Source organism: Escherichia sp. KTE31 (assembly GCF_000407925.1).
GTDB lineage: Bacteria > Pseudomonadota > Gammaproteobacteria > Enterobacterales > Enterobacteriaceae > Escherichia > Escherichia ruysiae.
Window position 1 is genome coordinate 452,089 of record NZ_KE136722.1, and the last position, 57,671, is coordinate 509,759.

The window sequence follows — 57,671 nt, forward strand, 5'->3', positions numbered from 1 at the left end:
TGGTCCCACCTGACCCCATGCCGAACTCAGAAGTGAAACGCCGTAGCGCCGATGGTAGTGTGGGGTCTCCCCATGCGAGAGTAGGGAACTGCCAGACATCAAATCAAGCGAAAGGCCATCCGAAAGGATGGCCTTTTTGCTTTTCGAACTAACATTCAATTAATGGATTACCTGCGATAAAAATGCCCTCGTACGCTCTGACTTAGGATGCGCAAAAAACTCATCCGGTGCAGCTTGTTCCACTATCTCTCCGCGATCCATAAAAATCACCCGGTCAGCGACGGTTCGCGCAAATCCCATCTCATGCGTTACGCACAACATCGTCATACCCGATTGCGCCAGTCCAATCATCGTATCCAGCACTTCTTTTACCATCTCCGGATCGAGCGCGGATGTTGGTTCATCAAACAGCATAATCTTGGGCTTCATACAAAGTGAACGTGCTATAGCAACGCGTTGCTGCTGACCACCAGAGATCTGTCCGGGAAACTTCTGTGCATGTTCGGCAATTCTCACCCGCTCAAGGTAATGCATCGCCAGAGCTTCAGCCTCTTTCTTTGGCATCTTGCGTACCCAAATCGGTGCCAGGGTACAGTTCTGTAAAACGGTCAGATGTGGGAAAAGATTAAAATGCTGAAAGACCATTCCCACTTCCTGTCTGACACGCTCAATATTGCGGATATCTTCGTTAAGTTCGATGCCATCCACCACGATCCGTCCCTGTTGATGTTCTTCCAGATGATTAATACAACGAATGGTTGTCGATTTACCGGAACCTGAAGGGCCACACAGAACGATCCGTTCGCCCGGTTGCACGGTTAAATTTATATTTTTCAAAACATGGAATTGTCCAAACCATTTATTGACGTTTTCCAGCGTAATCATCGCGTTAGCAGGTTGCAGTAAACTTTGGCTCATAGTGTCCTCAATGCGGTGTACGCCCGGTGTTAAAACGTTTTTCCAGATGCTGGCTATAGCGCGACATGCTGAAACAGAAGATCCAGTAGATCAGTGCGGCGAAAACATACCCTTCGGTCGACATGCCCAACCAGGCGGGATCGACGGTGGCTTGCTGGACGCTACTGAAAAGATCGAACAACCCGATAATGATCACCAGGCTGGTATCTTTGAAGAGTGCGATGATGGTATTGACCAGCCCAGGAATTACCAGCTTCAACGCCTGTGGCAGAATAACCAGTCCCTGGGTTTTCCAGTAACCCAACGCCAGCGATTCCGCCGCTTCATATTGCCCCTTTGGCAGCGCCTGTAATCCGCCTCGCACGACTTCTGCAACATAGGCTGACTGAAACAGGATCACGCCAACCAGCGCGCGGATCAGTTTGTCGATACTGGTGCCTTCTGCCATAAACAACGGCAGCATGACCGAAGACATAAACAACACGGTGATCAGCGGCACGCCACGCCAGAACTCGATAAAAATGACCGATAAGATACGCACAATCGGCATATGGGAGCGGCGACCTAATGCCAGCAAGATCCCCCACGGTAGCGCCCCCGAGATCCCAACTGATGCAATAATCAAAGTCAGCGTCAGCCCGCCCCATTGCCGGGTTTCAACCCGCGCCAGACCGAGAAAACCGCCATACATTAGCCACCAGACGATGAGTGGGTAGATAACCGCCCATACTGCAATATAGCGCCCGCGATGAGGGAGTATTTTCCAGAACATCGGCGCAATCGAAACCAGGCCAATCAGTAATGCCAGATTAATTCGCCAGCGTTGGTCGTGTGGGTAAAGCCCATACATAAACTGACCAAATCGTTCGTGGATGAAAACCCAACAGGCACCGGCTTTTGTGCAGTCGGCACGCGTTGAGCCAACCCAGTTAGCCTGCAAAAATGCCCAGTTCAGCAACGGAGGAATCAATTCCCACATCAACCACAAGCAGCCAATAGTCAGCAGGCTATTGCCCCAGCTGGAGAACAGGTTTTTGCGCACCCACACCATAGCGCGGCTTGAGTTATGGCTCGCCGGGCGCGGGGGATGAGACAGCAATACTTTTGTCATCATGACTCCTTAGCGTTCAACGATCGCGATACGGCGGTTATAGATATTCATCAGCAGCGAGATAGTCAGACTGATAATCAGATAGACCGACATGGTCATGGCTATAGTCTCGATAGCTTGCCCCGTCTGGTTCAGTACGGTGCCAGCAAACAGCGAAACCATATCCGGGTAGCCAATAGCGGCGGCAAGAGAGGAGTTTTTGACGATATTGAGATACTGGCTGGTTAACGGCGGAATAATCACTCGCAGCGCCTGGGGAATAATGACCTGGCGTAACGTAACCGGGTTGGGTAACCCCAGCGAGCGGGCAGCTTCATGTTGACCATAAGGCACCGCCTGGATCCCGGCGCGGATAATCTCGGCGATAAATGCAGAGGTATAAACGGAAAGCGCCAACGTTAAGGCTGCCAGTTCGGGTATGAGAACCATACCGCCACGGAAGTTAAACCCTTGTAGCGCCGGAATATTCCAGTGCACTGCAGCACCAAAAAGCCAGTGTGCCAGTAAAGGCAAGCCAATGATCAACCCAACGGCGACAGGCCATGTACGACGCAGTTGACCGGTCTTTATCTGGTGCGTTTTATTGAAACGGAATAACCCAACAGAAATGGCTATAGCAATAACAACAGCCACTATGAACGCGAGAAATCCATCTCCCAGTTGCGGTGAAGGAATGTAAAGTCCACGATTGCTCAAAAAGATCAGATCTAACGCGCTCACCGCCTGGCGTGGTCCGGGCAAATTGCGCAACACGGCAAAGTACCAGAAGAAGATTTGCAGCAGCGGCGGAATATTACGGAAGATCTCAATATAAATTGTGGAAAGCTTTCGTAGCAGCCAGTTATCCGAAAGTCTCGCCAGACCGATAAAGAAGCCCAGAACAGAAGCGAACACAATACACAATGCTGAAACTAGTAGCGTATTGAGTAAGCCGACAATAAAAACGCGTCCGTAGGTATCGCCCTGCTGGTAATCGATCAAATGCTGGACGATACCGAAGCCAGCACCGCGATCCAGAAAGGCAAACCCCGATGTAATGCCGCGATTGCTTAGATTAGTTACGGTGTTATGGAATAGCCAGCCTACAATGCCGACGACGGCGACAACGGCAAGGATCTGGAAAAGCCAGGCGCGAACCGTAGGATTGGCAAATGAAAGTGAACCTTTAACGGTTGTGCGGCGATGGGACATAGGAACCTCGGAAACCATAACGCTAAAGAGAGCGCCGCTGTAGCGACGCTCATTACCTCACACCGACTTAACGCACGGGCGGTGCGTACTGGATGCCACCGTTATTCCAGAGATTATTTTGACCACGTTTAATTTTCAGTGGGCTTTCGGAGCCGACGTTGCGCTCAAAAATTTCCGAGTAGTTACCCACCTTTTTGATGATGTTGTATGCCCATTGGTTATCCAGCTTCAGATCTTTGCCGTAATCGCCCTCTTTACCCAGTAGATGCGCCATATCAGGCGTTGCCGGATTCGCCGCTTTTTCATCGACGTTCTGGGAATTGATGCCCATCTCTTCAGCATTCAGCATGGCAAAAAGCGTCCAGCGCACAATAGAGAACCATTCGTCATCGCCACGGCGGACTACCGGACCAAGCGGTTCTTTAGAGATAACTTCTGGCAGCACGATCCACTCGGCTGGGTTGCTTAATTTGATTCGCAATGCATACAGTTGTGATTGATCCGAGGCCAGCGTATCGCAGCGACCAGATTCCAGAGCCTTCGCGGATTCGTCAGAGCGATCGAAGGTCACGGGCGTGTACTTCATATTGTTTGCCTTGAAGTAATCGGCAACGTTGAGTTCGGTGTCTGTTCCTGCCTGAATACAGACCGTTGCGCCATCCAGCTCTTTCGCGCTTTTTAGCCCCGCTTTATCGTGCGTCAGGAAACCAATGCCATCGTAATAAGTGACACCAGTAAATGCCATTCCCATGCCTGCGTCACGAGATGAAGTCCAGGTTGTATTACGAGAGAGTAAATCCACTTCGCCAGATTGCAATGCAGTGAAACGCTCTTTTGCGGTGAGCGGGGTGTATTTCACTTTTGTGTCATCGCCAAATACAGCGGCGGCGACGCCACGACAAACATCAACATCAATACCAGAAAACTTGCCATCTGCATCGGCATAAGAGAATCCAGGCAATCCGTCACTGATCCCGCATTGCACAAAACCTTTTTTCTTTACAGCATCGAGCGTCGCGCCAGCATGTGCCTGATTTGCAACGGCAAGCAGCACGCTGGCGGCAGCCAGTGTGGCTATCATCATCTTTTTCATAATGCTTCCTGTGAGGCGAAAATTATCGTTATAGGACGTTTGGGAAACGCCTTTTACCTGTCTGTGGCCATCCTCTTATAAGCAAAAGTAGTGCCAGCTTTTGCGCACGATTTCGCGTCGCAATAAGCTGAGTGTAGACAGGAAATAATAAAAACAGCGCCCCGCAATGGTGCGAAAATGAAACATGCGCCACATTTTGGCGCAAAAGATTTACTCGTATTTTGCTAAGCAGAATAATGATTATTGGCGTGAGTATCGGTGGGGAGGATGTGATTAAAAAATAAATTAATGCGTTATTTCGACATTGAGATAATGCTGCGAGATAAAATGCTTAATTAAAAGGGGATTAGCCAGCGAAATATAGCGGTGTTTAACGTATAGAACGATTCTGTATCGTTAAACAGAGCGCGGAAGTCCGCGCTCTATTCAGTTATTTTGACAGAGCAATGATCCCCATCGTAAGGCCGGCGACAGCCGCCGCCCCGCCAGCAATAGCTCCGGCAGTTTCCCAGTTATCCTGTGTTGTACCTTTCATACAGGTATTGGTGTGAACCAGGCGTCCCTGATCGTCATAAACTGGAACGCAGGGGGAATCGTGAGCACAGCCCGCCAGCAATGCGGTGAGCAATGCCACAGGAATTAATCTTTTCATGGTGTTACCTCAGTAATAACGCTATCGCTTAATAAGTTAACTCTCTTATTAGCGAGCTGAACGCCATTTTATCACTGGAGGTTATAAATCTTGCGGAATGAATAATGACAAATTATGTGAATTGTAAAAATAGTGAAGGGAGCATGGGCTATGGAAAGTTATTAAAGAGTGAGTGGAAGATTATCTTATTAATTTTTATGGTGTTCAGTGGAAATAATAAAGGCGCCCGAAAGCGCCTTTATGTTTCTGATTTATCCTTTAAAGCAACGGCGGATCACGACAAAGAACACCGGTACGAAGAAAATCGCCAGCAATGTTGCAGAAACCATTCCGCCCATTACCCCGATACCCACTGCGTTCTGCGCACCACTGCCGGCACCATTACTGATAGCCAGCGGTAATACACCGAGAATAAAGGCGAGAGAGGTCATCAGGATAGGACGCAGACGCATACGTACTGCCATCAGTGTCGCTTCGACAACACCTTTCCCCTCTTTCTCCATCAGATCTTTAGCGAACTCAACAATCAATATGGCGTTTTTGGCCGACAAGCCAATTGTCGTTAACAAGCCCACCATAAAGTAAACGTCATTTTTTTGATTAAAGATTGTCGCGGCCAGCAGCACGCCAACAATCCCTAACGGCACGACCAACATAACCGAGACAGGTATTGACCAGCTTTCATAGAGCGCAGCAAGGCACAGGAAAACCACTACGAAGGAGATTGCCACCAAAGCAGGAGCCTGGTTACCCGATAAGCGTTCCTGGTACGACATACCTGTCCAGTCATAACCAATGCCTGCCGGTAATTTTGACGCAAGGTTTTCCATCAACGCCATGGCATCGCCGGAACTGGTTCCTGGCGCGGCTTCCCCCTGAATTTCCATTGACGGCAGACCGTTGTAGCGTTCCAGTCGCGGAGAACCATACACCCAATGTGAAGTGGTAAAGGAAGAGAATGGCACCATTTCGCCGTTGGCGCTGCGAACATAAAGTTTATCGACATCTTCTGGCAGCATACGGAATTTGGCATCCGCCTGAACATAAACTTTTTTCACGCGACCACGATCGATGAAGTCGTTAACGTAAGTCCCGCCCAACGCCGTAGAAATGGTCTGATTGATGTCAGAAAGCGATATGCCTAATGCCTGCGCCTTTTCCTGGTCAACTTCAAGTTTGAATTGCGCGGTATCTTCCAGGCCATTAGGGCGCACACTGACTAAGCTGCCAGGATGTTGCGCCGCCATGCCAAGCAGCTGGTTGCGGGCCTGGGTTAGGGCATCGTGACCCAGCCCTGCCTGATCAATTAACTCAAAGTCGAAACCCGTTGCCGTGCCCAGTTCAACAATAGCAGGCATATTAAACGGAATGACAAAACCGTCGCGGATCTTACCCAGCTCCATTTTGGCGCGATGGATGACCGCTTCCGCGCTGTTTTCGTCGCCACTACGCTCTTCCCACGGTTTCAGGCTAACGAAGGCCATGCCTGCGTTTTGTGCCTGACCGCTGAAGCTAAACCCGTTAACCGTAAAGACACTTTCAACGTTTGCTTTTTCATTGTGCAGGTAGTAATCCGTCACCTGATCCAACACTTTTTGCGTCCGCTCTTGCGTCGCGCCAGCAGGTAACTGAATCATGGTCAGAAAGACACCCTGATCCTCTTCAGGCAAGAAGGACGACGGAAGACGTAAAAACAACACCACCATTCCAGCAACAATCAGCGCATAGATCAGTAAATATCGTCCTGTGGAACCGAGGATTTTGCCGACGCTGTTAGTGTAATGATTAACGCTATGATCGAAGGTGGTATTAAACCAGCCGAAGAAACCACCCTTATTTTCGTGATGCTCAGCAGAGACGGGTTTGAGCAGCGTTGCACATAACGCCGGGGTAAGAATCAATGCCACCAGAACAGAAAGCGCCATTGCCGAAACGATGGTAATAGAGAACTGGCGATAAATGGCCCCAGTAGAACCGCCGAAGAATGCCATCGGAATAAATACCGCTGACAGAACCATCGCGATACCCACCAGTGCGCCCTGAATTTGCGACATTGATTTTTCCGTCGCTTCTTTTGGCGGGAGCTTATCCTCCATCATCACGCGCTCAACGTTCTCCACCACCACTATCGCATCATCGACGAGCAGCCCGATGGCAAGCACCATCCCGAACATCGTTAGTGTATTGATGGAGTAACCAAAAGCGGCGAGGATGGCAAACGTCCCTAACAACACCACGGGCACAGCAATGGTGGGGATCAGCGTTGCTCGCATATTCTGCAAGAACAGATACATCACCAGGAACACCAGCATAATGGCTTCGAACAGCGTTTTTACCACTTCGTGAATAGAAAGCTGGACGAATGGCGTGGTGTCATAAGGGTAGAGAACCTTCATTCCCTGCGGGAAGAATGGCTGTAATTCCGCTAGTTTTTCCTTAATGGCTTTCGCAGTATCGAGAGCGTTCGCACCGGTTGCCAGCTTAATACCCAGACCCGCCGCCGGTTTACCGTTGATGCGAGCGATAACGTTATAGTTTTCACCGCCTAGTTCAACCCGTGCGACATCTTTCAGGCGCACAACCGAACCGTCGCTGTTCACACGCAGGGTAACTTTGCCGAACTCTTCCGGATTTTTTAATCGAGTCTGAGCAATAATCGAGGCGTTCAACTGTTGCCCTGGTAACGCTGGCGTTCCGCCCAACTGTCCGGCAGCAATCTGATCGTTTTGCACTTTCAACTGGTTAATTACATCAACCGGTGTCAGCTTATATTTGTTCAGCAGATCGGCGTCCAGCCAGATACGCATCGCATACTGTGCGCCAAAGAGTTGCACGTCACCAACGCCATTCAGGCGGCTAAGCGTATCTTTAACGTTAGAGGCCACATAGTCCGAGATATCGTCCTGTGTGGTGCCAGGGTTATCAGAGACGAAACCCGCCACCATTAAATAGCTGCTACTGGACTTTTCAACGCTGATCCCCTGCTGTTGAACTTCCTGCGGCAGCAACGGCGTGGCGAGCTGGAGTTTGTTCTGCACCTGCACTTGCGCGATATCTGGATCGGTTCCGGACTGGAAGGTGAGGGTAATTGTCACGCTACCGGCGGAATCGCTGGTGGAGGACATATACATCAGGTTATCGATACCATTCATATTCTGTTCGATAACCTGCGTCACCGTATCCTGCACGGTCTGCGCATCAGCGCCCGGATAGTTTGCCGAAACAGAAACCGCAGGCGGCGCAATGGTTGGGTACTGGGCGACGGGCAATTGTAAGATCGCCAGTACGCCCGCCATCATCAGAATAATTGCCAGCACCCATGCAAATATCGGTCGTCGAATAAAAAAGTTTGCCATGTCAGATTGCCTTACTTCGATGCAGTATCTGCGGGGGTATCGGTAGTGGCTTTAACCTGTTCTCCCGGACGCGCTTTTTGCAGGCCGCTGACAATGACTTGATCACCAGATTTCAGCCCTTCGCTAATCAACCATTTATCGCCAATCGCCTGGCTGGCAACGACAGGGCGCGCTTCAACCTGGCTTTTATCGTTCACAATCAGCACGGTTGCGTCACCACGCGGTGTGCGGCTAACGCCTTGTTGCGGGATAAGAATGGCATCAGGTTGTACGCCTTCATCAATCCGTGCGCGCACAAACATACCCGGCAAAAGCGTATGTTGTGGGTTAGGGAAGACCGCGCGTAGGGTTATGGAGCCGGTGCTTTCATCAACGGTCACATCGGAGAATTGCAGTGTGCCTTTCAGGGGATAGGTTTGACCGTTTTCCATGACCAGTTCTACGTTGCTGGTGGCATTTTCCTTATGCAAATTCCCTTGCTCTACGGATTGCTTCAGCCTCATGAAATCGTTGCTGGATTGAGTAACGTCGACGTAGATAGGATCAAGTTGCTGGACAGTCGCCAGTTCAGTCGTTTGCCCGTTAGTGACAAGAGCACCTTCGGTCACAGTAGATTTGCCGATACGTCCGCTAATGGGCGCAGTCACTTTGGTATAAGCGAGATTGATGCGGGCGCTTTCGACCGTGGCTTTTGCGGCAATTACGGCGGCATCGGCCTGGCGAGCATCAGCAATGGCCTGGTCGTACTCCTGCTGACTGATGTATTTCGTACCCACGAGCGGAACGTAACGTTTTACCGTCAAATGCGCGATGGAGGCGGCGGCTTCACTTTTCGCCAGTTCGCCTTTCGCGCTGTCATAACTTGCCTGATAGGTCGCTGGATCGATCTGGTACAGGGACTGGCCTGCCTGCACATCGCTGCCTTCAGTGAAATTACGATTCAGTACGATCCCACTAACCTGTGGGCGAACTTCGGCAATACGAAAAGCATTGGTGCGGCCTGGTAATTCAGTTTTTACTTCTAACGGGGCCGTTTTCACAACATGAACGGTAACCTGCGGTTCACCGACGTGAGCTTTCTCTTCTCCCTTATCGTTACAACCCGCGATTAAAGCAGCGGAGATCAGAATAAAGGAGGGCAGGAGGAAAAACCTGGCATGTTTCGTCATTACTATTCCTCAAAAAACCAAAAGCGCGTTATTTATCCAAAAAGGCAACGCGTTAACTCGCAGAAAGAAAAAATACAGTTCGCTATCCTACAAATTATCATTCGTCGATGTAAGGAATAGTTATGAGTACTGGCGTCTCAAGGCACATAAACACAAAAAAAGATTAATATTCTGATGTTTTGTTTTGATGCGAATTGAATGAGGTGGAATTAAATTCACGCAAATGGAAATATATATTGATTAAGTGAATGAATTTTAGATAAACAATACATGTGATTTATTTGACGATTTATGGCAACTCAATATTAGCCTCTCGTATAAATACACATCAGGTGATAGATTAACCTGCGCTATTTTCTCACCCTGTGTCTAATATATTTATTTTCTGAATAATTAACTATGGCCAAAAGAACTAAAGCCGAAGCCCTGAAGACCCGGCAAGAACTGATTGAAACCGCCATCGCCCAGTTTGCACTACATGGCGTAAGCAAAACGACGCTCAATGACATCGCCGACGCCGCTAACGTCACGCGTGGCGCTATCTACTGGCACTTCGAAAACAAGACCCAACTGTTTAATGAGATGTGGCTGCAACAGCCACCATTGCGGGAGTTAATCCAGGAGCGGCTGGCAGCAGGTTCAGACCATAACCCGTACCAGCAATTGCGTGAAAAACTGATTGTTGGCTTGCAATATATTGCCGAAATTCCCCGCCAACAGGCATTACTGCAAATCTTATATCACAAATGTGAATTTAATGATGAGATGCTGGCAGAGGCAGTAATACGCGAGAAGATGGGCTTTAATCCGCAGACTCTCCACGAAGTATTGCAATCATGTCAGCAACAAGGTTGTGTGGCAAATAACCTCGATTTAGATGTCGTGATGATTATTATTGATGGCGCCTTCAGCGGTATTGTTCAAAACTGGTTAATGAATATGGCGGGTTACGATCTTTATAAACAAGCACCCGCATTAGTCGATAACGTATTAAGAATGTTCATGCCAGATGAAAACATAACGAAATTAATTCATCAAACAAATGAATTAAGTGTCATGTAAATTTACATTCTGTCCTGAAAATTCAGCTCATCACAGTTAACCAGTTTAAGTGGATTAACCGAGTTCATATTACGGCATTTGTCTGTTTCTGTTGCCAGCAGTTCAATCCATTGCATCAGTAAAGCATCAAACAGAAAAACGGAGATAGCGAAAACGACGAGCCACCAATACTTGCGAATCATTACCTGAACCTGTGCATGTTTAACCTGGTCTGGCAGGAAATATACACGAAATGAATAATCTGAAAACCAGGCTTACACTTCCTTTACTTTGCAATGGGATCGGGGTCAACTTCGCTTAACCGGCTTCGTTTTGACAGGTTGCAGGTCTTTCTTTTTTTCACTTTCGCCAGATCTTCCACGGAGTAATGTGACACGACATCCAGCCGTCGAAGTCCCATCTTGATGTACTCGCTGTTAATCTCAATACCAATGAATTTTCGCCCGCTGGCGACGGCTACGGCACCGGTAGTAAAGCTACCGGCAAACGGGTCAAGAACGACATCTCCAGGATTGGAAGAGGCGAGAATAATGCGCTTCAGTAATGCTTCCGGTTTTTGCGTCGGATGGTTTTCATATTCATCCATCAAATAACGCACGCGCGGAAAATCCCAGACATTACCCGGTACTTTTTGATGATTGTAAGGCTGTGGAGGATTTTTACGATAATCGATCAACGCGCGCTGCGATCCGGTTTTAGCTTCTACCAGAATAGCATCACCGTTGAACGTGTAGTTCTTTGCATCTTTCACCATCATCAGGATGGGTTCGTACATGGAGCCGTAGTGTTTCTTTGCCTGCACCCCAGAACTGTCATATGACCAGACGATGCGACTTTTGATGGTAAAGAACTTGCGGCACTGGATATCGATAAAGGGCATGTTTTCCGTGCTGTTCATGATGTACATGCTGCCCTGCTTTTTCAGAACGCGGTGGCACTCTGTAATCACTTCAAACAGCCAGTCGATAAACAGTTCTTCTTTCCAGGCTTCGATCAGACCATCAAAATTTTTACCGATGTTATACGGTGGGTCGGCAAAGATCAGATCGACGCTTTCAGTAGGTAGCTTTTTAAGTTCAGCAAGCGCATCACCGTGAATAATGGTCTTAGCTTCATTACCAAACCGGGTCGGTTCACATCCTGTTCTCATGGTCACTCCCTTTGTGACACCTATAAAAAAGGCGCTTCCCCATGCCGAGTAGCGCCTTTTTAATCAAGCATTTAGCTAACCTGAATTAGTTCATGCCGTATTTTTTCAATTTTTTACGCAGCGTACCACGGTTGATGCCCATCATCAGCGCAGCACGGGTCTGGTTACCACGGGTGTATTGCATCACCATGTCCAACAGGGGCTGTTCTACTTCAGCCAGTACCAGCTCATAGAGGTCATTCACATCCTGACCATTCAGTTGAGCAAAATAGTTCTTCAGTGCCTGTTTAACCGAGTCACGCAGGGGTTTTTGGGTTACCTGATCCTGAGAGTTAACGGTAGAAACGGTCAGTACGTCAGAATTTACGCGTTGTTCGAACATAGTTCTGTCAGCTCTTTATTTCTGTTTACGCAAAATTTTCGAAGTATGCCTCCAACGCCTCCAGCTGTTCGCTGGCATCCTCAATGGCGTTGAATGTGCGCCGAAACTGGTCATTTGGAGCGTGTTCCTGGAGATACCAGGAAACGTGTTTACGTGCAATTCGGTACCCTTTTGCCGGACCATAAAAGTCATGCAGTTCCCGAACGTGCGCGCAAAGCAAGCGCTTAACCTCTGCCAAAGGCAGCGGGGGCAGCAACTCCCCAGTGTCCAGATAATGCTGGATTTCCCGAAAGATCCAGGGTCTTCCCTGAGCTGCGCGGCCTATCATCAGGGCATCCGCCCCTGTATAGTCGAGCACAGCTCTGGCTTTAAGCGGGTCAGTAATGTCGCCATTCGCGATAACCGGAATGGAAACTTTCTGCTTAACTGCCCGAATACTGTCGTACTCAGCTTCTCCATTGAACAAACAGGCGCGTGTACGGCCATGAATGGTCAGAGCCTGAATGCCACAGTCTTCAGCCAGTTGGGCAATCTCTTCGCAGTTACGGTGTTCCGGTGCCCAGCCAGTGCGAATTTTCAGGGTAACAGGAACGTCCACTGCATTGACGACCTCGGTAAGGATCGATTTAACGACATCCGGGTACTGCAAGAGGGCTGAACCTGCGAGCTTGCGATTCACTTTTTTAGCCGGGCAACCCATATTGATATCAATAATCTGGGCACCGCTTTCCACGTTAATACGTGCTGCATCTGCCATTTCTTTCGGATCGCTACCAGCAATTTGCACGGTGCGAATACCGGGTTCATCAATGTGCACCATCCGTAAACGAGATTTGTCGCTTTCCCAAACCTGAGGGTTAGAAGACATCATCTCGGATACTGTCAATCCGGCTCCCATCTCGTAGCACAACGTCCGAAAAGGTCTGTCTGTAATGCCAGCCATGGGCGCTGCGATCAGGCGATTTCTGAGCTGATATTGTCCGATGCGCATGAGTTAAGAAATGACCATACTGTGACTGCAAGGCGGCGTATATTACGCATTTTTTGCACGAGATGAAAGGCCAAACTTTGACCAATCCTCTGAGATGGATCAAAGAATTGCATTTAAAATGAGCGTGGCGCGATAATTACTCATAAAAATCATCATATTAGAAAATAGTGACTAAAATTTACACTCAAAGAAATTTGAGTAAGTTCTCAATTTTTCTTTATGAATGAAAATTTTGGCACGCAAATTTGCGTAAATAATCGGCAAATTCACGTGCCTTTTGTGACATCGCTCGCACTTCGCTCTGCGTCACCCTACGGCGATGCGAAGGTTAATTCTTACGACCGGTAATGCGGCACCACTCTTCTTTTTCCACGACCGGGTCCAGTGCGAAGCTGTCGGCATAAGCTTCACAAACGCTCTCTGCCTGGCTTGCCAGAATACCGGAAAGGCCCAGCAAACCGCCTGAAACCGGCAGGACGCTGATTAACGGTGCCAGTTCACGTAATGGGCCTGCAAGGATGTTAGCGACCACCACGTCGGCTTTCATTTCTTCTGGCTGATCTTTCGGTAAGTAGAGTTCCAGACGGTCAGAAACGCCATTACGTTCGGCGTTATCGCGGCTGGCCTGAATCGCCTGCGGATCGATATCAATACCAATGGCTTTTGCTGCACCCAGTTTCAGCGCCGCGATAGCCAGAATGCCGGAACCACAGCCAAAGTCGATGACTGTTTTACCGGTTAAATCGAGGCTGTCGAGCCACTGCAGGCACAGAGAGGTAGTTGGATGGGTACCCGTACCAAACGCCAGCCCTGGATCTAACATCACGTTGACGGCGTTTTCGTCCGGCACATCACGCCAGCTAGGGCAGATCCACAGTCGTTCACCAAAGCGCATCGGGTGGAAATTATCCATCCATTCGCGCTCCCAGTCTTTATCTTCCAGTTGTTCGATTTTATGCGCGAAGCCTGCGCCGAGCAGCGGATGGTTTTCCAGAATCGCCACCACGTCGTTCATATCGGTTTCAGCGTCGAACAGACCAATCACATCGGTGTCGCCCCACAGGCGCGTTTCGCCCGGCAGCGGCTCAAATACTGGCGTATCGTGGGTATCCTGAAAAGTGATAGAAACGGCACCCGCTTCCATCAGCGCATCGCTAAGATCTTCCGCGTTCGCGCCGGTGGTGTTCAGTTTCAGTTGGATCCAAGGCATGGCAAAACTCTTTATTTATCAGTAGTCAAAACGGTAGCTTGCGGGACGGATGTACCGAAACGGTTTCCGACCAGGAAAGCCAGCAAACTTAGTAGTAACGAGGGCACGATAGGGTGGAAGCCCAGGTACTGAATATTCAGCGTCGCGAGTACGGCATACAGCACGCCGCCAACGAGCATCGCACTTAGCGCGCCTTTGGCGTTGGCGCGTTCCCAGTAAAGACCCAGCACCAGCGGCCACAGGAAAACGGCTTCCAGCCCACCGAAGGCCAGCAAATTCAGCCAGATGATCATTTCTGGCGGCTTCCAGGCGGCAAGCAGCAGCAACGCGCCGAGAACTAACGTAATTACCGCCGACATCCGCTTCAGACGCGTCTCGTTTTGCATTTGATCCGGACGGATATTCAGATAGAGATCTTTAATGATCGTAGCGGAACTTTGCAGCAGTTGGGCGTTAATTGTCGACATGATCGCAGCCATAGGTGCAGCCAGAAAGATCCCGGCAGCAAACGGTGGCAGCACTTTTACCATTAACGTCGGGATCACCAGATCCGGTACGGTGAGATCGGGGATCACTGCACGACCTAACGCTCCGGCCAGGTGCATACCGAACATCAGGATTGCGACTACAATCGTACCGATGATGATCCCCCGGTGTACTGCTTTGCTGTCTTTATAAGATATACAGCGCACCGCAGTATGCGGCAGGCCTATAACGCCAAAGCACACCAGTACCCAGAACGATGTCATAAAGGCAGGCGACAGGATATCGTCAGCGCCTTGTGGCGTAACCAGTTGCGGATCGATGGTTTGCAAGGTCTGTACTGCGTTGCTTAAGCCGCCAGCGGCATGTACCACGCCAATAAGCAGCACAACGGTGCCAATCAGCATCACCAGCCCTTGCATGGTGTCGTTCAGCACGCTGGCGCGAAAGCCACCAAAGGCGGTATATAACGCAATGCTGATACCAAAAATCAGCAGCCCGGTTTCATAAGGAATACCCGCCGCGGTTTCCAGCAGGCGCGCACCGCCGATAAACTGCACGGTCATCGCACCAACGAACGCAACCAGCAAACTCAAACTCGCCAGCCACACCAGAAGACGACTCTGGTAGCGGGCAAACAGCATATCGTTCAGCGTCACTGCATTGTAGCGGCGCGCAAGAATCGCGAACTTCTTGCCGAGAATACCGAGTGAAAGCCAGACTGCAGGAAGCTGAATCATCGCCAGCAATACCCAGCCAAGGCCGTATTTGTAAGCAGCTCCAGGCCCGCCGATAAACGAACTGGCACTGATATAGGTCGCGGTGAGCGTCATCGCCAGCACAATACCGCCCATAGAGCGGCTGCCGAGGAAATACTCATTAAGGAAGGTGCCGGTGCTCCGTTTACGCATCGCATAAACAGAGATACCGAACACCACCACCAGATAGGCGACCAGCGGTAGAATTACTTCAAGCTGCATCGTCATCCTCCAGTGGGATATCGCGATAGATAAATTTCACCATCGCCCAGCACAGTCCAATAAACAGCAGCGGCGTCAGGATGCAGGCCATCTCAAACCAGCGTGGAAAGCCGGTAAAACCGGGGGCAACGCCAGGTAAGTAAGCGGCTACTAACCATACAGCCAGATACAAAAGGGTCAGCCCCAGCGCCCAGCGCGCCTCTTTATGGGCCTGAACAAAACGAGTGTCCATTTTTTGTCCCTGATGGGTGAAGAAAGCGGGGATTGTACCTTATGGGGCTTGTCGATCCCCAGAAATAAAAAAGGCCGGAAAATCCGGCCTTTTGACGTTTTTGCAGTTTTATTTTTCCTGAAGACCGAGTTTTTTCTCCAGATAGTGGATGTTAGTGCCACCATGCTGGAAGTTCTCGTCGTTCATGATGCGGATCTGCAGATCAACGTTGGTTTTGATACCGTCGATGATCAGCTCCTGCAGCGCATTCTTCATGCGTGCAATCGCCACGTCACGGTTTTCACCGTAGCAAATCAGTTTGCCGATCATTGAGTCATAGTACGGCGGCACGGTGTAGCCAGCGTAGATATGAGACTCCCAACGCACGCCAAAACCGCCAGGTGCGTGGAAACGGGTGATTTTGCCCGGGCTTGGCAGGAAGGTGTTCGGATCTTCGGCGTTGATACGGCATTCCACCGCATGGCCGCGAACGTGAACTTCTTCTTGCTTGATCGACAGCGGTTGACCTGCCGCGATACGCAGCTGTTCTTTGATCAGGTCAACGCCGGTGATCATTTCAGTAACCGGGTGTTCTACCTGAATACGGGTGTTCATTTCGATGAAATAGAACTCGCCGTTTTCGAACAGGAACTCGAAAGTACCTGCACCGCGATAGCCGATATCAACACACGCTTTAGCGCAACGTTCGCCGATGTAACGACGCAGTTCCGGGGTAATGCCCGGTGCTGGTGCTTCTTCGACCACTTTCTGGTGACGACGCTGCATGGAGCAGTCACGTTCTGCCAGATAGATTGCGTTGCCCTGACCGTCCGCCAGTACCTGGATCTCGACGTGGCGAGGATTTTCCAGGTACTTCTCCATATAAACCATATCATTGCTAAAAGCAGCTTTCGCTTCCGCACGGGTCATGGAGATAGACTGCGCCAGTTCAGCGTCGCTGCGCACAACGCGCATACCGCGACCGCCGCCGCCGCCGGAGGCTTTGATAATCACCGGATAACCAATGCGTTTTGCAATGGCGCGGTTTTTATCCATATCGTCGCCCAGCGGGCCGTCAGAACCCGGAACGCAAGGAACGCCAGCTTTTTTCATCGCTGCAATTGCAGACACTTTGTCGCCCATCAGGCGAATAGTGTCTGCTTTCGGGCCGATGAAGATAAAGCCAGAGCGTTCAACCTGCTCGGCAAAATTAGCGTTTTCGGAAAGGAAGCCGTAACCCGGATGGATTGCTACTGCGCCGGTGATTTCAGCGGCGCTGATGATAGCCGGGATGTTCAGATAACTTTTTACTGACGGAGCCGGGCCAATACAGACCGTTTCATCTGCCAGTAATACGTGTTTTAAATCGCGATCCGCGCTGGAGTGCACAGCGACAGTCTTAATGCCCAGTTCTTTACAGGCACGAAGAATACGCAATGCAATCTCGCCACGGTTGGCAATAACAATTTTATCCAGCATGTTCGCCTCGTTACTCGATGACGACCAGCGGCTCGTCAAATTCTACCGGTTGTCCACTTTCGACCAGAATTGCTTTCACAGTACCGGATTTGTCTGCTTCGATCTGGTTCATCATTTTCATGGCTTCAACGATGCACAGGGTATCGCCCACGTTCACTTTCTGACCCACTTCGATGAACGCTTTCGCGTCCGGGCTTGGGGTGCGATAGAAAGTACCAACCATTGGGGAACGTACGATGTGACCACTGATTTCCGCTGCTGCTGGCGCTTCCATGGAAGGAACGGTCGCCGGAGCGGCTGCGTTAGATTGAGCTGGCTGCTGCATCATCGGTGCAGCGTAAGCTTGTTGCATCATCGGGAAACTAGCGGCAGGTGCTGCACGGCTGATGCGTACTGACTCTTCGCCTTCAGAAATTTCCAGTTCAGAGATGCCTGATTCTTCAACCAGCTCGATCAGTTTTTTAATCTTACGAATATCCATGAGTGGGTTCCGTACTCTTTGTTTAGTGTGATTGTGACAGGCGTTTCACCGCCGTCTGTAAAGCGTATGCCCCGACAGCTGTATGCATAGCGATAAATTCCAGCTGACCGGGACGCCGGTCTATTTTGCCCCAGAGCGTCAATGTGAGACTTGACGGACATTGTGTAGCGATCTGCTGCTATCCTCCGGCAAAAAACAAAATATACCTTCGTTGCGCCATTGTCACCTTTTCCGCAGCTTAAAAACCGCGTTAGGGAGAACGAAGTCGCACATTATAACGATTTCGTAGCAATTGGCAGCTAAATACTGGTCTTATCAGGGAAGATAATCAACAGCTAACATGTAAATAACTTTCAACGCCGTGCATTTTGCAACAAGCCGCACAGTTCATGAAATTAGCGCCACCATTGACGGAACTTCTTAAAACGCAAGGCTAAAAGCAGTAAAGCCAACCCGGCGTAGATAACCGGCTGTGGTGAGATAATCTTCACTGACCACAGATAATGTATGGGAGCCAGGATCGCGACCAGATAGACGAAGTTATGCAACTGTTGCCAGCGTTTACCTAAGTTTCGCTGCATCGCCTGCGTGGAAGTGAATGCTAAAGCCAGTAAAATCAGCCAACTGACAATGCCGAGCGTTAAATAAGGTCTGGTGATTAATTCCTGACCGAATAACGTCAGGTTATTCACGCCCAGTTCCAGTAAGGCATAACTGGTTAAGTGCAGCGTTGCCCAGGCGAAACACCATAAACCTAGCAGGCGGCGGGTGCGTATCAATAAGGGCTGTTTAGCATAGCGCGCTAGTGGCGTAATTAATAAGGTCGCCAGCAAGAATTTCAGCGCAGTCCGACCAGTAAAATGCTGAATATCTTTCACCGGATCGGCGCTTAATCCGCCATGATTGATTGCCCATACCAGCCAGACAAACGGTAAAAATCCGGCAAGATGCAGGCAAACTTTCAGCCATGTCACTTGTTTTGCTGTCAGTCGCACTTAAAAATTCTCCCGTAAATCCAGGCCACGATAAAGCGACGCTACTTGATCGGCATATCCGTTAAACAGCAACGTAGGCTGGCGTTGTACATCCAGAATGCCGCCTGAACCAATAAAACGTTCGGTGGCCTGCGACCAACGGGGATGATCAACATGCGGATTGACGTTGGCGTAAAAGCCATATTCATTGGGCGCAGCCAGATTCCAGGTGGTTGGCGGACGTTCGCGGGTCAGCTTAATGCTGACAATCGATTTAATCCCTTTAAAGCCATATTTCCACGGCACAATCAGCCGCACCGGTGCGCCATTTTGTGGTGGTAGCGCCTTGCCATAGACACCGACGGTCATCAGCGTGAGTGGATGCATCGCTTCGTCGAGACGTAATCCTTCTATATAAGGATATTTCAGGCCGCCGCCAATAAACCGGTCCTGCTGGCCTGGCATCTGTTCCGGCGCATAAATGGTTTCGAAGGCGACGTATTTTGCGTTACTGGTTGGTTCCGCCAGTGCCAGTAATTTGTGCAGCGGGAAACCAATCCACGGTACGACCATCGACCATGCTTCCACGCAGCGCATACGGTAAATCCGCTCTTCCAGCGGGAAACGACGGGTTAAGGCTTCGTGGTCGAGCGTTAACGGTTTGGCGACTTCACCACTGATTTTCAACGTCCACGGATCGGTTTTCAGGCTGCCGGCATTTGCCGCTGGGTCCGCTTTATCCAGCCCGAACTCATAGTAGTTGTTATAGCCGGAAACTTTATCTTCCGGCGTGAGCGGCAGATTATTTTGCCAGGCGGCAGGTTTACTAAACTCCAGCGGCTTCCCGGCAGGTGCGGGCGGGCGATCGTTGCCCTTAAACCAGTTAAGCAGGTCGGCATGTGTAGTGGTTGGCAGAGAAAGTGCAGCTGCGCTGATGCCTAATGTTTTCAGAATCTGCCGGCGTTGCATAAAAAAAGCCGATTCGGCAGTGACATCGGCTTCTGTAAATTGACGAATTTTTTTCATAACAGACTCCCGGTATGCTCCTGATTACTATGGCAGGGAGAATGTCAAAGTGCTGCTAAAATTCGTTAGTTATATGTAAATTATTTTGTACGAAATCTTAACTTATTTTTACCAGTGTGCGCCCCTGCACTTGGTTATTAATAATGGCTTCGGCAAACTTCGGTGCCTCTGTCAGTGAGATTTCTTTTGCTGCCTGTGAATAGAATGATTCCGGTAGATCAGCGACCAGACGCTGCCAGGCCTGCGCCCGACGAGCTGGTGGCGTCATGACTGAATCCACTCCTTGCAGACGGACGTTGCGCAGAATAAACGGCATTACCGTGGTTGGCAGAGCAAAGCCACCCGCCAGACCACAAGCCGCCACGCAACCGCCGTAGTTCATTTGTGCCAGTACTTTCGCCAGTACTTTGTCACCAACGGTGTCAATTGCGCCTGCCCAGAGTTGTTTTTCCAGGGGACGGGATTCAGCAAACTCATCGCGCGGCAGAATACGGCTGGCGCCTAAACTTTTCAGATACTCATGGGTACTTTCGCGACCAGATACAGCAACGACCTGATAACCTAACTTATGCAACAGCGCCACGGCTGTACTGCCGACGCCGCCGCTGGCACCCGTCACCACAATCTCGCCATCCTGCGGACGAATACCGGCATCTTCCAGTGCCATTACGCACAGCATGGCGGTAAATCCGGCAGTACCGATAATCATCGCTTTACGCGCGTCCAGACCTTGCGGCATCGCAACAAGCCAGTCACCTTTTACGCGCGCCTGTTGTGCCAGCCCGCCCCAGTGGTTTTCACCGACGCCCCAACCCGTCAGTAACACTTCCTGACCGGCATGAAAACGAGGATCTTCACTGGCGCGTACCGTTCCGGCGAAGTCAATGCCAGGAATCATCGGAAAATTACGGATGATTTTTCCTTTACCGGTAATCGCCAGTGCATCTTTATAATTCAGACTCGACCACTGGACATCGACCGTCACATCGCCTTCCGGCAGGCGACTTGCGTCCAGAGTCTGTACAGATGCGAGGGTTTTACCGTCCTGCTGTTCTAAAAGTAACGCCTGCATAAGAGATCCTCATGTGCATGATGGATTGGAAAATAATTTCTGAAGACTATACTCGCTAATGGAAAAGCAAAGCCGATGAAGCGCAATAAATTGCGAGATAAATCTGATTTGCTAGTATGCCCGCGTCCTCACTATCGGAGTTAACACAAGGATGAGATTAACGACGAAATTTTCGGCCTTTGTCACGCTGCTCACCGGGTTAACAATTTTTGTGACTCTGCTGGGCTGCTCGCTTAGTTTCTACAACGCCATTCAGTATAAGTTTAGTCATCGTGTTCAGGCAGTGGCGACGGCGATCGATACCCACCTTGTGTCGAATGACTTCAGCACATTGAGGCCACAAATCAGCGAACTGATGATGTCTGCAGATATCGTTCGCGTGGATCTTTTGCACGATAAAAAACAGGTTTATACCCAGTCCCGCAATGGCAGTTACCGTCCGGTGGGAACCAGCGATCTGTTTCGCGAACTGACTGTACCGTTGATTAAACATCCGGGGATGTCGCTGCGTTTGGTTTATCAGGACCCGATGGGCAACTATTTCCACTCGTTGATGACCACCGCACCGCTCACCGGTGCGATTGGATTTATCATTATTATGCTCTTCCTGGCAGTACGCTGGTTACAGCGGCAACTTGCCGGGCAAGAACTGCTGGAAACCCGCGCCACACGTATTTTAAATGGCGAGCGAGGCTCGAATGTGTTGGGAACCATCTATGAATGGCCGCCCAGAACCAGCAGTGCGCTGGATACGCTGCTTTGTGAAATTCAGAACGCACGCGAACAGCACAGTCGTCTTGATACACTGATTCGCTCCTATGCTGCTCAGGACATCAAAACCGGCCTTAATAACCGACTCTTTTTCGATAATCAGTTAGCAACGTTACTGGAAGATCAGGAGAAAGTGGGGACTCACGGGATCGTGATGATGATCCGCCTGCCGGATTTCAATATGTTGAGCGATACCTGGGGACACAGCCAGGTTGAAGAACAGCTCTTTACCCTGACAAATCTGTTATCGACATTTATGATGCGTTATCCGGGGGCGCTATTGGCGCGTTATCACCGTAGCGATTTCGCCGTGCTGTTGCCACACCGGACATTAAAAGAGGCGGAGAGTATTGCCGGGCAATTGATCAAGGCGGTCGATACCTTACCGACGAATAAAATGCTGGATCGTGATGATATGATTCACATCGGCATCTGTGCCTGGCGTAGCGGGCAGGATACCGAACAGGTGATGGAACATGCGGAATCCGCCACGCGCAATGCAGGATTACAGGGCGGCAATAGCTGGGCTATTTACGATGACTCGTTACCTGAAAAAGGGCGCGGTAACGTTCGTTGGCGTACGCTCATCGAGCAAATGCTGAGTCGTGGCGGCCCGCGTCTTTATCAGAAACCGGCGGTTACCCGTGAAGGGCAGGTTCATCACCGCGAACTGATGTGTCGTATCTTTGATGGTAACGAAGAGGTCAGTTCGGCGGAATATATGCCGATGGTGTTGCAGTTTGGCTTATCGGAAGAGTATGACCGTCTGCAAGTCAGTCGCCTCATCCCGCTGTTACGCTATTGGCCGCAAGAAAATCTGGCGATTCAGGTCACCGTTGAGTCGTTGATTCGCCCGCGTTTCCAGCGTTGGCTACGCGATACACTGATGCAGTGTGAAAAATCACAGCGAAAACGCATAATTATTGAACTTGCAGAGGCTGATGTTGGTCAACATATCGGTCGCTTGCAACCTGTCATTCGTTTGGTGAATGCTTTAGGAGTTCGGGTCGCCGTCAACCAGGCTGGTTTGACGCTGGTAAGTACCCGTTGGATCAAAGAACTTAATGTCGAATTACTCAAGCTCCATCCGGGGCTGGTAAGAAACATTGAGAAGCGAACAGAGAATCAATTGTTGGTTCAGAGCATGGTAGAAGCGTGTTCCGGGACCAACACCCAGGTTTACGCTACTGGCGTACGTTCGCGAAGCGAGTGGCAGACCCTGATTCAGCGTGGGGTTTTGGGTGGGCAGGGGGATTTTTTTGCGTCCTCACAGCCACTTGATACTAACGTGAAAAAATATTCACAAAGATACTCGGTTTAACCTGCCGTTTGATCCGTTTTCACGTAGAATAACGCGCGCTGCGTTTCACGGGAGCGTGCTTGTCTGTTCGCCAGATTGTTGCAGCACATATGCAGATTAATGACCTTACGCAGTTGCAAACAGGCGAGGAATGCATGCTGATGCATTTAGCCTCTCTGGACTCAGGTAGAGATTTGTAACAAAGGAAACAAACTGCACTAATTTTCACCGTAGCAGATGATTTTTGCGCCTTGTCGCTGCTGCGTGTGGTTGGTAAAGTAAGCGGATTTTCTTTTCCGCCCCAGCTTTCAGGATTATCCCTTAGTATGTTGAAAAAATTTCGTGGCATGTTTTCCAATGACTTGTCCATTGACCTGGGTACTGCGAATACCCTCATTTATGTAAAAGGACAAGGCATCGTATTGAATGAGCCTTCTGTGGTGGCTATTCGTCAGGATCGTGCCGGTTCACCGAAAAGCGTAGCTGCAGTAGGTCATGACGCGAAGCAGATGCTGGGCCGTACGCCGGGCAATATTGCTGCCATTCGCCCAATGAAAGATGGCGTTATCGCTGATTTCTTCGTGACTGAAAAGATGCTCCAGCACTTTATCAAACAAGTGCACAGCAACAGCTTTATGCGTCCAAGCCCGCGAGTTCTGGTTTGTGTGCCGGTTGGCGCTACCCAGGTTGAGCGCCGTGCTATTCGTGAATCCGCGCAGGGCGCAGGCGCCCGCGAAGTATTCCTGATTGAAGAGCCGATGGCCGCAGCAATCGGCGCCGGCTTGCCGGTATCTGAAGCAACCGGTTCCATGGTGGTTGATATCGGTGGTGGTACTACTGAAGTTGCCGTTATCTCCCTGAACGGTGTGGTTTACTCCTCTTCTGTACGTATCGGCGGTGACCGCTTCGACGAAGCGATCATCAACTACGTTCGTCGTAACTACGGTTCTCTGATCGGTGAAGCGACTGCAGAACGTATCAAACACGAAATCGGTTCTGCTTATCCGGGCGATGAAGTCCGTGAAATTGAAGTTCGTGGCCGTAACCTGGCAGAAGGCGTGCCACGCGGCTTTACATTGAATTCCAACGAAATCCTCGAAGCGCTGCAAGAGCCGCTGACCGGCATCGTTAGCGCGGTGATGGTTGCGCTGGAGCAGTGCCCGCCGGAACTCGCTTCCGACATTTCCGAGCGCGGAATGGTGCTCACTGGCGGTGGTGCGCTGCTGCGTAACCTTGACCGTTTGTTAATGGAAGAAACCGGCATTCCTGTTGTTGTTGCTGAAGACCCGCTGACCTGTGTGGCGCGCGGTGGCGGCAAAGCACTGGAAATGATCGACATGCACGGCGGCGACCTGTTCAGCGAAGAGTAATCGGATGCAGGCAGGGGAAGCATCTGTTTGCCCTGCCTGGTCTGATACGAGAATACGCATAACTTATGAAGCCAATTTTTAGCCGTGGCCCGTCGCTACAGATTCGCCTTATTCTGGCGGTGCTGGTGGCGCTCGGCGTTATTATTGCCGACAGTCGCCTGGGGATGTTTAGTCAAATCCGTACCTATATGGATACCGCCGTCAGTCCTTTCTACTTTGTTTCCAATGCTCCTCGAGAATTGCTGGATGGCGTATCGCAGACGCTGGCCTCGCGTGATCAACTAGAACTTGAAAACCGGGCGTTACGTCAGGAATTGCTGTTGAAAAACAGCGAACTGCTGATGCTTGGACAATACAAACAGGAGAACGCGCGCCTGCGCGAGCTGCTGGGTTCTCCGTTGCGCCAGGATGAGCAGAAGATGGTGACCCAGGTTATCTCTACGGTTAACGATCCGTATAGCGATCAAGTCGTTATCGACAAAGGCAGCGTTAACGGAGTTTATGAAGGCCAGCCGGTCATCAGCGACAAAGGTGTTGTTGGCCAGGTGGTGGCGGTCGCCAAACTGACCAGCCGCGTGCTGCTGATTTGCGACGCGACCCATGCACTGCCAATTCAGGTACTCCGTAATGATATCCGCGTAATTGCTGCGGGTAACGGTTGTACTGATGATTTACAACTTGAGCACCTGCCAGCGAATACTGATATTCGTGTTGGTGATGTATTGGTGACATCTGGTCTTGGTGGACGCTTCCCGGAAGGTTATCCGGTGGCGGTCGTCTCTTCTGTGAAACTCGATACCCAGCGTGCTTATACCGTGATCCAGGCGCGTCCGACTGCGGGGCTGCAACGTTTGCGTTATCTGCTGCTGCTGTGGGGCGCAGATCGTAACGGTGCTAATCCTATGACGCCGGAAGAGGTGCATCGCGTCGCTAATGAACGCCTGATGCAGATGATGCCGCAGGTATTGCCTTCGCCAGACGCAATGGGACCAAAACTTCCGGAACCGGCAACGGGAATTACCCAGCCAGATCCGCAGCAACCTGCAACAGGTACTGCCACTAACCGCTCTCCACAAAGGGCTACGCCGCCGCAAAGTGGTGCTCAACCGCCTGCACGTGCGCCGGGAGGGCAATAGTGGCGAGATATCGTAGCCAGGGGCGCTGGGTTATCTGGCTCTCTTTCCTCATCGCCTTGTTACTACAAATTATGCCCTGGCCGGATAATCTCATCGTTTTCCGGCCAAACTGGGTATTGCTCATCTTATTGTATTGGATCCTGGCCTTGCCCCATCGCGTAAATGTGGGCACAGGTTTTGTGATGGGTGCCATACTGGATCTGATCAGTGGCTCTACGCTCGGTGTCCGGGCGTTGTCGATGAGTATCATTGCTTATCTGGTAGCACTGAAATTCCAGCTTTTCCGCAACCTGGCATTATGGCAGCAGGCTCTGGTCGTCATGTTGCTTTCGCTGGTAGTGGATATTATTGTTTTCTGGGCAGAGTTTTTAGTGATCAACGTCTCTTTCAGACCCGAAGTGTTCTGGAGTAGTGTAGTCAATGGTGTGCTCTGGCCGTGGATTTTCTTGCTGATGCGCAAAATCCGTCAGCAGTTTGCAGTGCAATAAAGGTTTCTATGACTTCTCTGTATTTAGCTTCCGGTTCTCCGCGTCGTCAGGAGTTACTTGCGCAACTTGGCGTGACCTTTGAACGTATTGTTACGGGCATTGAGGAACAGCGTCATCCGCAGGAGAGCGCGCAGCAGTATGTTATGCGTCTGGCGCGTGAGAAAGCGCAAGCAGGTGTTGCTCATACTGCGCAGGATCTCCCGGTGCTGGGAGCGGATACCATCGTTGTCCTGAATGGGGAAGTGTTAGAGAAACCGCGCGATGCAGAACATGCGGCGCAGATGTTGCGCAAATTATCGGGACAGACTCATCAGGTAATGACGGCGGTGGCGCTGGCAGACAGCCAGTACATTCTCGATTGTCTGGTGGTCACCGATGTGACGTTCAGAACGTTAACAGACGAAGACATCGCGGGCTATGTTGCCAGCGGTGAACCGTTAGATAAAGCAGGTGCATACGGTATTCAGGGGCTGGGTGGTTGTTTTGTCAGGAAGATAAATGGCAGCTATCACGCCGTAGTCGGCTTACCGCTGGTTGAAACGTATGAATTATTAAGTAATTTTAACGCACTGCGTGACAAAAGGGATAAACATGACGGCTGAATTGTTGGTAAACGTAACGCCTTCGGAAACACGAGTGGCGTATATTGATGGCGGTATTCTGCAGGAAATTCATATTGAACGTGAGGCGCGACGCGGAATAGTAGGCAATATCTACAAGGGTCGTGTAAGTCGTGTACTTCCGGGTATGCAGGCGGCTTTTGTAGATATTGGGCTGGATAAAGCCGCGTTTCTTCATGCATCCGACATCATGCCGCACACCGAATGTGTGGCGGGTGAAGAACAAAAGCAGTTCACGGTGCGCGATATTTCAGAGCTGGTGCGTCAGGGACAAGATCTGATGGTGCAGGTGGTGAAAGACCCGCTTGGCACTAAAGGTGCGCGCCTGACCACAGATATCACGCTGCCATCTCGCTATCTGGTGTTTATGCCGGGTGCATCTCACGTTGGGGTTTCCCAACGCATTGAAAGTGAATCTGAACGTGAACGCCTGAAAAAAGTGGTCGCAGAGTATTGCGACGAGCAGGGCGGATTTATCATCCGTACTGCGGCGGAAGGGGTTGGCGAAGCGGAGCTGGCCTCCGATGCAGCCTACCTGAAACGTGTCTGGACCAAAGTGATGGAGCGTAAAAAGCGTCCACAGACCCGTTATCAACTGTACGGCGAACTGGCGCTGGCGCAGCGTGTTCTGCGTGATTTCGCCGACGCTGAGCTGGATCGTATTCGCGTTGACTCGCGCCTGACTTACGAAGCATTGCTTGAGTTCACCTCGGAATATATTCCTGAGATGACCAGCAAGCTGGAGCATTACACCGGACGCCAGCCAATTTTCGATCTCTTTGATGTCGAAAACGAAATCCAGCGGGCGCTGGAACGCAAAGTAGAACTGAAATCCGGCGGCTATCTGATTATCGACCAGACCGAAGCGATGACCACTGTGGACATCAATACCGGGGCGTTTGTCGGTCATCGCAATCTGGACGACACCATCTTCAATACCAATATTGAAGCGACGCAGGCTATCGCTCGCCAGTTACGGTTGCGTAACCTGGGCGGGATTATCATTATTGATTTCATCGACATGAATAATGAAGATCACCGTCGCCGCGTATTGCATTCGCTGGAACAGGCGTTGAGTAAAGACCGGGTGAAAACCAGCGTTAACGGCTTTTCTGCTCTGGGGCTGGTGGAAATGACGCGTAAACGCACCCGCGAAAGCATTGAGCACGTACTGTGTAATGAATGCCCTACCTGCCACGGTCGCGGAACGGTAAAAACCGTGGAAACGGTATGCTATGAAATCATGCGCGAGATCGTTCGCGTGCACCATGCTTACGACTCTGACCGTTTCCTGGTCTATGCTTCTCCGGCAGTAGCGGAAGCCTTGAAAGGCGAAGAATCTCACTCGCTGGCGGAAGTGGAAATTTTCGTAGGCAAGCAGGTTAAAGTACAAATCGAACCGCTCTACAACCAGGAGCAGTTTGACGTCGTAATGATGTAAACAGATGCTGGGCCGCCATCCGGCAAAGGGTTTTTGAGTCACATTTTTAGCAGACAAGGAGTGACGGGTGAGGCGATTGCCGGGGATTTTACTGCTTACTGGAGCCGCGCTCGTTGTGATCGCTGCGCTGCTGGTCAGCGGCCTGCGTATTGCTTTACCGCACCTCGACGCCTGGCGCCCGGAAATCCTTAACAAAATTGAATCCGCGACGGGTATGCCGGTGGCAGCCAGTCAGCTCTCCGCCAGTTGGCAAAATTTTGGCCCAACACTTGAAGCACACGACATCCGCGCTGAGTTGAAAGATGGCGGTGAGTTTTCGGTTAAACGTGTCACCCTGGCGCTGGATGTCTGGCAGAGCCTGCTGCATATGCGCTGGCAGTTTCGCGACCTCACTTTCTGGCAACTGCGCTTTCGCACCAATACTCCCATCACCAGTGGTGGTAGTAATGATAGCCTGGAAGCCAGTCACATCAGCGATCTGTTTCTTCGTCAGTTCGATCACTTCGATCTCCGCGATAGCGAAATCAGCTTCCTGACACCATCCGGTCAGCGCGCTGAACTGGCGATCCCGCAACTCACCTGGCTTAACGATCCACGTAGACACCGCGCGGAAGGTCAGGTAAGTCTCTCCAGTCTGACCGGACAACACGGCGTGATGCAGGTGCGCATGGATCTGCGTGATGACGAGGGACTGTTAAGCAATGGTCGCGTCTGGCTCCAGGCTAATGACATTGACCTGAAGCCGTGGCTCGGTAAATGGATGCAGGACAATATTGCGCTGGAAACGGCACAGTTCTCCCTTGAAGGCTGGATGACGATCGACAAAGGCGATGTGATCGGCGGCGATGTCTGGCTGAAACAGGGTGGTGCAAGCTGGCTGGGCGAGAAAAAAACACATTCGCTGTCGGTGGATAATCTGACCGCGCACATAACGCGCGAACATTCGGGCTGGCAGTTTTCCATTCCTGATACGCGGATCACCATGGACGGCAAACCCTGGCCGAGTGGAGCTTTGACGCTGGCCTGGATACCGGAACAGGACGTTGGCGGCAAAAACAATAAACGCAGTGACGAACTACGGATTCGCGCCAGCAATCTGGAGCTGGCGGGGCTGGAAGGCATACGCCCATTAGCAGCGAAACTTTCACCTGCGCTGGGTGATATCTGGCGTTCAACCCAGCCGAGCGGCAAGATCAACACGCTGGCGCTGGATATCCCGCTTCAGGCGGCAGAGAAGACCCGCTTTCAGGCATCGTGGAGCGATCTGGCCTGGAAACAATGGAAATTATTGCCAGGCGCGGAACATTTCTCCGGGACGCTTTCAGGAAGCGTAGAAAATGGTTTGCTGACGGCTTCCATGAAGCAGGCGAAAATGCCTTACGAAACGGTATTTCGCGCACCGCTGGAAATTGCCGACGGTCAGGCAACCATAAGCTGGTTGAATAATGACAAAGGTTTCCAGCTGGATGGTCGTAACATCGACGTCAAAGCTAAAGCCGTCCATGCGCGCGGCGGTTTTCGTTACCTGCAACCTGCTAACGATGAACCCTGGCTGGGGATTCTGGCTGGCATCAGTACCGATGATGGTTCACAAGCCTGGCGCTATTTCCCGGAAAACCTGATGGGGAAAGAGTTAGTCGATTATCTAAGTGGCGCAATTCAGGGCGGTGAAGCGGATAACGCAACCCTGGTTTATGGCGGCAATCCACATCTTTTTCCTTACAAACACAACGAAGGTCAGTTTGAAGTGCTGGTGCCGCTGCGTAACGCGAAGTTTGCTTTCCAGCCAGATTGGCCAGCGTTGACTAATCTCGATATTGAACTGGACTTTATTAACGACGGTTTATGGATGAAAACCGATGGCGTTAATCTGGGCGGTGTGCGCGCCAGTAACCTCACTGCGGTGATCCCTGACTACTCGAAAGAAAAGCTGCTGATTGACGCTGACATTAAAGGTCCGGGTAAAGCCGTTGGTCCTTACTTTGATGAGACGCCGCTGAAGGATTCGCTGGGGGCGACCCTGCAAGAACTCCAGCTCGACGGCGATGTGAATGCTCGCTTACATCTCGATATCCCGCTGAACGGCGAACTGGTTACAGCGAAAGGTGAAGTGACGCTGCGCAACAACAGCCTGTTTATCAAACCACTCGACAGCACTCTGAAAAATTTGAGCGGAAAATTCAGCTTTATCAATGGTGATCTGCAAAGTGAACCACTGACAGCAAGCTGGTTTAACCAGCCACTGAACGTGGATTTTTCCACCAAAGAAGGGGCGAAAGCCTACCAGGTTGCGGTGAATCTCAACGGCAACTGGCAACCGGCGAAAACCGGCGTTCTGCCTGAAGCGGTGAACGAAGCGTTAAGCGGCAGCGTGGCCTGGGATGGTAAAGTGGGCATTGAGCTGCCTTATCATGCTGGCGCTACGTATAACGTAGAGCTGAACGGCGATCTGAAGAATGTGAGTAGTCACTTACCCTCACCGTTAGCCAAACCTGCGGGCGAACCGCTACCGGTTAACATTAAGGTTGATGGCAATCTCAACAGCTTTGAATTAACCGGGCAGGCTGGCACGAAGAACCATTTCAATAGCCGCTGGTTGCTCGGTCAAAAGCTGACGCTTGAGCGCGCTATCTGGGCGGCAGACAGTAAAACGCTTCCCCCGTTGCCGGAACAGAGTGGTGTTGAGTTAAATATGCCGCCAATGGACGGCGCCGAGTGGCTGGCGCTATTCCAGAAAGGCGCGACGGAAAAAGTTGGCAGCGCGGCGAGTTTCCCTCAGCACATTACGTTGCGTACACCGGCGTTGTCATTGGGGAATCAGCAGTGGAATAACCTGAGCATCGTCTCGCAGCCGATGGCAAACGGTACGCAGGTTGAGGCGCAAGGGCGTGAAATCAACGCTACGCTGGCGATGCGTAATAACGCGCCGTGGCTGGCGAATATTAAATATCTCTATTACAACCCGAACGTAGCGAAAACGGGTGGTGAATCAACGAATTCATCACCTTTTCCGACCACGGAGCGCATCAGCTTCCGTGGCTGGCCGGACGCACAAATACGTTGCGCAGAGTGCTGGTTCTGGGGGCAAAAATTCGGTCGCATCGACAGCGATATCACCATTTCCGGCGATACGTTAACGCTGACCAATGGACTGATTGATACCGGTTTCTCGCGACTCACTGCCGATGGTGAATGGGTTAACAATCCGGGGAATGAACGCACCTCGCTGAAAGGAAAACTGCGCGGCCAGAAAATTGATGCCGCCGCAGAATTTTTTGGTGTCACGACGCCAATACGCCAGTCGTCATTTAATGTGGATTACGATTTACACTGGCGTAAAGCACCGTGGCAGCCAGATGAAGCGACATTGAATGGCATCATTCATACTCAACTGGGCAAAGGCGAAATTACCGAAATTAGCACCGGACATGCCGGGCAATTACTGCGCTTATTGAGCGTTGATGCCCTGATGCGTAAGCTGCGTTTTGATTTCAGGGATACCTTTGGCGAAGGGTTCTATTTTGACTCCATTCGCAGCACCGCGTGGATTAAAGACGGCGTTATGCACACTGACGACACGCTGGTAGATGGCCTGGAAGCGGATATCGCCATGAAAGGGTCGGTAAATCTGGTACGTCGCGATCTGAATATGGAAGCGGTTGTCGCACCAGAGATTTCTGCGACGGTGGGCGTGGCTGCAGCCTTTGCGGTTAACCCTATTGTTGGCGCGGCAGTGTTTGCCGCCAGTAAAGTGCTGGGGCCGCTGTGGAGCAAAGTTTCCATTTTGCGCTATCACATTTCGGGTCCGCTGGATGATCCGCAAATCAACGAAGTGTTGCGCCAACCGCGTAAAGAAAAAGCGCAATGATTTGACGAGGGCGCGTAATTGCCCCAATCTCATAAGATAATCGTTGCCATAAGGCCAACGAGCCGGAACATAACCGTAGGCCGGATAAGGCGTTCACGCCGCATCCGGCAGCCGTTGCCTGATGCGATGCAGTGCGTCTTATCAGGCCTACAAACCGGAAATAACCGTAGGTCGGATAAGGTGTTCACGCCGCGTCCGGCAGCCGTAAAAAATCCTCTACCGCAGTAATTAACGAGTAGCAAAAACGATGAGTCTGAACCTGGTAAGTGAACAATTGCTAGCGGCGAACGGCCTGAAACATCAGGACTTGTTCGCGATCCTCGGTCAACTGACCGAACGTCGCCTTGATTATGGCGATCTCTATTTTCAGTCGAGCTATCACGAATCCTGGGTTTTAGAAGACCGCATTATTAAAGATGGTTCTTACAACATCGATCAGGGCGTTGGTGTGCGTGCAATCAGTGGTGAAAAAACCGGATTTGCTTACGCTGACCAAATCAGCCTGCTGGCGCTGGAACAGAGTGCGCAAGCGGCGCGTACCATTGTGCGTGACAACGGCGATGGCAAAGTACAGACGCTGGGCGCGGTAGAGCATAGCCCGCTATATACCTCGGTCGATCCGCTGCAAAGCATGAGCCGTGAAGAGAAGCTGGATATCCTGCGTCGTGTCGATAAGGTTGCTCGCGAAGCGGACAAACGCGTACAGGAAGTGACTGCCAGCCTCAGTGGCGTCTATGAATTAATTCTGGTTGCGGCAACTGACGGCACGCTGGCGGCAGATGTGCGCCCTCTGGTGCGTCTTTCTGTGAGCGTTCTGGTCGAAGAAGATGGTAAACGCGAACGCGGCGCCAGTGGCGGCGGCGGTCGTTTTGGTTATGAGTTCTTCCTTGCCGATCTCGACGGCGAAGTCCGTGCGGATGCATGGGCAAAAGAAGCCGTGCGTATGGCGCTGGTCAATCTTTCTGCTGTTGCCGCACCTGCGGGCACCATGCCGGTGGTTCTCGGCGCTGGCTGGCCTGGCGTGCTGTTGCATGAAGCGGTCGGTCATGGCCTGGAAGGCGACTTCAACCGCCGTGGTACTTCGGTCTTTAGTGGACAGGTCGGGGAGCTGGTGGCTTCTGAACTGTGTACAGTTGTTGATGACGGCACGATGGTTGATCGCCGTGGTTCGGTGGCGATTGATGACGAAGGTACGCCAGGACAGTACAACGTGCTGATTGAGAACGGCATCCTGAAAGGTTACATGCAGGATAAACTCAACGCGCGCTTAATGGGCATGAAGCCGACCGGCAATGGTCGCCGTGAATCCTACGCTCACCTGCCAATGCCGCGTATGACTAATACCTACATGCTGCCGGGTAAATCTACCCCGCAGGAAATTATTGAATCCGTTGAGTATGGCATCTATGCGCCGAACTTCGGTGGCGGTCAGGTAGATATCACCTCCGGTAAATTTGTCTTCTCCACCTCAGAAGCGTATCTGATTGAAAACGGTAAAGTAACGAAGCCGGTGAAAGGCGCAACGTTGATTGGTTCCGGAATCGAAACCATGCAGCAGATTTCGATGGTGGGCAACGACCTGAAACTGGATAACGGCGTGGGTGTCTGCGGTAAAGAAGGGCAGAGTTTGCCGGTTGGCGTGGGCCAGCCAACGTTGAAAGTCGATAACCTGACTGTTGGCGGTACTGCGTAATAATTTCAGTATTTTCAGAAGGATAATTAATCTTTCTACGTGCACGAACGGTCCCCTCGCTCCTCTTGGGTTAGGGTGAGGGGAACCCGTTGGCACAGGTTTGTACAACATAACAGTACAATATGAATTACTTCTCTTTCCCGCGCCCGTGCATCTCCTGAAACAATTTACCGACCTCAACAAAATAATCCGTCAGCGAGTTGATCACGACCTGTACCTTCAGCGGCAGCTTATCTTTTTCGGTATATAACGCATAAACCGGGCGTGGATCTGACTGATAACGCGGCAGCAGGATCTCCAGCTCCCCACGATTGATCTCGTTGATCACCCACATCAGCGGCACGTAGGCGATCCCGGCACCCGCCGTTAGCCAGCGCACCAGCGTCATCGGATCATTAGTCACAAATCTCCCTTGCGGGATCAGGCGAGTCGAGATCCCTTCCGGTGCGATCAGTTCAAATTCATTGTCGGGTCGCACGCTGTATTCAAGCCATGAATGACTACTTAAATCGGCGGGTTTTTCCGGTATGCCGTATTGTGTGAGATAACTTTTTGCGGCGCACACCACCATTGGCATCGCGCCCAGACGGCGGGAAAACAGGCTGGAATCCTGCAACGCGCCGACGCGGATCACCACATCCAGACCGTCGGCAATCAGGTCGGGGGCAGGAATTCCGGTAACCAGATTGACGCTCAAACCTGGGTATTCTTTCAGCATTTTGGCTGTCAGCCCGGCGAGAACATTTTGTGCCATAGTTGAAGAACAGCCAATGCGTAGCGTCCCGATGGGGGTGTTATTGAAGGCATACAGTTGCTCATGAACATCCTGCACTTCATGAAGCATACGACGGCAGCCCTGGTAGTAAATTCTACCGGCTTCGGTCAGGCCAATGCTGCGTGTGCTACGGTTTAACAGCTTTACCTGCAACTCATCTTCCAGTTTTGACACCGTCTGACTGATGGACGAAACGCTCATCTGTAGCTGTCTGGCGGCGGCGGTAAAAGAGCCAAATTCAACTACTTTGGCAAACACCGACATGCGTTTTAGTCGTTCCATTATTCACTCTGACTTAAAAGTGATTTAGATCACATAATATAGATAACAGCATAACAGTTACGTTAATATATTAAATATCAATCTACAGCAATGTTGCTCTCGCCCGGCTTTCCATGCCCTTCTCTGCGGCGACAGATGCTGAAAATAATAACGCCAGCTCTCTCTATACAACCAAGGTCAACATGAGTCTGTTTCCCGTTATCGTGGTGTTTGGGCTGTCCTTCCCACCGATATTTTTCGAATTGCTTTTGTCACTGGCGATTTTCTGGCTGGTGCGCCGGGTACTTGTGCCAACAGGTATCTACGACTTTGTCTGGCATCCGGCGTTGTTCAACACCGCGCTCTATTGCTGCTTGTTTTATTTGATATCGCGACTGTTCGTTTGAGGTTGAAGTGAAAACACTAATAAGAAAATTCTCCCGTACGGCCATCACGGTCGTATTAGTCATTCTGGCCTTCATCGCAATTTTTAATGCTTGGGTCTATTACACCGAATCCCCGTGGACGCGTGACGCACGCTTTAGCGCCGACGTCGTTGCGATCGCGCCGGACGTATCCGGACTCATTACTCAGGTGAATGTTCATGATAACCAGCTGGTGAAAAAAGGACAGGTACTGTTCACCATCGACCAGCCGCGCTATCAAAAGGCGCTCGAGGAAGCGCAAGCCGATGTTGCTTATTATCAGGTGCTGGCACAGGAAAAACGCCAGGAGGCCGGACGTCGTAACCGTCTCGGCATACAGGCGATGTCCCGCGAAGAGATAGACCAGGCTAACAACGTACTACAAACGGTTCTGCATCAATTAGCGAAAGCGCAGGCGACCCGCGATCTGGCAAAACTGGATCTTGAACGCACGGTGATCCGCGCGCCAGCAGATGGTTGGGTGACCAATCTCAACGTCTATACCGGTGAGTTTATTACCCGTGGCTCAACGGCGGTTGCGCTGGTGAAACAGAACTCCTTCTATGTGCTGGCCTATATGGAAGAAACCAAGCTGGAAGGCGTACGCCCTGGGTATCGTGCAGAGATCACGCCGCTTGGCAGCAACAAAGTTCTGAAAGGTACGGTTGATAGCGTCGCTGCCGGGGTCACCAACGCCAGTAGTACGCGCGATGACAAAGGAATGGCGACTATCGACTCTAACCTGGAGTGGGTGCGTCTGGCGCAACGTGTTCCGGTACGTATTCGTCTCGACAACCAGCAAGAGAACATCTGGCCTGCGGGCACCACCGCTACGGTGGTGGTCACTGGCAAACAGGATCGTGACGAAAGCCAGGATTCGTTCTTCCGTAAAATGGCTCATCGCCTGCGTGAGTTTGGTTAATCACGATGGGTATTTTCTCCATTGCTAACCAACATATTCGCTTCGCGGTAAAACTGGCGACCGCCATTGTGCTGGCGCTGTTTGTTGGCTTTCACTTTCAGCTGGAAACGCCACGTTGGGCGGTACTGACAGCGGCGATTGTTGCCGCCGGCCCGGCCTTTGCTGCCGGTGGCGAACCGTATTCTGGCGCTATTCGCTATCGTGGCTTTTTACGCATCATCGGCACATTTATTGGCTGTATTGCCGGACTGGTGATCATTATTGCGATGATCCGCGCCCCCTTGCTGATGATTCTGGTGTGCTGTATCTGGGCTGGTTTTTGTACCTGGATTTCTTCACTGGTACGAATAGAAAACTCCTATGCGTGGGGACTGGCTGGTTATACCGCGCTGATCATTGTGATCACTATTCAGCCGGAACCGCTGCTTACGCCGCAGTTTGCCGTCGAACGTTGTAGCGAGATCGTTATTGGTATTGTGTGTGCGATTATGGCGGATCTGCTCTTTTCTCCGCGATCGATCAAACAAGAAGTGGATCGAGAGCTGGAAAGTTTGCTGGTCGCGCAATATCAATTAATGCAACTCTGTATCAAGCATGGCGATGGCGAAGTTGTCGATAAAGCCTGGGGCGACCTGGTTCGACGCACCACGGCGCTACAAGGTATGCGCAGCAACCTGAATATGGAATCTTCCCGCTGGGCGCGAGCCAATCGACGTTTAAAAGCAATAAATACGCTATCGCTGACGCTGATTACCCAGTCCTGCGAAACCTATTTGATTCAGAATTCGCGCCCGGAATTGATCACTGATACTTTCCGCGAATTTTTTGACACGCCGGTAGAAACCGCGCAGGACGTTCACAAGCAGTTAAAACGCCTGCGGAGAGTTATTGCCTGGACCGGGGAACGTGAAACACCTGTCACCATTTATAGCTGGGTCGCGGCAGCAACGCGTTATCAATTGCTCAAACGCGGCGTTATCAGTAACACAAAAATCAACACGACCGAAGAAGAGATCCTGCAAGGCGAGCCGGAAGTAAAAGTAGAGTCAGCCGAACGTCATCATGCGATGGTAAACTTCTGGCGAACCACACTTTCCTGCATTCTGGGCACGCTTTTCTGGCTGTGGACGGGCTGGACTTCCGGCAGTGGCGCAATGGTGATGATTGCGGTAGTGACGTCACTGGCAATGCGTTTGCCGAATCCACGTATGGTGGCGATAGACTTTATCTACGGGACGCTGGCGGCACTGCCGTTAGGGCTGCTCTACTTTTTGGTGATTATCCCTAATACCCAACAGAGTATGTTGCTGCTTTGTATTAGCCTTGCAGTGCTGGGATTCTTCCTCGGCATTGAGGTACAGAAACGGCGACTAGGCTCAATGGGGGCGCTGGCCAGCACCATCAATATTATCGTGCTGGATAACCCGATGACGTTCCATTTCAGCCAGTTTCTCGACAGCGCATTAGGGCAAATCGTCGGCTGTGTGCTCGCGTTCATCGTTATTTTGCTGGTGCGGGATAAATCGCGCGACAGAACCGGACGCGTATTGCTTAATCAATTTGTTTCTGCTGCCGTTTCCGCGATGACCACCAATGTCGCGCGACGTAAAGAGAACCATCTTCCGGCACTTTATCAGCAGTTGTTTTTGCTGATGAATAAATTTCCCGGAGATTTGCCGAAATTTCGCCTGGCGCTGACGATGATTATCGCACACCAGCGCCTGCGTGATGCGCCGATCCCGGTTAACGAGGATTTATCGGCGTTTCACCGACAAATGCGCCGCACAGCAGACCATGTGATATCTGCCCGTAGCGATGATAAACGTCGTCGGTACTTTGGGCAGTTGCTGGAAGAACTGGAAATCTATCAGGAAAAGCTACGCATCTGGCAAGCGCCACCGCAGGTGACGGAACCGGTGCATCGGCTTACTGGTATGCTGCATAAATACCAGCACGCGCTGACCGATAGTTAAGTTAAAACCGACGCCAAAAGCGTCGGTTTTTTCATGTCTATACTTAGCGATGAACGGCAGAACTCGCCGCGAAACGTGACGGTGGCAACAGATGAATATCTATACCTTTGATTTTGATGAGATTGAGAGTCAGGAGGATTTTTATCGCGACTTTAGCCAAACCTTTGGCCTGGAGAAAGATAAGGTACGCGATCTCGACTCTTTATGGGATGTGTTAATGAACGATGTCCTGCCGCTACCGCTGGAGATCGAATTTGTTCATCTGGGAGAGAAAACGCGTCGCCGTTTTGGCGCGTTAATATTGCTGTTTGATGAGGCAGAGGAAGAGCTGGAAGGGCATTTGCGTTTTAATGTTCGTCATTAGCGCAAAAAAAGCCCCCGAACCGGGGGCAATATCGTCGGACAAGACGATGAGGGTTTATTTGTACAGTTCAGCCGTAGCGTGCCAGGTGTCACCGCTACGAGCTTCAGTAATCTGGTAGGCCGTTGCGCCTTTTTCTTCCGCTTTTTTATTCAGCATTTCACGCATATCCATCGGTGAAGACGCCACCCCACTGACGGATACTGTACCGATAGCTTCACGGTTTTGCGCTTGTGCAGCATTAATGGAATCGGCAGCGAACGCACCGAAAGAGAGAACAGAAAGTACGCTTAATGCAGCAACAGTGGTTTTGATTTTCATGATTTTTACCTCGACATAATCTTTTAACTGGGTCTTTGTTTCGTGACCCATATCACAAAATCAAGTATACACTAATTATCTGACTAATTAATACCACGCTAACCGTTTGTGTTGGGTTTAAAGTGTTAAAAATATTAATTTTTATAACAAAGTGGAATTAAAAACATAGCGCACCATGATAAATATCATTAATTTCAATATGATATAGTGTTTTGCATAATGTGCGATTATTACCCTATGCATTCAAGATGTGAATGTTTTGTCGCAGCAAAGCGCACTATTCGTTAAGTAGATGGCAGGGGAAAGCAGGGAGATGAGAGGAGAACGCAGCATTTTTCCCGCCGCCAGAAGCGGCGGGGTAGAGATTAAAGCTCCTGGTCGAACAGCTCTAAAATCGCTTCGTACAGGTCTTTGACGGTAAAACCTTTGGCAGGGGTGGTAAAGATGGTGTCATCACCGGCAATAGTGCCAAGAATACCTTCTGCTTTGCCCAGAGAGTCCAGCAGACGCGCAATTAATTGTGCCGCGCCAGGGCTGGTATGAATCACCACAACAGCATCGTTGTAGTCGATATCCAGCACCAGATTTTTCAGCGGACTGGAGGTGGTTGGTACGCCCAGTTCAGCTGGCAGGCAGTAAACCATTTCCATCTTGGCATTGCGGGTTCGTACAGCCCCAAACTTGGTTAACATCCGCGAGACTTTAGACTGGTTAATATTGTCAAAGCCTTGCTCCTGCAATGCGGCGACGATTTCGCCCTGGGAGCTAAATTTCTCTTCTTTAAGTAACGCTTTAAACGCTTTAACTAATTCTTCTTGCTTAGCCGAGCTTCGCATAAGTCACCCGATATGGTGGTTGATACAACATTATTGTGCATACAGATGAATTTTTATGCAAACAGTCTGCCCTGGAGAAGGCTGAAATAATGTTATGAAAGAGCGGGATTTTATCAAATTTCGTTATTGAGAAACATGCCTGCGTCACGGCATGTAAATTTCGCTTAAAAGTAAATTAATTGTTATCAAAATGATGTTGTTTTGGCTGAACGGTAGGGTATATTGTCACCACCTGTTGGAATGTTGCTCTAACGCATAAGCGACTGTTAATTACGTAAGTTAGCTCCCTGATTACGTCAATTAAATGCATAAACGCCAAATTTGCGTGACTACACATTCTTGAGAAGTGGTCATTGTAAACAGGGAATTTGTGGATTAAGGTCGCGGCAGCGGAGCAACATATCTTAGTTTATCAATATAATAAGGAGTTTAGGATGAAAGTCGCAGTCCTCGGCGCTGCTGGTGGTATCGGCCAGGCGCTTGCACTACTGTTAAAAACCCAACTGCCTTCAGGTTCAGAACTCTCCCTGTATGATATCGCTCCAGTCACTCCCGGTGTGGCCGTCGACCTGAGCCATATCCCTACTGCTGTGAAAATCAAAGGTTTTTCTGGTGAAGATGCGACCCCTGCTCTGGAAGGCGCAGATGTCGTTCTTATTTCTGCAGGTGTTGCGCGTAAACCGGGTATGGATCGTTCCGACCTGTTTAACGTTAACGCCGGTATCGTGAAAAACCTGGTACAGCAAGTTGCGAAAACCTGCCCGAAAGCGTGCATTGGTATTATCACTAACCCAGTGAACACCACTGTGGCTATCGCTGCAGAAGTGCTGAAAAAAGCCGGTGTTTATGACAAAAACAAACTGTTCGGCGTTACCACGCTGGATATCATTCGTTCCAACACCTTTGTTGCGGAACTGAAAGGCAAACAGCCGGGCGAAGTTGAAGTGCCGGTTATTGGCGGTCACTCTGGTGTTACCATTCTGCCGCTGCTGTCACAGGTTCCTGGCGTCAGCTTCACCGAACAAGAAGTGGCTGATTTGACCAAACGTATCCAGAACGCGGGTACTGAAGTGGTTGAAGCGAAAGCCGGTGGCGGGTCTGCAACCTTGTCTATGGGTCAGGCAGCTGCACGTTTTGGTCTGTCTCTGGTTCGCGCACTGCAGGGCGAACAAGGCGTTGTAGAATGTGCCTACGTTGAAGGCGACGGTCAGTACGCACGTTTCTTCTCTCAACCGCTGCTGCTGGGTAAAAATGGTGTGGAAGAGCGTAAATCTATCGGCACCCTGAGCGCATTTGAACAGAACGCGCTGGAAGGTATGCTGGATACGCTGAAGAAAGATATCGCCCTGGGCGAAGAATTCGTTAATAATTAATTGATTAGCGGATAATAAAAAAACCGGAGCAACGTCTCCGGTTTTTTTGTCTTTCACGCTGGCCTTAATTGGTCGCCGGATATTCCTGAATGGTGACCTGCAACGTTAACTGTTTATCATCACGCATCACTACAACCGGGATCACCGAGCCTGGTCGGATTTCCGCAACCTGATCCATTGTCTCCAGCGCGGAGATGGCCGGTTTGTTATCCACCGAAATAATCAGATCGTTGACCTGGATACCCGCGTTAGCCGCCGGACCATCAGGTGACACTTCGTTAACCACAATCCCTTGCAGTTGATCGATGCCGCCACCCTGCGCGTGCAAAGGTGCGATCTCTCGTCCACCAATGCCAATGTAGCCACGGATCACGCGACCATCGCGGATCAGCTTATCCATAATTTTGGTTGCTAACTGGAAAGGAATCGCAAAGCCGATACCTTCCGGCGTTTCGCCATCGTTACTCTTATCAAACGACAGCGTGTTAATGCCCATAAGCTCACCTAGCGAGTTAACCAGCGCGCCACCAGAGTTACCATGGTTAATGGAAGCATCGGTTTGCAGGAAGTTTTGCCGCCCGGTCGGGTTCAGGCCGATTCGACCCGTGGCACTGATAATGCCCTGGGTTATGGTCTGCCCGAGGTTGTATGGGTTACCGATCGCCAGCACCACATCGCCAATGTGCGGTACGCGTCGTGAATTGATTGGAATAGTGGGTAAACCGCCAGTGGCATTAATTTTAAGCACCGCCAGATCGGTTAGAGAGTCAGATCCCACCAGTAATGCTTCAAAAACACGACCATCCTGTAAGGCGACGATGATCTGATCGGCGTCGTTGATCACGTGTTTATTGGTGATGATATAACCGCGTTGATCCATGATCACGCCAGATCCCAGTGTACGGATCTCAAGCTGGTTGTGTGAGGAGGTGTTCAAACCACGGTTATAAACGTTGACTACCGCTGGCGCGGCGCGGCGAACCGCCAGATTATAGCTGGCAGGCGTCTCATCGGTACTGTCGAATTGCGGTGTGGAAAGCGGGTTAATGCTGCGCAGCGAAGGCATGGCAACCAGCAGAATAGCGCCGACAATTAATCCAATCGCAACGGAACGTAAGAGCTTCACAAACATGATGGAGGCATCATTAAAAAAGGGAACGGCAGCAGCATACCACGAGTTAACCGGACATCACACGTCAGCCTGATGCCCGGTTTACGACATTAACGCATTAGCAGGTAAATGCTCTCATTGCCACGTACGATCTGCAGGGCGATGATGGACGGTTTTGTCGCCAGCACTTTGCGCATTTCAGCGATCGAATTCACCCGATCGCGGTTGACGCCAATGATCACATCGTCTTTTTGCAAGCCAGCCTGAGCGGCGGGGCTTCCTTTGACAACCTCATCGATCTTAATACCTTTGCCGCCATCTTTTAGCTGACCATCGCTCAACGTCGCGCCTTCCAGCGCAGGTGTGATCATCTCGGCACTGGCTGACGATGAGGTGCTGGTATCGAGTGTCACTTCTACTTCCAGTGGTTTGCCGTTACGCAGCAGGCCAAGTTTCACTTTCGTGCCCGGCTCGGTGGTCGCGATACGAGAACGCAACTCAGCAAAGCTATTGAGTGGTTTACCGTTGAGACTGGTAATAATATCGCCCGCTTTCACGCCTGCTTTCGCCGAGCCAGAACCTGGCAGCACTTCGCTGACAAACGCGCCGCGCTGAACGTCCAAATTAAATGCTTTGGCGATATCGGCACTCATTTCGGTGCCTTTAATGCCTAACAGGCCGCGTTTGATTTCACCAAAATCAATAAGTTGCTGCGCCAGGGTTCGCGCCATATTACTCGGAATGGCAAAACCAATCCCTACGCTACCGCCGCCCGGGGCAAGGATTGCGGTGTTGATGCCAATTAATTCACCGTTAAGGTTTAACAGCGCACCGCCGGAGTTACCACGGTTAATAGAGGCATCGGTCTGAATAAAGTTTTCCAGACCTTCGAGATTTAACCCACTGCGGCCTAATGCGGAAACAATCCCGGAGGTGGCGGTTTGCCCAAGACCAAACGGGTTGCCGACAGCGACGGCAAAATCACCGACGCGCAGTTTATCGGAGTCGGCAATGGCAATTTGCGTTAATTTGCCTGGATTCTGAATTTGCAACAGGGCGATATCGCTCTGGTCATCACCGCCAATCAGCTTTGCATCAAACTCACGCCCGTCATTGAGTTGAATACTGATTTTCTGTGCCTGATTAATGACGTGATTGTTGGTCAGCACATAACCTTTATTGGCATTGATTATGACTCCGGAACCTAAACCTTCGAAAGGTTGCGCAGGCTGATCCGGTAAATCATCACCAAAAAACTTTTTGAATTCTTCCGGAATTTTCTGCTCCTGGCTGGCGGTTCCTTCGACTCGAACACTGACCACTGCGGGAAGCACTTTTTCCAGCATCGGCGCCAGACTGGGCAGAGGCGCTTGACCGGCAACCTGGCCGGGAATCGATGCGATGGCCTGAAACGGCGCCGAGAGAGTTAACCCGACACTTAACGCTAATGCACTCAACAGCTGGGTTTGCTTTTTCATTATTCCTGCTCTCGTACCTGAATTATAAGAAAAAGAGATTCAAAACAGTTTGATGTTATTGAATTTTCAGATGGCAAACAATGAGACACCAGATTAAATGATAGTCGGGGGAAGAAGAGAAGAGGAGGGCGCAATGGCTGCGCCCGAAAAATAAATTAGTCGCGCTTCGCGCCGGTACGTAACAGGCCGGATGCGCCTTCAGAATAGTCACGCGGCATCTGCACCGGAGCCTGATCGTTGCTGGCTTCAGATTCTGCCAGACGATTGCGGAACGGGTTGGCTTCAGCAGACAGTTCCGGCAGCAGGCTGCTGGAGCTTTTCGCCATGTGTTGATACAGCTGGCGATAGTCGTGCGCCATGGTATCCAGTAATTCCGCGCTGCGGGCAAAGTGGTTAACCAGCTCTTCGCGATACTCGTCCAGTTCAGCTTTATTTTTTTCAAGTTCGTACTGCAACGCCTGTTGCTGGCGCAGTTTACGATTACCAAAACGCATGGCCACAGCACCAATAATGATGCCGACGACTAACCCAATTAGCGCATATTCCCAGGTCATGAACATCTCCCGTTGTCTTTTGTTTCCGTAGGGTGTTGGCTTCAGGCTCCATGCCTGCGGCTGATTATGCCACTATAACCGTTAATTCCACAGAAGTGGAATCCCGACTGCATATCGCGTAGTGTAGAACGGCCTTTTTTTCGTCAACCGTGAACAACGGCACACCGATTATTCAAGGAATAACAAGAACATCATGCAAAGCGTTACCCCGACATCGCAATACCTGAAGGCGCTCAATGAAGGTAGCCATCAACCCGACGACGTACAAAAAGAGGCCGTCAGTCGGCTGGAGATTATCTACCAGGAATTAATCAACAGCACGCCGCCAGTCCCCAGGGCTAGCGGGCTAATGGCACGGGTCGGGAAACTGTGGGGGAAGCGCGAAGATACAAGCAACGCGCCGGTGCGTGGCTTATATATGTGGGGCGGTGTAGGGCGCGGGAAAACCTGGCTGATGGATCTTTTCTATCAAAGTTTGCCGGGAGAGCGAAAACAGCGGCTGCATTTTCACCGTTTTATGCTGAGGGTGCATGAAGAATTAACCGCATTGCAAGGGCAGAGCGATCCGCTGGAAATTATTGCCGATCGTTTCAAAGCCGAAACTGACGTGCTCTGTTTTGATGAATTTTTTGTTTCTGATATTACCGATGCCATGCTGCTGGGTGGCCTGATGAAAGCATTGTTTGCTCGCGGCATAACGCTGGTAGCAACGTCAAATATTCCGCCGGATGAGCTTTATCGAAATGGCCTGCAACGTGCGCGTTTTCTGCCTGCAATCGATGCCATTAAACAGCATTGTGATGTAATGAACGTGGACGCCGGTGTTGATTATCGACTGCGTACCCTTACTCAGGCGCATCTGTGGCTGTCGCCGCTTAATGATGAAACGCGTGAGCAGATGGATAAGCTGTGGCTGGCGCTGGCAGGTGCAAAACGAGAACAAGCCCCTACGCTGGAAATCAATCATCGACCGCTGGCGACAATGGGCGTAGAAAACCAGACGCTGGCGGTGTCATTTACCACGCTGTGCGTCGATGCCCGCAGCCAGCATGACTATATTGCGCTCTCACGTCTGTTTCACACGGTGATGTTGTTCGATGTGCCTGTCATGACGCGGTTGATGGAGAGTGAAGCGCGGCGTTTCATTGCGCTGGTGGATGAATTTTACGAGCGCCATGTCAAGCTAGTGGTGAGCGCGGAAGTACCTTTGTATGAAATTTATCAGGGCGAGCGGCTGAAGTTTGAGTTCCAGCGTTGCCTGTCACGTCTGCAAGAGATGCAAAGCGAAGAGTATTTGAAGCGCGAGCATTTGGCGGGTTAAAACCTGTCACAAATCACAAAAAGGGGTCGATCTTTGACCCCGACTTCTCTATAATCTTGCGACCCCACGTTACAAGAAAGTTTTTTTCCCAAAACTTTTTGTGTGCTGGCATAGGCTATTCGAAGGGGTAGGTTTGCCGGACTTTGTCGTGTGAACCTCAACAATTGAAGACGTTTGGGTGTTCACCAACGTGTAACTATTTATTGGGTAAGCTTTTAATGAAAACTTTTACAGCTAAACCAGAAACCGTAAAACGCGACTGGTATGTTGTTGACGCGACCGGTAAAACTCTGGGCCGTCTGGCTTCCGAACTGGCTCTGCGCCTGCGCGGTAAGCATAAAGCGGAATACACTCCGCACGTAGATACTGGTGATTACATCATCGTTCTGAACGCTGACAAAGTTGCTGTAACCGGCAACAAGCGTACTGACAAAGTGTACTATCATCACACCGGTCACATCGGTGGTATCAAACAAGCGACCTTTGAAGAGATGATTGCTCGCCGTCCTGAGCGTGTGATTGAAATCGCGGTTAAAGGCATGTTGCCAAAAGGCCCGCTGGGTCGTGCTATGTTCCGTAAACTGAAAGTTTACGCGGGTAACGAGCATAACCACGCGGCACAGCAACCGCAAGTTCTTGACATCTAATCGGGATTATAGGCAATGGCTGAAAATCAATACTACGGCACTGGTCGCCGCAAAAGTTCCGCAGCTCGCGTTTTCATCAAACCGGGCAACGGCAAAATCGTTATCAACCAACGTTCTCTGGAACAGTACTTCGGTCGTGAAACTGCCCGCATGGTAGTTCGTCAGCCGCTGGAACTGGTCGACATGGTTGAGAAACTGGATCTGTACATCACCGTTAAAGGTGGTGGTATCTCTGGTCAGGCTGGTGCGATCCGTCACGGTATCACCCGCGCTCTGATGGAGTACGACGAGTCCCTGCGTTCTGAACTGCGTAAAGCTGGCTTTGTTACTCGTGACGCTCGTCAGGTTGAACGTAAGAAAGTCGGTCTGCGTAAAGCACGTCGTCGTCCGCAGTTCTCCAAACGTTAATTGCTTTCTGCTCTGGCAGAATACAATTTGCGAAAAAACCCGCTTCGGCGGGTTTTTTTATGGCTAAAATCTGAATCAGCGTAAGAATGGAAAGATGCTTTTTGCTACCGTCTGACAGGCAGGTAAAGCAAAAACAACATCGCCGATAAGGGATTAAGTCAACCATTTCAGACTAAAGCGCATCTCTTTTTCCCCATTTCCGGTATCGACTTACCACAAAGGTCGCAAAATCTGGTAAACTATCATCCAATTTTCTGCCCAAATGTCGGGTATTGCTCATTTTTTGTTTGATTTTCGAACAAAGAGAGTCGTTCCTTACTGGGTAACATAACTTCTGACTGGCCACCTGGTGGCTGGTAGCAGTAAAAATTCTGACTATACCTGGAGGTTTTCATGGCTGTCGCTGCCAACAAACGTTCGGTAATGACGCTGTTTTCCGGTCCTACTGACATCTATAGCCATCAGGTCCGCATTGTGCTGGCTGAGAAAGGTGTAAGTTTCGAGATCGAACACGTGGAAAAGGACAATCCGCCTCAGGATCTGATTGACCTCAACCCGAATCAGAGCGTTCCGACCCTGGTGGATCGTGAGCTGACCCTGTGGGAATCTCGCATCATTATGGAATATCTGGATGAGCGTTTCCCGCATCCGCCACTGATGCCTGTTTACCCAGTAGCTCGCGGTGAAAGCCGTCTGTACATGCACCGTATCGAAAAAGACTGGTACACGCTGATGAACACCATCATCAACGGTTCAGCCTCTGAAGCCGATGCCGCACGTAAGCAACTGCGCGAAGAACTGCTGGCGATTGCGCCGGTCTTCGGTCAGAAGCCGTACTTCCTGAGCGATGAGTTCAGCCTGGTCGATTGCTACCTTGCTCCGCTGCTGTGGCGTCTGCCGCAACTGGGCATCGAGTTTAGCGGCCCGGGTGCGAAAGAGCTGAAAGGCTATATGACCCGCGTCTTTGAGCGTGACTCTTTCCTTGCTTCTTTAACTGAAGCAGAACGTGAAATGCGTCTGGGCCGGAGTTAATCTGTATGGATTTGTCACAGCTAACACCACGTCGTCCCTATCTGCTGCGTGCATTCTATGAGTGGTTGCTGGATAACCAGCTCACGCCGCACCTGGTGGTGGATGTGACGCTCTCTGGCGTGCAGGTTCCTATGGAATATGCACGTGATGGGCAAATCGTACTCAACATTGCGCCGCGTGCGGTTGGCAATCTGGAACTGGCGAATGATGAAGTGCGTTTTAACGCGCGCTTTGGTGGCATTCCGCGTCAGGTTTCAGTACCGCTGGCTGCCGTGCTGGCTATCTACGCCCGCGAAAATGGCGCAGGAACAATGTTCGAGCCTGAAGCTGCCTACGATGAAGATGCCAGTATCATGAATGATGATGAAGCGTCGGCAGATAATGAAACCGTTATGTCGGTCATTGACGGCGATAAGCCCGATCACGATGATGACCATCATCCTGACGATGAACCGCCACAGCCTCCACGCGGTGGACGCCCGGCATTGCGGGTTGTGAAATAAATGATAAACAGGCCCATGTGGCCTGTTTTGCTATCTACCTTCTTTTCGCCTGATTTTAATACTGTGTTACGATAACTTCGCTATTATCCGTCAACATATTTTCCCAGAAAGAGCTCTATGAACGCATTTGATCCGCAAGCAGAAGATTCTCCGGCTACTATCGGTCGTAACTTGCGTCGTCGTCCACTGGCGCGCAAAAAACTCTCCGAAATGGTGGAGGAAGAGCTGGAGCAGATGATCCGCCGTCGTGAATTTGGCGAAGGTGAGCAACTGCCGTCTGAACGCGAACTTATGGCGTTCTTTAACGTTGGGCGTCCTTCGGTACGTGAGGCGTTGGCGGCGTTAAAGCGCAAAGGTCTGGTACAAATTAATAATGGTGAACGCGCTCGTGTCTCGCGTCCTTCTGCGGACACCATCATCGGCGAGCTTTCCGGCATGGCAAAAGATTTTCTTTCCCATCCTGGCGGGATAGCCCATTTCGAACAGTTACGCCTGTTCTTTGAGTCCAGCCTGGTGCGCTATGCGGCTGAACATGCTACTGATGAACAAATCGATTTGCTGGCAAAAGCTCTGGAAATCAACAGTCAGTCGTTGGATAACAACGCCGCGTTTATTCGTTCAGACGTTGATTTCCACCGTGTGCTGGCAGAGATCCCTGGGAACCCGATCTTTATGGCGATCCACGTTGCTCTGCTCGACTGGCTGATCGCCGCCCGTCCGACAGTCGCCGATCAGGCGCTGCACGAGCATAACAACGTTAGTTATCAGCAGCATATTGCGATCGTTGATGCGATCCGTCGTCACGATCCCGATGAAGCCGATCGCGCATTGCAATCGCATCTCAACAGCGTTTCTGCCACCTGGCACGCCTTCGGTCAGACCACCAACAAAAAGAAATAATGCCACTTTAGTGAAGCAGATCGCATTATAAGCGTTCTGTATGATGTGTTGCTTATTTGATCTGGTATAACAGGTATAAAGGTATATCGTTTCTAACAGGCAAGCATCACTTCAGAGGTATTTATGGCAACAAATTTACGTGGCGTAATGGCCGCACTCCTGACTCCTTTTGACCAACAACAAGCACTGGATAAAGCGAGTCTGCGCCGCCTGGTTCAGTTCAATATTCAGCAGGGCATCGACGGCTTATACGTAGGTGGTTCAACCGGTGAAGCCTTTGTACAGAGCCTTTCCGAGCGTGAACAGGTACTGGAAATCGTCGCCGAAGAGGCGAAAGGTAAGATTAAATTAATCGCTCACGTAGGTTGCGTCAGCACTGCTGAAAGCCAACAACTTGCGGCATCCGCTAAACGTTATGGCTTTGATGCCGTCTCTGCCGTTACGCCGTTCTACTATCCTTTCAGCTTTGAAGAACACTGCGATCACTACCGGGCAATCATTGATTCAGCGGATGGTTTACCGATGGTGGTGTACAACATTCCGGCGTTAAGCGGCGTTAAACTGAGCCTGGATCAGATCAACACTCTGGTTACGTTGCCAGGTGTCGGCGCGCTGAAACAGACCTCTGGTGATCTCTATCAGATGGAGCAGATCCGTCGTGAACATCCGGATCTGGTGCTCTACAACGGTTACGACGAAATCTTTGCTTCCGGCCTGCTGGCGGGCGCTGATGGTGGTATCGGTAGTACCTACAACATCATGGGCTGGCGTTATCAGGGCATCGTTAAGGCGTTAAAAGAAGGTGATATCCAGACCGCGCAGAAACTGCAAACCGAGTGCAACAAAGTCATTGATTTGCTGATTAAAACTGGCGTATTCCGTGGCCTGAAAACAGTTCTGCACTATATGGATGTGGTGTCCGTTCCGCTGTGCCGCAAACCGTTTGGTCCGGTAGATGAAAAATATCTGCCAGAACTGAAGGCGCTGGCTCAGCAGTTGATGCAAGAGCGCGGGTGAGTTTTTCCCCTCACTCGCCCCTACCGGGTGAGGGGAAATAAACGCATCTGTACCCTACAACTTTCATACCAAAGCGTGTGGGCAACGCCCATCGCGGGAGACTCACAATGAGTACTACAACCCAGAATATCCCGTGGTATCGCCATCTCAACCGCGCACAATGGCGAGCATTTTCCGCTGCCTGGTTGGGATATCTACTTGATGGTTTTGATTTCGTTTTAATTGCCCTGGTACTCACCGAAGTACAAGGTGAATTTGGGCTGACGACGGTGCAGGCGGCAAGTCTGATCTCCGCAGCCTTTATCTCACGCTGGTTCGGCGGCCTGATGCTTGGGGCTATGGGGGACCGTTACGGGCGTCGTCTGGCAATGGTCACCAGTATCGTTCTCTTCTCGGTCGGGACGCTGGCTTGCGGCTTCGCGCCAGGCTACATCACCATGTTTATCGCTCGTCTGGTGATCGGCATGGGGATGGCAGGAGAATACGGTTCCAGCGCCACCTATGTGATTGAAAGCTGGCCAAAACACCTGCGTAACAAAGCCAGTGGTTTTCTGATTTCCGGCTTCTCTGTAGGTGCCGTCGTTGCAGCTCAGGTCTACAGTCTGGTGGTTCCGATCTGGGGCTGGCGTGCGCTGTTCTTTATCGGCATCTTACCGATCATCTTTGCTCTCTGGCTGCGGAAAAACATCCCGGAAGCAGAAGACTGGAAAGAGAAACACGGAGGTAAAGCACCGGTACGTACAATGGTGGATATTCTTTACCGTGGTGAACATCGCATCGCCAATATCGTGATGACGCTGGCGGCAGCTACTGCGCTGTGGTTCTGCTTCGCCGGCAACCTGCAAAATGCCGCAATCGTCGCTGTTCTTGGGCTGTTATGCGCCGCAATCTTTATCAGCTTTATGGTGCAAAGCACGGGTAAACGCTGGCCAACGGGCGTAATGCTGATGGTGGTTGTGTTGTTTGCTTTCCTCTACTCATGGCCGATTCAGGCGCTGCTGCCGACGTATCTGAAAACTGAGCTGGCTTATAACCCACATACGGTCGCCAATGTGTTGTTCTTTAGTGGTTTTGGTGCGGCGGTGGGTTGCTGCGTCGGTGGCTTCCTCGGTGACTGGCTGGGAACGCGCAAAGCCTACGTTTGTAGCCTGTTAGCTTCACAATTGCTGATTATTCCGGTATTTGCGATTGGCGGCGCAAACGTCTGGGTACTCGGTCTGTTACTGTTCTTCCAGCAAATGCTCGGTCAGGGCATCTCCGGGATCTTACCGAAACTGATCGGCGGTTATTTCGATACCGACCAGCGTGCGGCGGGGCTGGGCTTTACCTACAACGTCGGCGCACTTGGCGGCGCACTGGCTCCAATCCTCGGCGCGTTGATCGCTCAACGTCTGGATCTGGGCACTGCGCTGGCATCGCTCTCGTTCAGTCTGACGTTCGTGGTGATCTTGCTGATTGGTCTGGATATGCCATCCCGCGTTCAGCGTTGGCTGCGCCCGGAAGCGTTACGTACTCATGACGCTATCGACGGCAAACCATTTAGCGGTGCCGTGCCGTTTGGCAGCGCCAAAAACGATTTAGTCAAAACCAAAAGTTAATCCTGTAGCCCGGTCTCTGCACCGGGCCTTTCGCTAAGGGAAGAAGTATGTCGTTACTTGCACAACTGGATCAAAAAATCGCTACCAATGGTGGCTTGATTGTCTCCTGCCAGCCGGTTCCGGACAGCCCGCTCGATAAACCCGAAATCGTTGCTGCCATGGCATTAGCGGCAGAGCAGGCGGGTGCGGTCGCTATTCGCATAGAGGGTGTGGCAAACCTGAAAGCCACGCGTGCGGTGGTGAGCGTGCCGATTATCGGGATTGTGAAACGCGATCTGGAGGATTCTCCGGTACGTATCACGGCCTATATTGAAGATGTTGATGCACTGGCGCAGGCAGGCGCGGATATTATCGCGATTGATGGCACCGATCGTCCGCGTCCGGTGCCTGTTGAAACGCTGCTTGCGCGTATTCACCACCACGGTTTACTGGCGATGACTGACTGCTCAACGCCGGAAGACGGTCTGGCTTGCCAAAAGCTGGGAGCCGAAATTATTGGTACTACGCTTTCTGGCTATACCACACCTGAAACGCCAGAAGAGCCCGATCTGGCGCTGGTGAAAACGTTGAGTGACGCAGGATGTCGGGTGATTGCCGAAGGGCGATACAACACGCCAGCGCAGGCGGCAGATGCGATGCGCCACGGCGCATGGGCAGTGACGGTCGGTTCTGCCATTACGCGTCTTGAACACATTTGTCAGTGGTACAACACAGCGATGAAAAAGGCGGTGCTATGACCACACTGGCGATTGATATCGGCGGTACTAAACTTGCCGCCGCGCTGATTGGCGCTGACGGACAGATCCGCGATCGCCGTGAACTCCCCACGCCAGCCAGCCAGACGCCGGAAGCATTGCGTGAAGCCTTAGCCGCGTTAGTCTCCCCGTTGCAAGCTCATGCGCAGCAGGTTGCCATCGCTTCAACCGGGATAATCCGCGACGGCAGCCTGCTGGCGCTGAATCCGCATAATCTCGGTGGATTACTACACTTTCCGTTAGTCAAAACTTTGGAACAACTTACCGATTTGCCGACCATTGCCATTAACGATGCGCAGGCCGCAGCGTGGGCGGAGTATCAGGCGCTGGAAGGCGATATAACCGATATGGTGTTTATCACCGTTTCCACCGGTGTTGGCGGCGGCGTGGTCAGTGGCGGCAAACTGCTTACCGGCCCTGGCGGTCTGGCGGGGCACATCGGGCATACGCTTGCCGATCCGCAGGGGCCTGTCTGTGGCTGTGGACGCACAGGTTGCGTGGAAGCGATTGCTTCTGGTCGCGGCATTGCAGCGGCAGCGCAGGGTGAACTTATGGGCGCAGATGCGAAAACCATTTTCACGCGCGCCGGACAGGGCGACGAGCAGGCGCAGCAACTGATTCATCGCTCTGCACATGCGCTGGCAAGACTGATTGCCGATGTTAAAGCCACAACTGATTGCCAGTGTGTGGTGCTCGGCGGCAGTGTCGGGCTGGCGGAAGGGTATCTGGCGCTGGTGGAAACGTATCTGGCTAAGGAGCCAGCGGCATTTCATGTTGAGTTACTGGCGGCGCACTACCGCCATGATGCAGGTTTACTTGGGGCTGCGTTGCTGGCTCAGGGAGAAAAATTATGATGATGGGTGAAGTACAGTCGTTACCATCTGCCGGTTTACATCCAGCACTACTGGACGCGTTAACGCTGGCATTAGCCGCCAGGCCGCAGGAAAAAGCGCCGGGTCGTTACGAATTGCAGGGCGACAATATCTTTATGAATGTCATGACTTTTAACACTCAATCGCCCGTTGAGAAAAAAGCCGAATTGCACGAGCAATATATTGATATCCAGTTATTGTTAAGCGGCGAGGAGCGGATTCTGTTTGGCATGGCAGGCACTGCGCGTCAGTGTGAAGAGTTTCACCATGAGGATGATTACCAGCTTTGCAGCGCCATTGAGAACGAGCAAGCTATCATCCTGAAACCGGGAATGTTCGCCGTGTTTATGCCAGGAGAACCGCATAAACCGGGATGTGTTGTTAGCGAGCCTGGAGAGATTAAAAAGGTGGTAGTGAAGGTTAAGGCCGAGTTAATGGCTTAAAATTATCTGGATAGTTCGTTTTATAAATTCGCCAGACAATGTCTGGCGAATTCATTGTTACCACGCTTAAACTTCCAGCCAGTTCATGATCCCGTCAGCCGCTTTACGACCTTCGGCAATGGCGGTCACCACCAGATCGGAACCACGCACGATGTCACCACCGGCAAAGATTTTCGGGTTACTGGTCTGAAAGGCGTTTTCGTTACCTTCCGGGGCAATGATCCGACCCTGCGAATCCAGCTCAACGCTGTGTTCTGCCAGCCATTCCATGCTGTGTGGGCGGAAACCAAACGCCATGATCACCGCATCTGCCGGAACAATATGTTCTGACCCTGCCACGATCTCCGCGCGGCGACGGCCTTTAGCGTCCGGTTCGCCCATTTCGGTGCGCACCATTTTCACGCCGCTGACTTTACCGTTGCCATTCACTTCAATACCCAGCGGCTGGACGTTGAATTTGAACTCAACGCCTTCTTCTCGCGCGTTTTTCACTTCGCGACGGGAACCTGGCATGTTCTCTTCATCACGACGATAGGCGCAGATAACGTGCTTTGCTCCCTGACGCACGGAAGTCCGCACACAGTCCATCGCGGTATCGCCGCCGCCAAGCACCACCACGCGCTTGCCTTCCATGCTGACGAACGGTTCGTCGTGGGTTTCGCCAAAGCCCATCAACTGTTTGGTGTTGGCGATAAGGAACGGCAGCGCCGCGTACACACCATCGGCGTCTTCGTTTTCCAGCCCGCCGCGCATTGACTGATAAGTCCCGACGCCAAGGAACACGGCATCGTAATCTTTCAGTAGATCGTCAAGCTGTACGTCACGGCCCACTTCGGTATTGAGCCTGAATTCAATACCCATGCCGGTGAAGATTTCACGGCGGCGCGTCATCACCTCTTTTTCCAGCTTGAAGGCCGGAATGCCGAAAGTCAGCAGGCCGCCGATTTCCGGGTGACGGTCGAAGACGACAGCTTTGACACCGTTGCGCGTCAGGACATCCGCACACGCCAGACCCGCCGGACCTGCGCCGATAATCGCCACTTTTTTATCGGTTTGCTTCACGCCGGACATATCCGGGCGCCAGCCCATTTCGAACGCTTTATCATTGATATAACGCTCAATATTACCGATGGTCACTGCGCCGAACTCATCGTTCAGGGTACAGGAACCTTCGCACAGACGATCCTGCGGGCAGACACGTCCGCACACTTCCGGCAGGGTATTTGTTTGATGCGACAGTTCTGCCGCTTCAAAAATACGTCCCTCGTTGGCGAGCTTCAGCCAGTTCGGGATGTAGTTGTGTACCGGGCATTTCCACTCGCAGTATGGGTTGCCGCATGACAGGCAGCGATCAGCCTGTGCTTTGGCCTGGCCTTCGGAAAACGGCTCGTAAATTTCAACAAACTCAATTTTGCGGATCTTCAGCGGTTTCTTTGGCGGATCAACGCGCTGCAGGTCGATAAATTGATAAACATTCTGACTCATTGTTGCTACCCCTTACTGCGCCTGCACGCGCAACTCTGCTGCGCTACGACTACGGTGACCCAGCAGTGCTTTTACATCACTGGACTTCGGTTTAACCAGCGCGAATTTAGTGGCGAAGGTTGACCAGTTAGCCAGAATTTCTTCGCCACGCTGGGAACCAGTATGCTGCACATGCTCGGTGATAAGACCACGCAGATGCTCTTCATGGATCGCCAGAGAGTCCACGCTTAAGACCTCCACCAGTTCCGGGTTAACGCGTTTGCGGAAATCACCACTTTCGTCGAGAACGTAAGCGAAGCCGCCGGTCATGCCCGCGCCGAAGTTAACGCCAGTTTTACCCAGAATACAGACGATACCGCCCGTCATATATTCACAGCCGTTGTCGCCAATACCTTCTACCACGGTAATGGCACCGGAGTTACGCACGCCAAAACGTTCACCCGCGCGGCCTGCGGCATACAGACGACCACCGGTCGCACCATACAGGCAGGTGTTGCCGATAATGCTCGCCTCATGGCTGCGGAAGGCCGAGCCAACCGGAGGACGAATGGCGATTAAGCCGCCCGCCATGCCTTTACCGACATAGTCGTTGGCATCACCCGTCAGATACAGCTCCACGCCGCCCGCGTTCCACACGCCGAAACTCTGGCCTGCGGTGCCGTTGAAGTACGCTTTAATCGGATCGGCAGCCAGTCCCTGATCGCCGTGCGTCTGGGCGATATAACCTGAAAGCGATGCGCCGACAGAACGGTCGGTGTTACGAATATCGAACCAGAAGGTTTTGCTCTGGCGCTCATCGACAAACGGTTTCGCCTGTTGCAGCAACTGCGCATTCAGCAGGCCGTTATCAAACGGCGGGTTGTTTTCGGTGCAGTAGAGCGCCTTGCCAGCCTTAGGCTCGGCAGTCTCCAGCAGCTTCGACAGCGCCAGTTTTTGCTGTTTAGCGGTGAAACCGTCCAGCTCTTTCAGCAGGTCGGTGCGACCAATCAGATCCACCAGACGTGTTACGCCCAGCTGTGCCATCAGCTCGCGGGTTTCACGGGCGATAAATTCAAAGTAATTCGTCACCTTGAACGGCAGGCCGTGGTAGTGATTTTTACGCAGTTTTTCGTCCTGAGTTGCCACGCCGGTGGCGCAGTTGTTCAGATGGCAAATACGCAGATATTTACAGCCGAGCGCCACCATTGGGCCAGTGCCGAAGCCGAAACTTTCCGCGCCGAGGATGGCTGCTTTGATGATATCGACACCCGTTTTCAGGCCGCCATCAACCTGCAAACGGATCTTATGACGCAAGCCGTTGGCAACCAGCGCCTGTTGGGTTTCAACAAGCCCCAGCTCCCACGGGCAGCCTGCGTATTTCACCGATGAAAGCGGACTTGCGCCGGTGCCGCCGTCATAGCCTGCGATGGTGATCAAGTCCGCATAGGCTTTCGCCACGCCAGTCGCGATAGTGCCAACGCCCGGTTCGGAAACCAGCTTCACGGAGATCATCGCTTTCGGGTTAACCTGCTTGAGGTCGAAAATGAGCTGCGCTAAGTCTTCGATAGAGTAGATATCGTGGTGCGGCGGCGGGGAGATCAGCGTCACGCCCGGCACCGAATAGCGCAGTTTGGCAATGTAAGGAGTGACTTTGTCGCCCGGCAACTGACCGCCTTCGCCCGGCTTCGCGCCCTGGGCGACTTTAATCTGAATGACGTCGGCATTGACCAGATACGCCGGAGTAACCCCAAAGCGACCGGAAGCCACCTGCTTGATGCGCGACACTTTGTTGGTGCCGTAGCGCGCCGGATCTTCACCGCCTTCACCGGAGTTCGAGTTACCGCCGATGCTGTTCATCGCTTCCGCCAGCGCCTCGTGGGCTTCCGGGCTTAACGCGCCGATAGACATCGCAGCGGTATCGAAGCGTTTAAACAGTTCGCTTGCCGGTTCAACATCAGCAATGTTGACCGCGTTTTCACCCGGCGTAATTGCCAGCAGATCGCGCAGCGTGGTTGCCGGACGCTCATTAACCAGCTTCGCGTATTCCTGATAGTCGCTGTACTCGCCGCTCTGTACCGCCTGTTGCAGCGTGCGCACGACGTCCGGGTTGTAGGCGTGGTATTCGCCGCCGTGCACGTATTTCAGTAGGCCGCCCTGGCTGATGGGTTTACGCGCCAGCCAGGCTCGTTTTGACAGATTCAGCAGATCCTGCTGGAAGTCTTCAAAGCCTGCTCCGCCAATGCGGCTGACCGCGCCCTGGAAGCACAGGCTCACAACGTCATCGTGCAGACCGACCGCCTCAAACAGTTTCGAGCAGCGGTAAGAGGCGATGGTGGAGATGCCCATCTTGGACATGATTTTGTACAAGCCTTTGTTGATGCCGTTACGGTAGTTGAGCATCACGGTACGATAATTTTTGGCAATCGCGTGGGTGTCAACCAGGCGACCCAGCGTTTCATAGGCAAGGTACGGATAAATAGCCGTCGCGCCGAAGCCTAGTAACACGGCGAAGTGGTGCGGATCGCGGGCGCTGGCGGTTTCGACGATGATGTTGGCGTCGCAACGCAGGCTTTGATCGACCAGACGGGTCTGGATCGCGCCAACCGCCATCGGGGCCGGAACCGGCAGGCGATCTTTAGCGAT

The 57,671-nt window shown here is 51.4% G+C and carries 53 protein-coding genes (1 of these 53 running past the window's edge); 25 read left to right on the forward strand and 28 right to left on the reverse strand.

Annotated features, from left to right (window positions below; all coding sequences use genetic code 11):
* Nucleotides 1-159: 159 nt before the first annotated feature.
* The 7 genes from WES_RS18655 to acrE all read right to left on the reverse strand — a co-directional run bounded on the left by WES_RS18655 (nt 160) and on the right by acrE (nt 9,490).
* Entirely contained in the window at nt 160-918 is a 759-nt protein-coding gene (locus tag WES_RS18655; RefSeq protein WP_016159504.1) for an amino acid ABC transporter ATP-binding protein, read from the reverse strand.
* Nucleotides 919-925: 7 nt separating this feature from the next.
* On the reverse strand, nt 926-2,029 hold the full coding sequence (locus WES_RS18650) for an amino acid ABC transporter permease (RefSeq protein WP_016159503.1): 1,104 nt from the start codon (nt 2,027-2,029) through the stop codon (nt 926-928).
* Nucleotides 2,030-2,038: 9 nt separating this feature from the next.
* Nucleotides 2,039-3,220: an amino acid ABC transporter permease gene (locus WES_RS18645; RefSeq protein WP_016159502.1), complete on the reverse strand. Its 1,182-nt coding sequence runs from the start codon at nt 3,218-3,220 to the stop codon at nt 2,039-2,041.
* Nucleotides 3,221-3,287: 67 nt separating this feature from the next.
* Nucleotides 3,288-4,313, reverse strand: coding sequence for an amino acid ABC transporter substrate-binding protein (locus WES_RS18640; RefSeq protein WP_000738561.1), 1,026 nt, complete (start codon nt 4,311-4,313; stop codon nt 3,288-3,290).
* A 430-nt stretch (nt 4,314-4,743) separates the two neighbouring features.
* On the reverse strand, nt 4,744-4,965 hold the full coding sequence (locus WES_RS18635) for a putative periplasmic lipoprotein (RefSeq protein ID WP_000825639.1): 222 nt from the start codon (nt 4,963-4,965) through the stop codon (nt 4,744-4,746).
* A 251-nt stretch (nt 4,966-5,216) separates the two neighbouring features.
* Nucleotides 5,217-8,321, reverse strand: a complete 3,105-nt coding sequence (acrF, locus tag WES_RS18630; RefSeq protein ID WP_016159500.1) for a multidrug efflux RND transporter permease subunit AcrF — start codon at nt 8,319-8,321, stop codon at nt 5,217-5,219.
* 11 nt (nt 8,322-8,332) lie between these two features.
* A complete protein-coding gene (gene acrE, locus WES_RS18625; RefSeq protein ID WP_000160371.1) occupies nt 8,333-9,490 on the reverse strand; it encodes a multidrug efflux RND transporter periplasmic adaptor subunit AcrE in 1,158 nt (385 codons plus the stop codon).
* A gap of 399 nt (nt 9,491-9,889) precedes the next feature.
* Here acrE and acrS point away from each other — a divergent pair, with 399 nt between their 5' ends.
* Entirely contained in the window at nt 9,890-10,552 is a 663-nt protein-coding gene (gene acrS, locus WES_RS18620; RefSeq protein WP_016159499.1) for a multidrug efflux transporter transcriptional repressor AcrS, read from the forward strand.
* A gap of 2 nt (nt 10,553-10,554) precedes the next feature.
* Here acrS and WES_RS18615 read toward each other — a convergent pair whose 3' ends face one another.
* From WES_RS18615 to WES_RS18560, 12 genes are all read right to left on the reverse strand, one after another.
* Complete coding sequence (locus tag WES_RS18615) at nt 10,555-10,734, reverse strand: DUF2556 family protein (RefSeq protein WP_000620010.1); 180 nt, start codon at nt 10,732-10,734, stop codon at nt 10,555-10,557.
* 83 nt (nt 10,735-10,817) lie between these two features.
* A complete protein-coding gene (yhdJ, locus tag WES_RS18610; protein WP_016159498.1) occupies nt 10,818-11,702 on the reverse strand; it encodes an adenine-specific DNA-methyltransferase in 885 nt (294 codons plus the stop codon).
* 85 nt (nt 11,703-11,787) lie between these two features.
* Complete coding sequence (gene fis, locus WES_RS18605) at nt 11,788-12,084, reverse strand: DNA-binding transcriptional regulator Fis (RefSeq protein WP_000462905.1); 297 nt, start codon at nt 12,082-12,084, stop codon at nt 11,788-11,790.
* A 25-nt stretch (nt 12,085-12,109) separates the two neighbouring features.
* Complete coding sequence (gene dusB, locus WES_RS18600; RefSeq protein ID WP_001219652.1) at nt 12,110-13,075, reverse strand: tRNA dihydrouridine synthase DusB; 966 nt, start codon at nt 13,073-13,075, stop codon at nt 12,110-12,112.
* A gap of 328 nt (nt 13,076-13,403) precedes the next feature.
* Complete coding sequence (gene prmA, locus WES_RS18595) at nt 13,404-14,285, reverse strand: 50S ribosomal protein L11 methyltransferase (protein ID WP_001145827.1); 882 nt, start codon at nt 14,283-14,285, stop codon at nt 13,404-13,406.
* A gap of 11 nt (nt 14,286-14,296) precedes the next feature.
* On the reverse strand, nt 14,297-15,748 hold the full coding sequence (panF, locus tag WES_RS18590) for a sodium/pantothenate symporter (RefSeq protein ID WP_016159497.1): 1,452 nt from the start codon (nt 15,746-15,748) through the stop codon (nt 14,297-14,299).
* On the reverse strand, nt 15,738-15,980 hold the full coding sequence (locus tag WES_RS18585; protein WP_000381170.1) for a YhdT family protein: 243 nt from the start codon (nt 15,978-15,980) through the stop codon (nt 15,738-15,740). Before WES_RS18585 ends, panF begins: the two co-directional genes overlap by 11 nt.
* 108 nt (nt 15,981-16,088) lie before the next feature.
* Nucleotides 16,089-17,438 carry an acetyl-CoA carboxylase biotin carboxylase subunit gene (gene accC, locus WES_RS18580; RefSeq protein WP_000884623.1) on the reverse strand — a complete coding sequence of 450 codons (1,350 nt, stop codon included), beginning with the start codon at nt 17,436-17,438 and terminating at the stop codon, nt 16,089-16,091.
* A 10-nt stretch (nt 17,439-17,448) separates the two neighbouring features.
* Complete coding sequence (gene accB, locus WES_RS18575; protein WP_000354618.1) at nt 17,449-17,919, reverse strand: acetyl-CoA carboxylase biotin carboxyl carrier protein; 471 nt, start codon at nt 17,917-17,919, stop codon at nt 17,449-17,451.
* 395 nt (nt 17,920-18,314) lie between these two features.
* A complete protein-coding gene (gene msrQ / locus WES_RS18570) occupies nt 18,315-18,914 on the reverse strand; it encodes a protein-methionine-sulfoxide reductase heme-binding subunit MsrQ (RefSeq protein WP_001240071.1) in 600 nt (199 codons plus the stop codon).
* Complete coding sequence (msrP, locus tag WES_RS18565; protein ID WP_000723881.1) at nt 18,915-19,919, reverse strand: protein-methionine-sulfoxide reductase catalytic subunit MsrP; 1,005 nt, start codon at nt 19,917-19,919, stop codon at nt 18,915-18,917. It lies immediately after the preceding gene.
* Between the two features lie 97 nt (nt 19,920-20,016).
* Nucleotides 20,017-20,991 (reverse strand): acrylyl-CoA reductase (NADPH), encoded by a 975-nt coding sequence (locus WES_RS18560; RefSeq protein ID WP_016159496.1) that lies wholly within the window; start codon nt 20,989-20,991, stop codon nt 20,017-20,019.
* A gap of 151 nt (nt 20,992-21,142) precedes the next feature.
* Here WES_RS18560 and csrD point away from each other — a divergent pair, with 151 nt between their 5' ends.
* Nucleotides 21,143-23,083: an RNase E specificity factor CsrD gene (gene csrD / locus WES_RS18555; protein ID WP_016159495.1), complete on the forward strand. Its 1,941-nt coding sequence runs from the start codon at nt 21,143-21,145 to the stop codon at nt 23,081-23,083.
* Here csrD and WES_RS24235 read toward each other — a convergent pair.
* Entirely contained in the window at nt 23,080-23,229 is a 150-nt protein-coding gene (locus WES_RS24235) for a hypothetical protein (protein ID WP_016159494.1), read from the reverse strand. The two genes, csrD and WES_RS24235, sit on opposite strands and share 4 nt — an antisense overlap.
* Nucleotides 23,230-23,388: 159 nt before the next feature.
* Here WES_RS24235 and mreB point away from each other — a divergent pair, with 159 nt between their 5' ends.
* From mreB to tldD, 7 genes are all read left to right on the forward strand, one after another.
* Nucleotides 23,389-24,432: a rod shape-determining protein MreB gene (mreB, locus tag WES_RS18550; RefSeq protein WP_000913396.1), complete on the forward strand. Its 1,044-nt coding sequence runs from the start codon at nt 23,389-23,391 to the stop codon at nt 24,430-24,432.
* 65 nt (nt 24,433-24,497) lie between these two features.
* Nucleotides 24,498-25,568 carry a rod shape-determining protein MreC gene (mreC, locus tag WES_RS18545; protein ID WP_000802527.1) on the forward strand — a complete coding sequence of 357 codons (1,071 nt, stop codon included), beginning with the start codon at nt 24,498-24,500 and terminating at the stop codon, nt 25,566-25,568.
* Nucleotides 25,568-26,056 carry a rod shape-determining protein MreD gene (gene mreD / locus WES_RS18540; protein WP_000135265.1) on the forward strand — a complete coding sequence of 163 codons (489 nt, stop codon included), beginning with the start codon at nt 25,568-25,570 and terminating at the stop codon, nt 26,054-26,056. Before mreC ends, mreD begins: the two co-directional genes overlap by 1 nt.
* Nucleotides 26,057-26,064: 8 nt before the next feature.
* On the forward strand, nt 26,065-26,658 hold the full coding sequence (gene yhdE / locus WES_RS18535; protein ID WP_000203083.1) for a nucleoside triphosphate pyrophosphatase YhdE: 594 nt from the start codon (nt 26,065-26,067) through the stop codon (nt 26,656-26,658).
* Nucleotides 26,648-28,117, forward strand: a complete 1,470-nt coding sequence (gene rng / locus WES_RS18530; protein ID WP_000123197.1) for a ribonuclease G — start codon at nt 26,648-26,650, stop codon at nt 28,115-28,117. The genes yhdE and rng overlap by 11 nt, the downstream gene beginning before the upstream one ends.
* A 67-nt stretch (nt 28,118-28,184) precedes the next feature.
* On the forward strand, nt 28,185-31,985 hold the full coding sequence (yhdP, locus tag WES_RS18525) for an AsmA2 domain-containing protein YhdP (RefSeq protein WP_016159493.1): 3,801 nt from the start codon (nt 28,185-28,187) through the stop codon (nt 31,983-31,985).
* A 247-nt stretch (nt 31,986-32,232) separates the two neighbouring features.
* Nucleotides 32,233-33,678 (forward strand): metalloprotease TldD, encoded by a 1,446-nt coding sequence (gene tldD, locus WES_RS18520; protein WP_000055925.1) that lies wholly within the window; start codon nt 32,233-32,235, stop codon nt 33,676-33,678.
* Nucleotides 33,679-33,805: 127 nt separating this feature from the next.
* Here the strand turns inward: tldD and aaeR are convergent, their stop codons facing one another.
* Nucleotides 33,806-34,735: an HTH-type transcriptional activator AaeR gene (gene aaeR / locus WES_RS18515; protein WP_000440317.1), complete on the reverse strand. Its 930-nt coding sequence runs from the start codon at nt 34,733-34,735 to the stop codon at nt 33,806-33,808.
* Between the two features lie 182 nt (nt 34,736-34,917).
* Here aaeR and aaeX point away from each other — a divergent pair, with 182 nt between their 5' ends.
* From aaeX to WES_RS18495, 4 genes are all read left to right on the forward strand, one after another.
* Nucleotides 34,918-35,121: a p-hydroxybenzoic acid efflux pump operon protein AaeX gene (gene aaeX, locus WES_RS18510; protein WP_000051841.1), complete on the forward strand. Its 204-nt coding sequence runs from the start codon at nt 34,918-34,920 to the stop codon at nt 35,119-35,121.
* Nucleotides 35,122-35,128: 7 nt separating this feature from the next.
* Nucleotides 35,129-36,061 carry a p-hydroxybenzoic acid efflux pump subunit AaeA gene (gene aaeA / locus WES_RS18505; protein ID WP_000854026.1) on the forward strand — a complete coding sequence of 311 codons (933 nt, stop codon included), beginning with the start codon at nt 35,129-35,131 and terminating at the stop codon, nt 36,059-36,061.
* Nucleotides 36,062-36,066: 5 nt separating this feature from the next.
* Complete coding sequence (gene aaeB, locus WES_RS18500) at nt 36,067-38,034, forward strand: p-hydroxybenzoic acid efflux pump subunit AaeB (RefSeq protein ID WP_000510936.1); 1,968 nt, start codon at nt 36,067-36,069, stop codon at nt 38,032-38,034.
* 91 nt (nt 38,035-38,125) lie between these two features.
* Entirely contained in the window at nt 38,126-38,398 is a 273-nt protein-coding gene (locus WES_RS18495; protein ID WP_016159491.1) for a barstar family protein, read from the forward strand.
* Between the two features lie 54 nt (nt 38,399-38,452).
* Here the strand turns inward: WES_RS18495 and yhcN are convergent, their stop codons facing one another.
* Together yhcN and argR are read right to left on the reverse strand one after the other, a co-directional pair.
* The gene (gene yhcN, locus WES_RS18490) at nt 38,453-38,716 is read right to left on the reverse strand and encodes a peroxide/acid stress response protein YhcN (RefSeq protein WP_016159490.1); all 264 of its coding nucleotides are present in this window, start codon (nt 38,714-38,716) and stop codon (nt 38,453-38,455) included.
* Nucleotides 38,717-39,081: 365 nt separating this feature from the next.
* Nucleotides 39,082-39,552 carry a transcriptional regulator ArgR gene (argR, locus tag WES_RS18485; protein ID WP_001257843.1) on the reverse strand — a complete coding sequence of 157 codons (471 nt, stop codon included), beginning with the start codon at nt 39,550-39,552 and terminating at the stop codon, nt 39,082-39,084.
* 434 nt (nt 39,553-39,986) lie between these two features.
* On the opposite strand from argR, the gene mdh reads away from it, so the two are divergent.
* The gene (mdh, locus tag WES_RS18480) at nt 39,987-40,925 is read left to right on the forward strand and encodes a malate dehydrogenase (RefSeq protein ID WP_016159489.1); all 939 of its coding nucleotides are present in this window, start codon (nt 39,987-39,989) and stop codon (nt 40,923-40,925) included.
* 64 nt (nt 40,926-40,989) lie between these two features.
* On the opposite strand, the gene degS is transcribed toward mdh, so the two are convergent.
* The 3 genes from degS to zapG all read right to left on the reverse strand — a co-directional run bounded on the left by degS (nt 40,990) and on the right by zapG (nt 44,068).
* The gene (gene degS, locus WES_RS18475) at nt 40,990-42,057 is read right to left on the reverse strand and encodes an outer membrane-stress sensor serine endopeptidase DegS (RefSeq protein ID WP_000497717.1); all 1,068 of its coding nucleotides are present in this window, start codon (nt 42,055-42,057) and stop codon (nt 40,990-40,992) included.
* An 89-nt stretch (nt 42,058-42,146) separates the two neighbouring features.
* Entirely contained in the window at nt 42,147-43,514 is a 1,368-nt protein-coding gene (degQ, locus tag WES_RS18470) for a serine endoprotease DegQ (RefSeq protein WP_000745038.1), read from the reverse strand.
* Between the two features lie 155 nt (nt 43,515-43,669).
* Nucleotides 43,670-44,068 carry a Z-ring associated protein ZapG gene (gene zapG / locus WES_RS18465; protein WP_010345273.1) on the reverse strand — a complete coding sequence of 133 codons (399 nt, stop codon included), beginning with the start codon at nt 44,066-44,068 and terminating at the stop codon, nt 43,670-43,672.
* A 193-nt stretch (nt 44,069-44,261) separates the two neighbouring features.
* Between zapG and zapE the strand changes: the two genes are divergently transcribed.
* The 11 genes from zapE to nanQ all read left to right on the forward strand — a co-directional run bounded on the left by zapE (nt 44,262) and on the right by nanQ (nt 53,564).
* Nucleotides 44,262-45,389 (forward strand): cell division protein ZapE, encoded by a 1,128-nt coding sequence (gene zapE / locus WES_RS18460; RefSeq protein ID WP_016159488.1) that lies wholly within the window; start codon nt 44,262-44,264, stop codon nt 45,387-45,389.
* Between the two features lie 218 nt (nt 45,390-45,607).
* Nucleotides 45,608-46,036 carry a 50S ribosomal protein L13 gene (gene rplM, locus WES_RS18455; protein ID WP_001517180.1) on the forward strand — a complete coding sequence of 143 codons (429 nt, stop codon included), beginning with the start codon at nt 45,608-45,610 and terminating at the stop codon, nt 46,034-46,036.
* 15 nt (nt 46,037-46,051) lie between these two features.
* A complete protein-coding gene (gene rpsI / locus WES_RS18450) occupies nt 46,052-46,444 on the forward strand; it encodes a 30S ribosomal protein S9 (RefSeq protein ID WP_000829818.1) in 393 nt (130 codons plus the stop codon).
* 393 nt (nt 46,445-46,837) lie between these two features.
* Complete coding sequence (gene sspA / locus WES_RS18445; RefSeq protein WP_000257293.1) at nt 46,838-47,476, forward strand: stringent starvation protein SspA; 639 nt, start codon at nt 46,838-46,840, stop codon at nt 47,474-47,476.
* A 5-nt stretch (nt 47,477-47,481) separates the two neighbouring features.
* A complete protein-coding gene (gene sspB, locus WES_RS18440) occupies nt 47,482-47,979 on the forward strand; it encodes a ClpXP protease specificity-enhancing factor (protein WP_016159487.1) in 498 nt (165 codons plus the stop codon).
* Nucleotides 47,980-48,096: 117 nt separating this feature from the next.
* Nucleotides 48,097-48,879: a transcriptional regulator NanR gene (nanR, locus tag WES_RS18435; RefSeq protein ID WP_000990910.1), complete on the forward strand. Its 783-nt coding sequence runs from the start codon at nt 48,097-48,099 to the stop codon at nt 48,877-48,879.
* A gap of 123 nt (nt 48,880-49,002) precedes the next feature.
* On the forward strand, nt 49,003-49,896 hold the full coding sequence (gene nanA, locus WES_RS18430; protein WP_000224706.1) for an N-acetylneuraminate lyase: 894 nt from the start codon (nt 49,003-49,005) through the stop codon (nt 49,894-49,896).
* A gap of 107 nt (nt 49,897-50,003) precedes the next feature.
* Nucleotides 50,004-51,494: a sialic acid transporter NanT gene (gene nanT, locus WES_RS18425; RefSeq protein ID WP_016159486.1), complete on the forward strand. Its 1,491-nt coding sequence runs from the start codon at nt 50,004-50,006 to the stop codon at nt 51,492-51,494.
* Nucleotides 51,495-51,541: 47 nt separating this feature from the next.
* The gene (locus tag WES_RS18420; RefSeq protein WP_000054240.1) at nt 51,542-52,231 is read left to right on the forward strand and encodes an N-acetylmannosamine-6-phosphate 2-epimerase; all 690 of its coding nucleotides are present in this window, start codon (nt 51,542-51,544) and stop codon (nt 52,229-52,231) included.
* Nucleotides 52,228-53,103, forward strand: a complete 876-nt coding sequence (gene nanK / locus WES_RS18415) for an N-acetylmannosamine kinase (RefSeq protein ID WP_016159485.1) — start codon at nt 52,228-52,230, stop codon at nt 53,101-53,103. The genes WES_RS18420 and nanK overlap by 4 nt, the downstream gene beginning before the upstream one ends.
* On the forward strand, nt 53,100-53,564 hold the full coding sequence (gene nanQ / locus WES_RS18410) for an N-acetylneuraminate anomerase (RefSeq protein WP_016159484.1): 465 nt from the start codon (nt 53,100-53,102) through the stop codon (nt 53,562-53,564). The genes nanK and nanQ overlap by 4 nt, the downstream gene beginning before the upstream one ends.
* Before the next feature lie 66 nt (nt 53,565-53,630).
* Here the strand turns inward: nanQ and gltD are convergent, their stop codons facing one another.
* Both gltD and gltB read right to left on the reverse strand, forming a co-directional pair.
* A complete protein-coding gene (gene gltD / locus WES_RS18405; RefSeq protein ID WP_000081650.1) occupies nt 53,631-55,049 on the reverse strand; it encodes a glutamate synthase subunit GltD in 1,419 nt (472 codons plus the stop codon).
* A 12-nt stretch (nt 55,050-55,061) separates the two neighbouring features.
* On the reverse strand, nt 55,062-57,671 hold the 3' portion of the coding sequence (gltB, locus tag WES_RS18400; RefSeq protein WP_032147813.1) for a glutamate synthase large subunit. Its footprint extends 1,851 nt past the window's final position; the window shows 2,610 of its 4,461 coding nt (coding positions 1,852-4,461); its start codon lies beyond the right edge, outside the window; the stop codon is at nt 55,062-55,064.

Excerpts from the sequence above, each read along its gene's own strand:
- WES_RS18655 (WP_016159504.1), bottom strand. The coding sequence starts at position 918 with ATGAGCCAAAGTTTACTGCAACCTGCTAACGCGATGATTACGCTGGAA.
- WES_RS18650 (WP_016159503.1), bottom strand. The coding sequence starts at position 2,029 with ATGACAAAAGTATTGCTGTCTCATCCCCCGCGCCCGGCGAGCCATAAC.
- WES_RS18645 (WP_016159502.1), bottom strand. The coding sequence starts at position 3,220 with ATGTCCCATCGCCGCACAACCGTTAAAGGTTCACTTTCATTTGCCAAT.
- WES_RS18640 (WP_000738561.1), bottom strand. The coding sequence starts at position 4,313 with ATGAAAAAGATGATGATAGCCACACTGGCTGCCGCCAGCGTGCTGCTT.
- WES_RS18635 (WP_000825639.1), bottom strand. The coding sequence starts at position 4,965 with ATGAAAAGATTAATTCCTGTGGCATTGCTCACCGCATTGCTGGCGGGC.
- acrF (WP_016159500.1), bottom strand. The coding sequence starts at position 8,321 with ATGGCAAACTTTTTTATTCGACGACCGATATTTGCATGGGTGCTGGCA.
- acrE (WP_000160371.1), bottom strand. The coding sequence starts at position 9,490 with ATGACGAAACATGCCAGGTTTTTCCTCCTGCCCTCCTTTATTCTGATC.
- acrS (WP_016159499.1), top strand. The coding sequence starts at position 9,890 with ATGGCCAAAAGAACTAAAGCCGAAGCCCTGAAGACCCGGCAAGAACTG.
- WES_RS18615 (WP_000620010.1), bottom strand. The coding sequence starts at position 10,734 with ATGATTCGCAAGTATTGGTGGCTCGTCGTTTTCGCTATCTCCGTTTTT.
- yhdJ (WP_016159498.1), bottom strand. The coding sequence starts at position 11,702 with ATGAGAACAGGATGTGAACCGACCCGGTTTGGTAATGAAGCTAAGACC.
- fis (WP_000462905.1), bottom strand. The coding sequence starts at position 12,084 with ATGTTCGAACAACGCGTAAATTCTGACGTACTGACCGTTTCTACCGTT.
- dusB (WP_001219652.1), bottom strand. The coding sequence starts at position 13,075 with ATGCGCATCGGACAATATCAGCTCAGAAATCGCCTGATCGCAGCGCCC.
- prmA (WP_001145827.1), bottom strand. The coding sequence starts at position 14,285 with ATGCCTTGGATCCAACTGAAACTGAACACCACCGGCGCGAACGCGGAA.
- panF (WP_016159497.1), bottom strand. The coding sequence starts at position 15,748 with ATGCAGCTTGAAGTAATTCTACCGCTGGTCGCCTATCTGGTGGTGGTG.
- WES_RS18585 (WP_000381170.1), bottom strand. The coding sequence starts at position 15,980 with ATGGACACTCGTTTTGTTCAGGCCCATAAAGAGGCGCGCTGGGCGCTG.
- accC (WP_000884623.1), bottom strand. The coding sequence starts at position 17,438 with ATGCTGGATAAAATTGTTATTGCCAACCGTGGCGAGATTGCATTGCGT.
- accB (WP_000354618.1), bottom strand. The coding sequence starts at position 17,919 with ATGGATATTCGTAAGATTAAAAAACTGATCGAGCTGGTTGAAGAATCA.
- msrP (WP_000723881.1), bottom strand. The coding sequence starts at position 19,919 with ATGAAAAAAATTCGTCAATTTACAGAAGCCGATGTCACTGCCGAATCG.
- WES_RS18560 (WP_016159496.1), bottom strand. The coding sequence starts at position 20,991 with ATGCAGGCGTTACTTTTAGAACAGCAGGACGGTAAAACCCTCGCATCT.
- csrD (WP_016159495.1), top strand. The coding sequence starts at position 21,143 with ATGAGATTAACGACGAAATTTTCGGCCTTTGTCACGCTGCTCACCGGG.
- WES_RS24235 (WP_016159494.1), bottom strand. The coding sequence starts at position 23,229 with ATGCATCAGCATGCATTCCTCGCCTGTTTGCAACTGCGTAAGGTCATT.
- mreB (WP_000913396.1), top strand. The coding sequence starts at position 23,389 with ATGTTGAAAAAATTTCGTGGCATGTTTTCCAATGACTTGTCCATTGAC.
- mreC (WP_000802527.1), top strand. The coding sequence starts at position 24,498 with ATGAAGCCAATTTTTAGCCGTGGCCCGTCGCTACAGATTCGCCTTATT.
- yhdE (WP_000203083.1), top strand. The coding sequence starts at position 26,065 with ATGACTTCTCTGTATTTAGCTTCCGGTTCTCCGCGTCGTCAGGAGTTA.
- rng (WP_000123197.1), top strand. The coding sequence starts at position 26,648 with ATGACGGCTGAATTGTTGGTAAACGTAACGCCTTCGGAAACACGAGTG.
- tldD (WP_000055925.1), top strand. The coding sequence starts at position 32,233 with ATGAGTCTGAACCTGGTAAGTGAACAATTGCTAGCGGCGAACGGCCTG.
- aaeR (WP_000440317.1), bottom strand. The coding sequence starts at position 34,735 with ATGGAACGACTAAAACGCATGTCGGTGTTTGCCAAAGTAGTTGAATTT.
- aaeX (WP_000051841.1), top strand. The coding sequence starts at position 34,918 with ATGAGTCTGTTTCCCGTTATCGTGGTGTTTGGGCTGTCCTTCCCACCG.
- aaeB (WP_000510936.1), top strand. The coding sequence starts at position 36,067 with ATGGGTATTTTCTCCATTGCTAACCAACATATTCGCTTCGCGGTAAAA.
- WES_RS18495 (WP_016159491.1), top strand. The coding sequence starts at position 38,126 with ATGAATATCTATACCTTTGATTTTGATGAGATTGAGAGTCAGGAGGAT.
- yhcN (WP_016159490.1), bottom strand. The coding sequence starts at position 38,716 with ATGAAAATCAAAACCACTGTTGCTGCATTAAGCGTACTTTCTGTTCTC.
- argR (WP_001257843.1), bottom strand. The coding sequence starts at position 39,552 with ATGCGAAGCTCGGCTAAGCAAGAAGAATTAGTTAAAGCGTTTAAAGCG.
- mdh (WP_016159489.1), top strand. The coding sequence starts at position 39,987 with ATGAAAGTCGCAGTCCTCGGCGCTGCTGGTGGTATCGGCCAGGCGCTT.
- degS (WP_000497717.1), bottom strand. The coding sequence starts at position 42,057 with ATGTTTGTGAAGCTCTTACGTTCCGTTGCGATTGGATTAATTGTCGGC.
- degQ (WP_000745038.1), bottom strand. The coding sequence starts at position 43,514 with ATGAAAAAGCAAACCCAGCTGTTGAGTGCATTAGCGTTAAGTGTCGGG.
- zapG (WP_010345273.1), bottom strand. The coding sequence starts at position 44,068 with ATGACCTGGGAATATGCGCTAATTGGGTTAGTCGTCGGCATCATTATT.
- zapE (WP_016159488.1), top strand. The coding sequence starts at position 44,262 with ATGCAAAGCGTTACCCCGACATCGCAATACCTGAAGGCGCTCAATGAA.
- rplM (WP_001517180.1), top strand. The coding sequence starts at position 45,608 with ATGAAAACTTTTACAGCTAAACCAGAAACCGTAAAACGCGACTGGTAT.
- rpsI (WP_000829818.1), top strand. The coding sequence starts at position 46,052 with ATGGCTGAAAATCAATACTACGGCACTGGTCGCCGCAAAAGTTCCGCA.
- sspA (WP_000257293.1), top strand. The coding sequence starts at position 46,838 with ATGGCTGTCGCTGCCAACAAACGTTCGGTAATGACGCTGTTTTCCGGT.
- sspB (WP_016159487.1), top strand. The coding sequence starts at position 47,482 with ATGGATTTGTCACAGCTAACACCACGTCGTCCCTATCTGCTGCGTGCA.
- nanR (WP_000990910.1), top strand. The coding sequence starts at position 48,097 with ATGAACGCATTTGATCCGCAAGCAGAAGATTCTCCGGCTACTATCGGT.
- nanA (WP_000224706.1), top strand. The coding sequence starts at position 49,003 with ATGGCAACAAATTTACGTGGCGTAATGGCCGCACTCCTGACTCCTTTT.
- nanT (WP_016159486.1), top strand. The coding sequence starts at position 50,004 with ATGAGTACTACAACCCAGAATATCCCGTGGTATCGCCATCTCAACCGC.
- WES_RS18420 (WP_000054240.1), top strand. The coding sequence starts at position 51,542 with ATGTCGTTACTTGCACAACTGGATCAAAAAATCGCTACCAATGGTGGC.
- nanK (WP_016159485.1), top strand. The coding sequence starts at position 52,228 with ATGACCACACTGGCGATTGATATCGGCGGTACTAAACTTGCCGCCGCG.
- nanQ (WP_016159484.1), top strand. The coding sequence starts at position 53,100 with ATGATGATGGGTGAAGTACAGTCGTTACCATCTGCCGGTTTACATCCA.
- gltD (WP_000081650.1), bottom strand. The coding sequence starts at position 55,049 with ATGAGTCAGAATGTTTATCAATTTATCGACCTGCAGCGCGTTGATCCG.